Source organism: Alkalihalophilus pseudofirmus OF4, from assembly GCF_000005825.2.
Lineage (GTDB): Bacteria > Bacillota > Bacilli > Bacillales > Bacillaceae_D > Alkalihalophilus > Alkalihalophilus pseudofirmus.
The window spans coordinates 403,699-461,369 of sequence record NC_013791.2 but is presented as its reverse complement, the minus strand read 5'-3'; the positions used below and the strand labels follow the sequence as shown (position 1 = coordinate 461,369).

Here is a 57,671-nt window from a genome sequence, read left to right as displayed (position 1 = left end):
CATCCAAATTGGGTGCTTATAATCGCCGACAATTCGTGAACGGTGTGCTGCTAGAAGCACACATGATAACGTTAATGGAAGAATTAAACCATTGAATGCCCCTGCTAAAATTAACAAGGTAACAGGGCGGCCGATAAAGGCAAAGACAGCTGTTGAGAAGACAATGAAGCCGATCGTCCAATAATTTTTATTTTTCTCAATGCTTTTATGGAATGTTGTTAAGAAGGATACAGATGTATAAGCTGCACCAATAACAGACGTAATCCCAGCAAACCATAATACTAAACCAAAAATACGGTAACCAACCTCACCTGCAGCTATTTGGAATACAGAAGCAGTAGGGTTCTCTGCATTTAAAGCAAAACCAGCTGAAACCACCCCAAGGACAGCAAGGAATAAAATAAATCGCATAATAGATGCAACCACAATTCCTGAAATTGCCGTATTTGTAACATGGCGGATATTTTCTTTACCAGAAATACCTGCCTCAAGAAGACGGTGTCCCCCTGCAAAAGTAATATAACCTCCAACCGTACCTCCTACGACTGTAATTAACGCAAGAAAATCAATTTCAAGCGGTGCCACTGTGCGGAGAGCTGCCTCTGCATACGGAGGATTACTTACAAACATCACATAAAGAGTTAGTAAAATCATAACTGCGCCTAAATAACGAACAATTTTATCCATCGCTACATTCGCTTCTTTAAGCGTAAAAATAACGATACAAATCACACCAGTCATCACAGCACCGATTCTTGGGTCAAGCCCCATTAACGCATTGACCCCAAGTCCGCCCCCAGCGACATTTCCGATATTAAAAGCAAGGCCTCCTAGCACAATAAAAAAAGCAACAACGTAGCCAAGGCCAGGCAGAACGGCATTCGCGATCTCTTGTCCGCGCATTTTTGAAACAGCAATAATACGCCAGATGTTCATTTGAGCACCAATATCTAAAATAATTGAAGCTAAAATAATAAAAGCAAAACTAGCTAACAGCTGCTCGGTGAATACGGCTGTCTGTGTTAAAAAGCCGGGCCCGATCGCTGAGGTGGCCATTAAGAAAGCCGCTCCCATCATGGCGCTTAAACGCTGCTTCGCTGTCATTTTTCCTTGCTGTTCGTCAATTGGATTTTGATTCATATGTATCACCCTTTCACCTTTGTTGTTTATGTAGTGACTTCACCTCTATGATGTAGACAGCTACGAACACGTTTAATACAATAAAGAGGAACTACTCATACATAAAAAGGAGCGTTTCTCTTGCAAAACACGAATAAAACAGTCATTAAATCGATGAAGCTCCTACATTTATTCCGTACAAATCCGACCCTTACTTTAAATGAAATGGTCGATGCAGCAGGACTTCCGAAAACGTCTGTGCACAGAATGGTTACCTCATTAGAAGAAGCCGGCCTTCTGCAAAGAGACGGGACAGGTTCGTATAAATTAGGACTTCTTTTTCTAGAGTTCGGACAGCTTGTTACGGAACGAATGGATTTGAGAAAGATCGCCCTGCCTTATATGAAAGAGCTTCGTGATCAAATCGGAGAAGCCGTTAACCTTACCATAAAAGATCAATCAGAGGCCCTCTATATCGAAAAGCTTGATACGACCCATCCGGTCAGGTTGTTTACGAAAGTAGGCAGACGTTCTCCTTTATATGCCGGAGCTTGCTCACGCATCATTTTAGCTCACATGGCAGAAGAAGACGTAGAGACGTATCTACAAGAGCAAAAGCTAACATCATACGGAAATGGAACAATAACCGACGCTGCAAAACTCCGTGATATTCTATCTGACTCACGAAAGAAAGGAATAGCAATCAGCCGCTCTGAACTTGAGAACGGTACCACATCTGTTGCTGCTCCTATCTTTGATTTCAAGGGCGAAATCGCTGGCGGCCTGAGCATTGCCGGTCCCTCTGAGCGATTTAGCGATGATAAGATCCAACAGATGATCGATCAACTCAAACAAGCATCCTATGAGATATCGAAAGAACTTGGCTACAAAGAGCCCCCTCTTTAAGAAGGGGTTTTTTCATGCCTTTTTACATAGAGTCCCATCTTTATCTCTTTTAATTCGCTTTCCCGTTCCATATATAATTGTTGTGCTTCCTCTAGCGTCACTTCACTAAACTGAATCGAATCGCCAGGTTTCATTTGAGCGAGTTTCGGAATATCCACTGAAATAACCTGCGCGATCCTCGGATAACCGCCTGTCGTTTGACGGTCTGCAAGTAAGATAATCGGGTTTCCATCTGCAGGCACTTGAACCGTACCTAACGCAACCGCTTCAGAAACAACTTCAGAAGCCTCACTCCGTGCAAGCTCTGATCCATCTAGCCGGTACCCCATGCGATCAGACTGAGGCGAGATTTGAAACGCATCATTGTAGAGACGCTCTTTTGACGCCTCTGTAAACGTATCGTAATGCGTGCCAGGCAGGACCCGTATCACTGTTTCTTTATTAGGGAGAGTAACGGACGTTCTTACCCTCCAATCTGGAAGGTAAAAAGACTTCTCGGCTTTTTCTTTAAAAAGGTTCATGAAATATTTGGCGTGATCAGAGAGTTCTTTTGAAACGGGCAGAACATCGCCTTCTTGCAGCGCCCGTCCATCCAGCCCGCCAATTTTGGCTCGTAAGTATGTACTTTGACTTCCCATCACAGGCAATATGTCAAATCCTCCTGCCACTGCAACATACGTCCGGCAGCCACTAGCACAGTTTCCAAATCGAATGACGTTTCCACGTTTAACGAAAACAGGTCTCCATAAAGGAATCTGGTAATTCCCGATGCTTGGTGTTAACTGCCCGCCTGTAATGGCCATCAGTGTATCTTGTTCTACTTCAAGTGTCGCTCCTTGCATCGTCATCTCCAGGCACGCTGTATCTTCTCGGTTACCAACTAATAGATTGGCGATACGCAAGGAATAGGGATCCATCGCCCCACTGACGATGACACCATATTTCTGATATCCAACTCTTCCTAGATCTTGTAGAGTGGTGAGCAGTCCAGGGCGAAGTACTTTTATACTCATGTAATCTTCTCCTTGTACTTGTGATATTCTGCTTCCGTTATCGGTTTAAATTGAACTCTATCTCCCGGTTGCAGCAAACTAGGCGTATCATCTTCAGGACGAAACAGATCGAGCGGAGTTTTCCCGATAATCTGCCAGCCGCCAGGTGTGTCTAGAGAGTAAACTCCTGTCTGTTCTCCAGCAATACCGACAGACCCCTTTGGAATAGATGTTCTCGGATTTGACCTTCTTGGAGTAGCAATAGACTTTGACATCCCTCCTAAATAAGGGAATCCTGGTGCAAATCCAATCATATAAACGAGATAATCACCACTAGAGTGAAGCTCAATGACTTGATCTGTAGTCAAATTATTATGATCAGCTACAACTTCTAAATCCTCACCAAACTCGCCTCCATAACAAACAGGAATGTCGATCGTTCTTGAAGAATGACCAACCTCTGTCTGCAGTTTTCCCAGTGCACTAGTAATGGTTTGGTGTACGATTTGATAAGGCGAGTGCTCATTGTTACTTCCTTCTAGAACTTCTAGCGGATCATAAAAAACAGTCACACTTGTAAAAGCAGAAACATATTCCACAAACCCTTTAAAAGGATTTTGTTCAAGGTACTTGCTTAACGATTGTACCTGCAGGTGAATCTTCTCATCAATTTCATTTCCAAACGTAATAATAATCGATGTATCACTTAGCGGTTGAATAAAAATCTGTTCGTTTCTCATATCTCCCCTCCTCATTCCATTATTCGGAACATATATTCCACTTTTAATCATTAAAATTATTATAATTGTTAGACAATATAAAAGCAAATAGAGGATGAACCATTACATTATCCCCTGATTATGATTTTTAAAAACAAGAAAAAAGCCTGTCCGCATACGGAAGGCCCTTACTAATGGTCTTTATTGCTCCCTATATAGTTATTAATTAAATAAAAGACCAGCTCTCGCACCTCGATTGTTTCATTCATCAATTGATGATCCGCCCCATTAACTAAAATGATATTTGCACTTGGAAATTTATAATTGATAAAACGACAGTTATATTTCCAATCTACCGTCCGGTCTAGATCGCCTTGAATGATTAACAGCTTCTCCTTGCACGGACCTTTTACATGTATTTTTTTATTCCACGAAATTAAAGCATCTACCCACCTTAAAGAGAGACGTCCATGCTGAAGTGGATCATCAATGACTTTCTTTTGAAATCCAGCGAGAGAAGTGTTTTTACGGTACACTCGCTTAGCCGTTTGAAAAAAGGCAGGTGATATCATACGGCCTAGCACCGAGAGCTTCCATCCATAGGAACGCACTAGTGGTGCGAGCAGAATCGCTTTTTTATATGGAGAAGAATGATGTAAAAGGTAATCCATAACAACAGCAGCCCCTGTGCTATGTGCAATAACATAGGAAGGCAAAGAACCTGTTGTCACATACCTGCTCACTTCTTTAAAGACAGCGAGATAATCCGAAAAGTCATCAATCGCTGCTCTTGTCCCGGAAGACAACCCATGACCGGTCAAATCATAGCTCCATACTCTGCACCGGGCTTTTAAAAGGGAATGGATTAAATGACTCATAGAACCAGTATGATCGAAATATCCATGGACAACGAGCACGTCAGCAATCGGCTCTTCTGGACTAAAGGATTGGAGAAAAATCTTTTCTCCTTTAATGTCGAGATAGCCATATGTATGATCAGCCATACCCCGTGGGAGCCCGTAATAATCAAGGTAGGTGTTGACCTCCGACTGCAGATCAAACTTTGGATCATTAAAAGCATATTCAGCTGTTTTTATACGCTCTATTGCCGTCGTGATCACTCTCTTTCCTCCTCTTTAATCTAGATCATTTAATCTCTCAAGGCTGATTAAGATATGCTCTATAAATTCTGGCAGCTGCTCCATCTGGTCTTCATTAATTTTTCGAGGAAAAAGAATAGTAACCGTGTTCTCATATGCTTGCCCTTCTTCACATGGATAGTGGCAGGCGACCTTTTGAGAAATAGCTAATTCAGGCTGCCATATATCTTTAAGCAGTTCATTAATCATCATGCACTTTATGTCAGGATCTTTAACCATTAGCTGAAATGAAACTCTCAACACGCAGCCTATCTGCTGATCCTCTTCTTCTAGGATTTCTGCCGCTAAATCTTCTATAGCTGCATCTAAGTGAATCGTTGCTTCTACTTGGGTCTGGTTTTTTAAATGAAAAGACAGCTCAAGCATCCTTGACATAACAGCCATATCCATTAAATCTTTTCTGCCGCTGACCTCAATTAGTTGATCGATATTATCTAAGTCATAAACCGTATTTTCTATTGCTACTTTAAGATTTTCAAATATTGTTGGATCATACATGAGTTTTCCTCTTCTACTAAAGTTTATACAAATCTTACCATAGTTAGAAACCGAATTTATCTCGTTAAACAAACGTTTAATTAAGACGAAAAAACGGCTGGGAAATAGTTTTTTAAACTTATTTAATAACGAACTGAAAAATTAATAAATATGGGTGGGGTGTAAGCTCGCCGCTCCTGAAATATATTTCGCTTTTCGCGGGGAGCTAGTGAGCTTCCTCGGGCTTTTGCCCTGTGGGATCTCACTCCTGCTCTACTCCCTGCAGAAGTCTACATATATTTCATCCGCTAGGTTATGTGTTTTGTAATGGATTTACTAGATGATTTACCAATCGAAACATAAATTAAACAACTTTACTAAAAGCCAAGTCATTGACGACCAGCTTTCAATGAGGGAGATACTTAACTACCTATTTGCTCCGTTGATTGAAGCGGAAGGGACTCGACTCCTGCGGGATGTGCGTGTCCATGGAAGACCCCACAGGAGCGTGCGACGAGGAGGCTTCCGGACCGCCCGCGGAAAGCGAGTCCCTGTAGCGGAAAGCGACAACTACTGTAGGGAGATACTTTTCAAGTGACTTTCTTTAACTCCCACAGTCTATAGTAAATCCGCTAAATAGAGCTTCATTTTTATTCTTAGTAAACCACTAGTTATATCCCAGTCCTGCTCATTATTTAGATATATGTTGATTGAATTGGTGTAACAGCTCTTCTTTTATTTGATCAACTTTACTAAAGTCCATTGCCTGTATATAAATGGCCTCGAGTTGATCTCTTAACACTTTTGCATCAGCTAAATAAGTGATCGCTTCTTTCATTTTGTCTTTATACGATTTAGTGGTACGGGCAATGTCATCAGCAAATTTCTCATCCGTTCCCGGTGTGATACAACGCTCATACACATCAACGATATGATCACCTGACCGTTCAGGGAAATATTCATGAGGGGCCGTGCTGTCAAAGATAGCAATGCCCTTCTCTCTAATGATTACCATATCAAGGCTGTTAGGATCAAAGCCGCAGTGATAGACCTCTACATCAAAGCCTTTATCCTCTCCCGCTTTTGCAATCTTCTTCAGCATAGTCGATTTCCCAGATCCGGCACGACCTTTAATAAAGTAGCGGTCAGTGATATCTGCGGTTAAATTTTGAATATGATCAACGGCTCCTACTGGTGTTGCTGCCCCTAAAAACCGGTGCTTCACACAAGCCGTTTTCTCTAGCGTCAGATCTCCGTAAAATAAATCAATCAGCTCCTCCGCCAATTGATCTGCTTTCGCAAAGTCCATATTACTTATATAAATGTCTTCAATGTCATCATGAGCACTCAGCGCTTCACTAAACGTATCATACGCAGTGTGAAAAGCATGAGAGATTTTCTTCGTAAGGGCTAAAATCTCCTCTTTATGCGGCATTAATTTCTCAGTATCCCAAGCCACTCCTAAGTTTACATATTCCTCTATGACACCTGGGGCCTTTGGTTCAATGACATGCGGAGCCGTTCCATCCACAATTCCAATTTTATAAGCGGGAACAATAATTCCATCAATTGAATTCGTATCCGACGAGCAGTGGAGGAATTCAATATCCATCCCTTGATCAACCATCTCTTGGCCGATTGCCTTCATTAATGTTGATTTACCGGTACCCGGACCGCCCTTTAAAATAAATAAACGATCTAATCCATCAATGGCTGAATCATACAGACTGTAAAACCCTTTGGCTGTATTTCCCCCTGCATAGTAGTTCCGAATTGTTCCTTTCACTCAATCACCCTCCCCAACCCTTTTAATGCAACATATGTAGGTAATCTCCCAATGGTTAATGCCTATTTTCGAAACAGCCATAAAGGCACAAAAAAGATCCGCATAAAAAGACTATGCGGATCAAACCATTACATTTTAATCTTCAACTGGGAACCAGCCCGGTGTATTCGTGATAGCACTCCATAATACATCTGGAATGACTAATGTTTCTTGGTCTTTTCTTGATAATGTCGTAGCGATATCAGACTCTTGCCCTGCCTGAACTTTTTCAATCCATTTCGGTTCCATAATGAGTTCTCTTCCTAAGCTAACAAAAGGAACACCTGTATCCAATGCTTTTTTCACATCATCCGGCGTATGAAGCGATCCTACGCCAATGATTGGAACCTTATTCCCTACACGATCTTGGATCATCGTAACTCTTGACTCTTTATCTTGATCATCTCTAATAGATCCTTGCCAGAAGTCTTGGACGGAGACATGCAGGTAATCGAGGTCCTGCTCTCATAGAACATCTACAAAGGACAAGGTATCCTCCATTGTAATCCCTGGATTTTCAATTTCTTCAGGTGAAATTCGATATCCGACAATAAACGGGTTACTTGCATATGCATTGACCGCCTCTTTTACTTTATCAATGACAGCAAGAGGAAAGGTCATGCGCTTTTCTAAAGTGCCTCCCCATTTATCTGTGCGGCGGTTAGAATGCGGCGAGAAGAATTGTTGGATAAGATACGTATTAGCACCATGGATCTCCACACCATCAAACCCAGCTTCAATCGCACGTCTTGCAGCTGCGCCGAATGCCTCAATAATGTTCTTAATCTCTCTTTCTGTAAGCTCTCTTGGAGTAATTGAACCTGGCCTTAGAGCTGCTACTTCACTTGCACTAACCGGACGATCTTCGACTAGTTCTTCTTTTGGAGCCATTCTACCTGCATGAAAAATTTGCAAAATCGCTTTTGCTCCCTCTCCCTTAATCGTATCTGCCAATCGCTTCAGGCTAGGAATCATCTCATCTGAATCGGCACTTATTTCATTTTGAAACCCTTTTCCGTCTCGAGTAACATATGCAACGGCTGTAATAACCGCCCCTACTCCACCGGAACGAACTTTGTAATAGGCAAGCTCCTCATCTGTCACCTTACCTTCTTCATCAGACGCAAAATTAGTCATCGGTGCCATCATCACTCTGTTTTTCAATGTCACCCCACGTTTAAATGTGTAATCCTTGAAAATAGAAGTATATTGGTTGTTCATTTCTAGTACCTCCTCTAATCATCTACAACGTTTGTTCTATCATAGGAGGTTTATATCTTTATTTCAAATATTTTGCTTACCGAAATAAAATGGTCATTTCACAATTAATATACAAAAAATTCGAAAAATTAGTGTAAAATGATCTGACATGGTTTATAATAGGCATTACATCATTAATTCAACGCTTTTAAGCACTAAAGATTCAGTGGGGGGAGAGAAGATGAAAAAGAGAAAAATCTTATCAATCGCATCAACAACTGCTTGTTTACTATGGTTAACAGCCTGCGGGGGCTCAGATGACGTCTCATCAGAAGCGGAAGCGGCCGAGGCGCCTGCATCAGATGAGGTGATTACCTTGAAGGTCGGTCATATCGCACCGCCTGAGGAAGCATACGCATTAGGCTTTGACGCTTACGCTGAGGCTGTAGAAGAAGCAACGGACGGCCGTGTACAATTTGAAATTTTCGGCAACGGCGCTCTAGGCGGTGAACGTGAACTATTAGAAGGGGTTCAACTGGCAAACTTGGATATGAGTCTTATCACGACAGGCGTTGTCACAAACTTTGTTCCAGAAGTAACAGCTATTGAATTTCCATTTTTATTTAGAGACCTTGATCATGCATACCAAACATTAGATAGCGACATTGGCCAGGAATTATTAGATACAATGAGCAATGCCGGCCTAAAAGGAATTTCGTTCTGGGAAAACGGACAGCGCCATATTGCGAATAACCAGCAGCCTGTCAAAACGCCTGATGATTTAAAAGGCTTAAAAATGCGTACAATTGAAAGCGACCTATTACTAGATACATATAGTGCGCTAGGAACGAATGCGACACCAATGGCCTTTCCGGAAGTGTACGGCGGCCTTCAGCAAGGTGTTATTGATGGATCTGACTTCTCATACGGTGTCATCTCAAGTACAAATGTCTATGAGCAAGTTGAGCACTTTACAGAAGCAGGACTTTACTATGCTTCCGCTACATTGTTAATGAATGATGACTTATACGAGTCTTTACCAGCAGACATTCAAGAAACCTTGGTTACTCTTGGAAAAGAATTCGCTGCAACTCAAAGAGAGATCTCGCAAACTCTCGAAGAAGAACAGAAGCAGCAATTGCTAGATAACGGGGTTGAAATTATTTCAGCAGAAGAACTAGACCTAGACGCCTTCCGCGAGCAGGTTCAGCCTGTATATGAAAAATATGAAGAACAATACGGAGATATTTTAGAGCGAATCGCCAACGTAGAATAAAAGAAACGCCTCACCGGCTTGGTGAGGCGTTTTGTGTGGTGAGCGGGGATGCTGTATTGAGACTGAGTGCTGAGGCGAAGCTGTGTAGCGAAGCGGCGCAATTATTGCAGAGAAGGATATAATTGTGCTTAGAAGCATTAGAAAACACAAAAACACCCGCTAGATAGCGGGTGTTTTCTATATAGGGTGGTAAGTACCTGATATTCCATCAACGATCATAGGCGGATTTTCTTTGTTACATTCGTTATAACTTACAATCCAGAAAGGTCGGTAGAATAACTGTTGATTAATTAATTTCATTTTAGGCATAGATAGAAACTTCATTTTCAGAGAAGCTGAATGAAACAGATATTCTTCAGCTATGTGTGATGCAGAGTCTAATGTCATTTTAGGAGATAAACAATCATTATTTATGTTACAAGTTGAGTTAAGTATTGGTTTTTGATCAATGATAGCCCCTCTTCCACTAATGGAATCTACCGTACACCCTATATTTCCCTTTAACTTCAATAGTCCTCTCGCATCTAATCTATACTCAAATAAATAGTAAGGATAGTACACTAAGCTCCTAACTTTATAATAAGAATTAGGATCTATGCTGCTTAATAATTTTGGTATATCGTCTTCATAAAATGTTTTTTCTTGAACGCATACCGTCTCCATAACTCTTACTCCTTTAATAAATCTAATTGATTTTTACGATAGAACTCTGAGATATTATTTGCCTCAGGGGAGAGTTCTCGAGAAATATTTTTTTGTATTGCACGCGATAGATTGCGAGGACCCTTAGCTTCTTCAAATGCATCTTGAATATCTTTTGAAGGTGTACGACCAAACTTATTCCCAATCACTAATCCTAAGATTGAAATTAACAATCCGGCTAAGAAAGGATGAATCGCCGTCATTGCTTCTAATCCCCCTACTGTCCAAATAACATTTGTAGACCCTCCCGCTATCATTGCTGAAAGAGCACCAACATTTGTGGTTTTCTTTGAGTAAACTGAAGCTATATAAGGAACCATAAAACTATTACCAAGCACTCCAAAAGCAAATACAACCAGTGCAAAAACAGATGGAGGTTCATAGATGGCTACTACCACGCCCACTATTCCTCCAAGAAGAATGCATATTCTCGATACTAGAACCATCTTCTTTTGACTTGCGTTTTTATCTAAAAAGCGTTGATAGACGTCCCTTGAAAGAATAGTTCCTGCTTGCATAAGTACTGAATCGGAGGTAGACATGATTGCAGCCATAATCGCTGAAAGTAATAATGCAGCAAAAAAGCCTGGAAATACAGTGTAGGCAAGCTCAGGAATGACCATTTCTGGATCTGATATGGTAGGCAACATTACTAAGGCAACAATACCTAATAGGTACGGCGTGAAAATGAATAGTTGATTCCAAGTAGCTGAATAAAGGATTGCTCCTTTTACCGTTTTAGTACTTTTCATCGACATATGCCTTACCACTACGTGAGGTAATCCCATATATCCTACCGCATAAATTAAAATAGCTCCTAAAACGACACCCCATTGTCCGTAATAAACTAAATCTTTACCCCAAACACTTAAATAGGAAGGGTCAATAGCTGCAACCGCTTCATTTAGATTACTTAATCCTCCCACATGGAAAAAAGCCATAATGGCAATCCCTACTACACCAAGCACCATGATAATACCTTGAACAAAGTCAGTCCAAACTACAGCTAAATAACCGCCAGCTACCGTATATGAGATAATGACTGTTACACCAATTAATAAACAGACTTCGTAAGGCAATCCCGTTAACATTGTTAATGCTTTACCAGAAGCAATAAATTGAGCAAAGACATAAGCCATTAAGAATATTATTGAAATGATGGAACCGACAACACGGATAGAAGGACTTTCAAACCTTTTCTCTAAGTATTCTATAGGTGAAAGAGCCCCTAACAGTTCAGATAGTCTTCGCATCCTCTTACCTAAAACTGATAAATTAATTATAGATCCACCAGCATCTCCAATCGCATACCATAATGCATACCATCCTTGTTGGAAGGCTAAAGCTGGTCCCCCCATAAACATATATCCACTCATGGAACTACTCTGCATAGTTAAAGCTGTAACTGCGGGACCTAAGCTTCTCCCTCCTAATAAATAATTATCAACAGATTTCGAGGCTTTTCTAGAAAACCAAAGACCAACGCCCAATAAAATTAATAAGTAAAGCACAAAAATCATACCATCCAACTTCATTTAAAGACGCTCCTCTCTTTAAAGAACAGACAAGCTTGTAGATCTTTGTACACCTGATCATTTTAATTATGATTTGTTTTATCTACTCCTTTAAGTTCATCTTCTAAATCATCTTCTCTTTTAAACTTAAAGAATAAGAAAACAGCAAGTACCATCCAAATAAATGGCCATGGAACAAGCAACCAAAATGTTTCTGCAGGTAGATTTAACAATTTCACTCCTCCTCAATTGAATTTATTTACTTTTCAAACAATTTTACCTATTTAACTTATTGTATGCTTTGTATTTTTTCAATTCATCATACAAAGTGTTAAAAAGTAGAGCTTTAATCTTGTCAAAGTGAGTATTGTACCGCAAGAACATACATATTTATCTAAAATTAAGTATTAAAGTGAAGAAGGCGACATTTCTCGTATAGGCATGTTTTCACTCTTGACCTTGAGGTGAAGCGTTATGGAGAAGCTGCGCAATTAATGCTGATCCAATTACAATTGTGCTCAGAATGAACGCATATCTTCAAAACAATGACGCAATTACCTGACATCACCGCAATTATCCTCGCAACTGACGCATAAATCAGCGGAAGCCACGCATATCCGTTGGGAAGAGATACAATAAAGTCGGAGAAAAATACAATTAAAAAAACTCCTCGCTGCCTAGCGAGGAGTTTTGCTCGTTAAATCTAATCTTCTATCACTCGTGTCACATCTGCACCGCATTTTTTACACTTGCCAGTGAGTACGATGCCGAATTTATCAGTTTCTATTCCGTAATCTACAATTCTTGTGATACCACAATTTCGGCAAAATACATTTTCTAACAACTGTTGTTGAAAGTCTTTAGGAATCTTTGCCCACTTTTGTGCCGCTTTAAAGTCAACGATTGTCATTTAATCACCTTACCCTCTACATAACAGAGATTCGTTTACCCAAAAATATTCTGCATAAACTGGCGTACAACGTCAGCTCCACCAATTACTGTGCCTAACGTACTTCCAAGGTTAGTAAGGACAACGACTAACAGAATACGAGTCACATTATTGCTCCAGAATCCTTTTACCGAATAGACATCATCCGATAGACTCTCAAAGTCCGCTACTTTTGGCTTTCTGATATACGCCTCAACAAGGCCTGCAAACCAGCCAGCAGCTAGCAGCGGATATAATGAGGTCAGTGGAGCTAGTATGAGTGCGGTTAAAATCGTTAACGGATGACCAAACGCAATCGCTGCTCCAATCGCTGCAAACGCACTATTCCACAGAACCCAGCTCAAGGTTAAATCTGCACCTACGGAAGGGTTTGTATAAAAAGCATACCCAATCATTCCAAGAATTAGAATTGGAATCATCCAGCCAATAATGGACGGGGCAATCGATTTTTTTGGACGTTCATTTAATCGATCTAAGTCATGATCTTGTTTAATTTGTTCTTTAATTCCAGGAACGTGAGCAGCCCCTAACACAGCTACCACCTTATCTCCCGGTGCTTCTTTAATTTTTTGTGCCAGATATTGGTCGCGCTCGTCAATTAACGGCTTCTTTAACCTCGGAAATGAGACCGTCAAATCATGAAGCATCGTATTTAACATATCTTCAGTCTTTAAACGTTCAAGCTCTTCTTCTGAAATCTCTTCATTATTAAATACGCTGTAAACAATAGACATCAGAAGTTTCGCACGTCCCCATAAACCGACTCCGTGCCAAATTCTAGAGAAGGTGATTTGGATGTTACGGTCAGCAAGTACGAGTTCTGCTCCAGTCTCTTTTGCTGATTCAATTCCTTGTATCATTTCTTGCCCAGGCTTAATATCAAACTGCTTAGCCATACGTTTTTGAAAGGAGGAAATAAATAGGTTCATCAGTAAAAGAGTTGCTTTCTTTTCCTTAATAACCTTGAAAATGTCCATGTCCTTCCACTTGTTACCGGCAGTGATGGATTGATAGCGCTGCTCATCCAATTCTACACAAACTGAATCAGGCTGCTCCGCCTCAATCACTTGCTTCACTTCTTCTGCACTCTGCTTCGATACGTGAGCCGTTCCTATTAAAATAAGTTCTTTTCCATTTAAATGAATCCTTGTAATATTCTGCTCGGACATATGTACCTTCCTTTATTAACATTTCTGCCAATGTACTATTCATTTATTATCTCAGATTCATGAGATAACTACAATAAGCGAGTGGTGAAGGTTCCAATGGTAAGTCACTTTCATATGAACATTTTAAGAATAATGACTAGAAAAACAAAGTCTGTCCACAAACATTCCGATAGTATTCTAGGAAGACATCATGTAAATTAAGAATATAGTACTTAATTCATCCTATAAATGAGGTGGTTTTATTGCACAGACCTCGATTTCGCATAAATAACAATGGACTCACCTTAATAGAAGTGCTTGCATCCATGGTGATCCTTAGCATAATCATTATTAGTTTTATGACCTTTTTCTCACAATCTATGATGTTTTCAAGCAAAGTTGAGGACCGGTTAACAGCTGTTAACCTCGCTGAGAAGGTGCTGGTTGATGTGCGGACGGCAAAGTCTATTGAATTAGAGATATACCCACACTATAAAAAAGTACCTTCAAATGAAGAGACAGATGAAAATACTTATTCTTACGATGGGTTAAATAATAAAGAATATATTATAAAAGTAGCTGATAACATCGATAATGAAACTCCTCATGATTTAAAATTAAATCTTTTCTATGTAGATGTTTATATAAATGAAAAGGATGCAACACGACTCTACGGCTATATTGAAAATGATTAAGGGGGAATGACAGGTGCATTTTATAAAAAATCAACATGGATATGCTTTGTTAGTCGTCTTGCTGATCATCACTGTCATCGGCATTTTTGCCCCCATTCTAGTTAACAATGTTTTATCTAGTTCCAAACAATTCATTAAAGTTGAAGAACAAATGCAGCATGAGAAATTGGCGAATATGGCTTATTTGTATATTGATAAGTCAGTAGAAGAGACTGCAAAGGATTTTGAACCAACAAGTGACATAGATCCTCTGGAGGAATTTATATCAAAACTATTATTGAGAAGTAGTGATGAGGGGTTCTTCGGTAGGTTTGAATCTTCCGATGAAAAACAAGGATTTAGGATTGAAAGGTGTAAAGACGACTTATGTGGTGGTGAGTTAACCTTTAAAATCATCACTACTGTCAACGGTATTTCTGAAGATCCTATCTATTATCCTATCGACATAGTGATTATCAACTAACAAAGCAGGTGATTACATTGCTTTTAAACTCAATTAAAAACGAGCGGGGAATCACCCTACTCGAAGTGTTAGCTGCCCTTACAATTTTAGGCATATTAGGGGCTCTAACATTCAGTCTGCTCACAACGACGGTCACTCATACGAACAAAACGCAGTCTCATATCGACCTTAGACAAGAGGCTAACATCATCCTATCTGACTTAAGACAGACACATAGGAATGCTGAAGAGGAGTATACAATACACACAGATGAGTTGATTGGTCGGAATGATATTTCCTTTCCAGAGATTAAAATTAAAAATGAACCGCCTAATGAAACGTCTATTCTACCGTCTGCTAAGATCTCTCCTAACAAACACTTATATGTCACGTTCACATTACAGGATAAGCAGAATCAAACGTTTGAAGTTGATACCATTATCGAAAAAAGCTTCGCAGACAATAAACACTCGATTACCCTGCCTACCCCAGATGGAAAGGCCTGTTCTATATATACCGGATCGACTAATTATTGGGATACAATACGATCAGCTTTAGATCTGCCTGATCCAATTTCAGCTAATACCACGATTCTGATTGAGGGTAATTTAATCATTCCAAATGGCAAAGAATTAAAAGGAATAAGCAAGGATAATGTCTCTATTTACATTACGGGTAATTTAACTGTACAACACGGCGGAAAAGTTTCAGGGGCCACCTTACATGTTCAAGGTGACTTTGATCACCAATCGGGCGGCCATATCATTGATACTTCCATTGTACATGTTAGCGGTGAACATAAACTTGCACCCGGAAGCAGCTCTCAAGGAGAAATATATGTTTTTACAGCTGGTGATGAGGGGTTTATTCCTTATGTAGATCCTGATTGTAAGGATCTCTAATAAACTAATAAAAACAGGGCTCATAAAGGAATTCTCTTTTGAGCCCTGTTTCATTTATACCTATTCTCTCTACCCTCTATCTCCAAAATAACGTCCATACACAAACGTCATCACAGCAAATAGTCCAAAGCTGATAATTAACACCGTTCCTCCGACAATGTAGAAAATAAGGCTGAATGTTTCTGGCGCCCAGTCAGGCTTGAAGTAGTGCATCCACATGCCGAATGTTAAGCCAAAGCTTCCGATCAGTGCTGTCCATACATGGGTTTTCGCTAGTTTGGAATGCTTCGGAATAGCAAAGACTGCATAGAAGATGGCAAAAGCAAATAGAGAAAGCCAGCCCACAAGTAAAATGTGGGCGTGAATAGCTCTAAATAACATCGAACCTGCTCCTGCCATATGACTTCCTAAAAATGTTCCAATTAACGCATAAAGCGCTGAGAATCTTAATAATACTTTTGTTTTATTCATTTTGACACCTCTTTTGTTTGTTCTTTCTTAGCCTCAGCAGGCCACCAGTTCCATTGTTTTAACAAGGTTACAGTCGCTGGAACAAGCATACCTCGTACTAAAAAAGCATCGAGCAAGATTCCTATTGAGACAATAAATCCAAACATAAATAACTCTAAGATCGGCTGTGTCATTAATACACCGAACGTTGCTGCTAGGATTAATCCTGCTGATGAGATCACACCGCCTGTTAATGCTACACCGCGTTTTGTCGCTTCTCTGATGCCAAAGCTTCGGTTCTCTTCTCGAATTCTTGAAATGAGCATGATGTTGTAATCAACCCCGAGAGCTACTAAGAAAACAAAAGCATAGAGCGGAATTCGGTAACTCATTCCTTCAAAACCAAACACATTCTCAAAGAAGAACCAGCTTAATCCTAAGGCAGAAGCATAGGAAAGCAGGATGGTTGCCATCATATAGATTGGTGCAACGAGCGATCTCGTGTGGAAGATAAGCATCATAAAAATAACGAGTGTGACAGTTACTACAATAACGAACGTATCCCAATTGCTCAGTGCACGAATGTCTGCAGATTTAGCTGTTTCGCCGCCGATATACAGTTCATACTCTGAACCAAGTCCGCTATCAGCCAAGAGCTCCTCTTTCCTGTCGACTAGTTCATCTGCAATATCGAGTGATGCCTGATCGTAAGGATTCATGCTTAAAATTACATCAAACTTCAACGCCTCACCCGTTTCGTTTAACACATTTCCGCCATGTTCACTACCTTCTCTAATCTGCTTTTTATCCGGAAGTGAGGTGGAATCTATTCCATCTAGACTGAGGATTTGTTCGTTTAACGTTTCAATAGAATCAAGCTCTGAATCTGTTAGTGTAAACCCATCCTCTGCCTCTATTAATATAGAGACCGGTGCCAGTTCACCTGGAGGAAAGCTTTCTTCTAATTGTTCAAACCCTAAACGGGACTTCATATCCTCAGGAAAGGATTGAATAATGTTAAATGAATACTGAGTATTAAACACATTTGACGCATTTATTAGCAGAAAGATGAGCACTAGTCCACCTGCTATGACCGGTTTTTTAGTGACAAAAGATCCAATCGCAGACCAGAAACGATTTTTCTCCAATGTCTCCTCTCCCACTTTCGGAATAAACGGCCAAAACGAGCGGCGTCCGACAATCGTGAATAGAGCTGGAATGAGTGTTAATCCAGCAATCAGTACAATCGCAATTGTAATTGCAAAAACGAGCGCAAAGTTTTGATAGGGACCGTACTGAGCTAGTAATAACACAAGCATCGCAGCAAATACTGTTCCTCCGCTAAAGAAGATCGGCTCGGCCACTTCTCTAACTGCCGCATCCATGGCTTCATATTTGTTTTCTCGTTTTCGCAGCTCTTCTCGGAAACGCGAGAAGACAAATAAGCTGTAGTCTGTCGTAGCCCCAAATAAGAGGATCATCACAATGGATAATGATTGTGATTCAATCGTCAAGGCCCCCGATGCAGCAAGCATACCGAGCACTCGGTCAACTACCTGATACACAAACGCAACTGCCACTAACGGAATAACAGCGAGCAACGGCGAGCGGTAGATAACAATAAGTAAAACGAGCACTAATGCAATCGTAGAAAATAATAAAACGAGGTCAGCATTTGAGAAAATAGCAATCGTATCTGAAGCAATTCCCGCTGGTCCAGTGATCATCAATGTCCCATTTTCAAGAACCTCTGAACTGTACTCTTCTATAGCTATGACAGTCTCATTGATTTCATCCATCTCAAGTTGGTCGGCAAGCATTAAAGGCAGGACAAGTGTTGTACCGTCTTCCGATACGAACATTTCCTTTGCATGACTTGGAAACTGGTGAAATGGAATCAGAGACTCTAAACGTTCTTCTGGGATTTTTTCTCCTATCCATTCACTTACTTGATCTACCTCAATGAAGGTCGATTCATCCCACCCGGCACCATTTTGAAAAACGAGCAATCCGAGCATTCCTGTGTCTTCAGGGAAATAGTGGTTAATTTTTTCCTTAGCAATAACCGACTGTGCTTCTTTTGGCAGATCATTTTCACCTGTATTTACCGTATAATCATTGGCAGAAGGGGCCATGCCGAGGGCTCCTGCGATAATGACCCAGGCTAGTAAAATGATCCACACCCCTTTACGGTTTGAGGCAAATGCAGCGATCGTTTTCATCTATACTCCTCTTTTCTTTGGTTAATTTTAGTTAAGTAGTATTTCAGTTCACTAGTGTTGCATAAAACCCTATAATTATAGTAAGAATATTCTGTCTATATTTCACTCTGGTAAATGAGCTAAAAAGACAATCCAAAGCGAGAGGTGGCACTGACCATTTGGTAAAAATATACATTTAATACTTAAGCAACATCGACTAGTACATGTTTACGGACTTCCTCTTTGCTCAATGAACCTGAACCATGTTCTTGCTGGTCTCCACATAGTTGCCTTGAGCCATCGGGTAATCCGTAATAATGTAGGTTTTCCTTTGGCTTCAAGTTGAACGAGTACATTGAGGCAATACGTAATTAACGCAAGGAAAATTTGATTGTGTACAGCTTGTTCGCTGTATCCAAAAAATGTTTTGATTTCGACGTGCTGCTTTAACCATTTGAAAAATAACTCTATTGCCCATCTTGAACGGTATAGATCGCCTATTTCTTCCGCTTTTAAGTCAAAGCGATTCGTGATTAAACGTATTGGATTCCCTTTGGAATCAACTGTTTCAAGGATTCGAAATACATTTTCAGTACGCTTTTGTGTTGTACCGATGTACGCTATTTTATCCGTTGTAATCGGACTTCCTTCAGGTAAAGAATAGGATTCAACCTCTCTTATGACGGCATTCTTTTTCAGTCTTGAGAGAAAAAAGATTCCTTCATCAAAGTAGCGATCAAACCGTTGATAGTCGATATATCCACGATCAAACACATACATGGCATCTTTGTCATCAACGAGAATCTCCAATTGATTCCGATCGTGTTCAACGGCATTTGTGATAACCGCTTTATCAGGATAGACCGTATCTTGATCGACAAAAACTAATCTAAGATGAAGTTTGACACCACCCTTGCTCTTCCGAAATGTAGCCCAGTTACAACGGGTGAGATTTAGCGGCAGGGTGCTTGAATCAATAATTTTTAAAGGAAATGGTGACTGATATTGGTTGGTTTTCATCTGAATCTGCCGAACTAATTCAAGAAAGACGATGGAAAACAGCGATGAATCTATAGCCCTGTTTTTACGAGAAAGCTGAGAAACACTGATTGATTTGATCCCCAGTTCTTTCTGTAAGTTTTCATCGGCTAGTTCTGCATTCAACGCATGAAGGCTTTCCACTTGTTTCAAGTGTGCATAGAGAAATAGTTTTGTAAAAGAGGACGTTGATAATTTCTTCTTATACTTATCTAGTCCATCTTTTTTTACTTGTTCATCAAAAAGTTTCATATTTATGGGTGCAACCCATTTACCAAATGAAGATAATCGTGTATTCTTGTCCATAGCGGATATCCTTTACGTTGGATTTGGGCAGGAACCACCTGTACTTCCATTGTAAAGGATTTTTTTGTGCGCTCATGAACTGAAATTTGAATATTGGGTGTATTTTGAATCTTGAAATAATATTAATGCAACACTAGTGATTTCAGTTAAAGTGAATGATTCTCTTGTTAACTGCCTGCAGACTTAGAGTATCACGCTTATATGAACACAAGATGAACAAAAAAAGGCCAGCTATAAAGCTAACCTTTTCTACTCTATGTCTTTACTATTCGATTGCGGTAAAGTAAATATAAACGTCGTACCTATACCAACCTCACTTTTCACTTGAATGGACGACTGATGAAGGTCAATGATCGATTTTACGATGGAGAGACCAACTCCTGTCCCCTTTTTTTTGGAACGAGCTTTATCTGTTTTGTAAAATCTCTCCCAAATGTAGGTAAGATCTTCTTCTTTAATGCCCTCACCGAAATCTTCAATGCTCACTTTTACTTTATCCTCTTCTTGTGATAGGTGAACATAAACAGGTTTTTGTGGCGGTGAGTGATGAATCGCATTCTCTATTAGATTAATTAATACCTGTTCAATTCGGTCTTTATCTGCAAACACATGCACATCTCCAGCTTCTTCCTCAAGCTCGATAAAAAGGTCTGAAGCTTGAAGCTGTGGTTCCATTTTTGCTGCCACCAGACGAATCTGTTCACTCAAATTATACGTGGTCGGCTTAATCGTAATATGACCATGCTGAAGCTGTGACATATCTAATAAATCATTTACCAGCTTGCTCAAGCGTTCCGTTTCATTTTTCATGATCGTATAATAATGGTTTTTTCGATGATCGGCAATCGTTCCATCAAGGAGTGCAGTTAGAAACCCTTTAATCGATGTAAGCGGCGACCTTAAGTCATGAGACACATTGGTGATAAAGTCTGTCCGCATCTGCTCAATATTTTCAAGCTCTTTGGCCATATAATTGAAGGTTGAGCCTAACTGGCCAATCTCGTCCTTAGAATTGACCCGTACATGCTGAGAAAAATCTCCTTTAGCAAGTTGAAGAGCAATTCGATTCATCTCCCTTAGCGGAGCAGTCAGCCTTCTTGAGATAAACCAAAGGATAAATCCTGTGAGCGCCATCGTGATCGTGAAGGTTAAACCAATCATGATCAGCACCTGTTTGTACTGATGATCTAATTCATAGTAGACCATGACCATCACATGAGGCGTGCCCGCAGTGACATCAATCGGCTCAGCTATCGTATAAACAAGCCGGTTATCCACCCTCATTCCCTCAGCTAGTTCCGCACCTCGTAGCACGTCTTCGACCATTGCTCGATCAACCTGAAGATTTGGGGCTTGGTCATAGCTCGATTGGTAAACTCGCTCTGCACTTGAATTGTAGATATAGATGCTGTTATTCATTTGGCTCAAACTAATATCGAGTGAGGCATCAAGAAGCTCCTCACTCCAATCTTCGCTGTCAGCAAGCTCAAAATGTGCTTCAATCTTCTCTTTAGAATACGCAAACCCTTCTTTAAAATCATCATACATATTCACATGAAAAAGGTAGAGAAAGATGGAATTAAATAAGAAAAATGAAATCAAGATAATGACAAAATAAGTGACGAATAACTTTGTGAAAATATTCTGTTGTCTACTCATGTTCCTTCTCCAAAAACTTGTACCCTACTCCGCGAATCGTTTTGATCGTCCATTTTGCATCCGCCTCTGTCAGCTTCTCGCGTATCCGTTTAATATGAACATCAATCGTTCGTGGATCTCCTTCAAACGCATAACCCCAAATCTGATCAAGCAGCTGCTGTCGAGTAAACACTTGATTAGGGTAGCTGGCCAAATAATAGAGCAAGTCAAGCTCCTTAGGCGGCATCGTAATCTCCTTGTCACCCGCAGCTGCCTTATACTCCTTCTTATCAACCACAAGACCTAAAAGGGAGACGACTTGATCTTCATCATTTAGAAGATCAGCTCTTCTCATAACTGCCTTCATTCTAGCCACCAGTTCATTAGGGTCAAAAGGCTTCACAACATAGTCATCTGCCCCGATATCAAGACCTTTAATCTTATCCTGGCTTTCTCCTTTTCCTGTCAGCATAATGATCGGTATTTTTTTATTATCCCATCTAATTTCTTGGCATAACTCCCACCCGTCTATTTTAGGCAGCATAATATCTAGAAAGATAAAATCGGGATAAGTTTCGTAATAGGATTCAAGCCCAGCTTCACCGTCATAAGCCACTTGCGTCAAATAGCCCAGCTTCTCCATATATAACTGTATCAACTCTGCAATGTGGGGATCGTCTTCAATAATTAATACGCTCAACGCCTTATGTTTCATCTTCTTCCCTCTATTTTAATTAGAATACGTGCTCCTTCTATTATAAAGAAAGTTTATGAACGCAAGATGAACAATTTACATACTTTCAGCCGCAGTCTGCCTCCTCACCTGCTGGAATTTAGGCTTAGTCGCTCTATACCAATGCAGGCACAGGATAAAAATAATGATCACATCTACAGCATCCCCGCCGTAATACATCAACATTCCCCCAGCTTCCGCTTGCGCTCTTAGAACACCTTCTGGTGGATTGGCATAAATATATTTTGATAGAATGCCATGTCCTGCTAATGCTAAGACTAGGACAACAGCACGGTATAGGTAGCTTCTTATATGCGGCATTGGGTCAATATAAATCATAGAGAGGGTAAATAAATATCCTGCTAAAAAGACATGGAAATGAATCAAAATATGAAGAATGACATATTCGTGCATAAGTGTATAAAGCTCTGTGGTGTAGAGAATCCACAGCATTCCTATATTTAAAATAGAAGCAACAATGGGATCAGTATAAAACGCAGCCACTTTTGATTTTAAGATGGTTGTTACTTTTCTAGCAGCATGTGTAGGGAGAGTCCGTAAAAATAAGGTCATCGGCGCTGCAAGCACCATGAATAGCGGGGCTAGCATACCTAAGAATAAGTGGCCAGCCATATGCCAAACAAAATCCCCATGTGCAAGTTGAGCTAGTGGTCCTAAGACAGAAACTATTGCAAAAACCGTACCCACAATCCATAATACAACTCGATAAACGGGCCATTTTTTATGCGTTCGATTTGAGAGGATTACAGCTGTTAAATAGGCTGCCAACAAAATGATAAAGGGAGTGGCTAAAATCCACTCAGCCATCACAAACGTGGTCTCGTCCATTGCGTGTTGATGATGGTGATGATGTCCTTCCATCCCTTACTCCCCCTTTTCCTGGCTTATATGACTAGAACGTTTTACTAGAATAAGTCCAATAATAATCATGATTATCGCCCCTATATTCCAAACCAGGTCATATACAATGACATTTTCTACATAGCGAATTTGGTGAATGCGCATCATTTTATGCTGAACGATTCCGTCATACAGCTGAAACGCTCCGGCACCAAGAAATACACCGCCCCACCACCGCTTAATGTTCACACCATGACGCCGCCTAAGATCAGCAAATAAAAACAGTCCGCCAATTGTAGCAAACCAGCTAAAAGCATGGAATAACCCGTCAGAGATCAAACCGATATCTGTTGTTGATAAATCATAGAAATGATGCCAGCGTAAAAGCTGATGAAAGACCATCTCATCCACAAAAGCAATGAGTCCAATTCCAAATAAAATCCCAGACCAGAGATTACGCCGAGAATAATTATTCTCACTAATATTGTTTCTAGTATTTGGTGTCTCCATAGGTGCCTCCTTTTTAACTATCAAGTATTCTATCATTACACTCTCTATGTATTTATTTCCATATACCTCATTATTAAACAAACAATTTTTCAGAGCACACGTAACAGCCCTTTTTCTAGGATGATAAAGGGCTGTTAGTAACCTGCTTATCCACTCTTTTTTGGCACAAGTCTTTTCTGTTTCGATTGCTCAGCCAGGATCGCACTCAGTACTTTTTGAATACGTCCTGTGAGCTCGGTTGCGTATTGTGGATGCGCTAAATTTTTTTCTTCCAGCGGGTCTTGCGTCAGATTGTACAATTCAAATTCATCAAGGACATGTTTTCTTTCTTGGTCGCCATCTGATTGGGGGATGTCAAAATATCTAGCATATTTCCAAACTTCTTTCTTACTCCCCTTGCCGCTAGGAAGTGTTGCAATCACTGCTTCAATATGGTTCGGCTGCAGAACAGATTGATAAGGTTCACCTCTAGCAGTTGTTTGGTTCAGCCCTCTTGTCACATCATCATCTGTCATAAAATAGATCGGCTCATCTGCCTCATGAAACTCATTAGAGCCTTTGATTAACTTGCTTAAATCTCTACCAACCAATGGACGCACTTCCGTATGATTCTTTGAAAGCTTAGCTTGCACTTTTTCTACCTTTACCCCCGCTAAACCGAGTAATGTAGGCAGCACATCCACATGACTCGTCAGCATCCCAGTCTCCTCAGGCTCGTTAAAGAGCAGCGGATTATGGATGATGAGCGGCACGTGGATTGATTCTTCGTACATGTTATACCACTTTTGATGCAACCCGCCATGTGCCCCTAGCAGCTCTCCATGATCTGAAGTGAACAGCACAATCGTATCTTCATAAAAACTAGATTGTTGCAGCGCTTTAAGGACCTTTTCCATTTCTTGATCTGCTTTCTTTTGCAAGCTGTAATAGAGCTGTCTGTAAAAGTTATTATCTATAATCGGCTGAAGCGCTCTCGGATACGTATAACGATAGCTCTCCTGCGCACGCGGTTTTGTCGATAAGGATTCTTCTACAGTAGGCGCAGGCGGAATAAATGGCAAGGTCTGGTCTACCTCAAAATGATAATTCGGCTGCACAGCAGTGAGCACGCCGTATAAGGCAATATCGTGAGGGTTGACCAAGGAGCACATCACAAACCACGGCTTGTGACCCTCTTCTTTCTGGCTCTTCTTATCTAATGCTTGGAGCAGCTTCACTGTATCTTCTGCATACACTTGGTCCCGGCCGCTCATACCAGTTGCGGCAGAAGAAGCCGAATTCCGAGGGTCCGTTCCATGAGGCTCAGGCCCAATCCAGCCAGAGAAGCCAAACGCATCCAGCCTGTTTGCTTGCTTATACATTTTCACCTTGTCTTTTTCAGGGACGCCTGTGTCTAGGTTATAGCTTGAGTACGCATCATGGGTTCCAGGAATGAAAATATCTTCATCTGACGCATGCCATTTCCCCTTCCAAAATGTTTCATAGCCCGCAGTGCGAAAATAATGACCCATTGTCGGTACGGTATTCGCATCAAGCCAAAAAACATCTGGATCAAAAGCTCCTTTAGCCACTCCTGTCGTTTGGGTGACTCCATGAAGGGAAGGATATTGTCCTGTATATAAAGTGGTTCGGCTTGGAGAACAGGCGGTGCTTGCCGCATAATGATTGGTAAATACCATCCCATTTTTCTTAAGCATCTGCTGAGCGCATAAATTCTCTTCACACCATTTCTTTACTTCATTCGTCTCATACACTGCAGGATACCGCTGCTGGTCCACCATCAAGATAAGAATATTCGGTTTCTTCTTCTTCTTGTTGCTCATGTCATCGCCCCCCTGCCTGTTCTCTCTTTTCTAAAGTCGACCTTATAAAAAGAAAACCTTATAAATCAGACCTTTATAACACTATATGCACTACTTAAGGGAGGCAGTCTTATTTTCTTTTTACTACTATAAAAAGATTCAAATGCGAAAACCCTTACCACAGATAATGTGATAAGGGCATTACTGTACGTTTCCCGCAGTTCTTTTAGAAGTTTTCCGTAACAAAAATTCAATGATCTCCTCACTAGATAGCACTGTACCTTCTTTTAGCACCCCAACTGCCTTGACCGATTCGCCCCATATAGGATTTGGCACGCCAATGACAGCAGGCTTAACTTTAAATTTCTCCGCATTTTGTTTAAAAGTTGCTCCAAATGTAAGCAATCTTGAATATCATCCAAAAAGAAAAAGCCGGATCATCCCCGGCTCTTTTTAGAACAGTTATCTAACTCACGGTTACCCCGCGCCATTTCCGTTTCCGTTCGGCAGACAAGGAATAATCTCAAAGTCAATACCAGTTACTGGGATAGGATCGAATCCTGGAGATACGAAAGTAAATTCACCAGTTTCTTCATTAAATATTATTGTAAGTGTATATGGACCTTCTGGGAGTACTCCTCCTTCGACGTCAACCTCAAAGCTAACTACTGGTAACCCTGTCTCGCAATTTACTTGAACAGTACCAGGAACAAGAGTAGCTGTCGTTTCCGATTCACTTACAGTAAAGGTAGCTTCAAACTCGCTCTCGCCTGTTTCACAATTACAGAATGTAGCTTCCACAATAGTAATAGTACCCCCATCAAATGAGAATGATGAATCCGGCTCGATATTTATCTGACACGCACAAGCAACTTCCGGCGGCTCAACATCTAAAAGGCCTGAATCAATAATATCCTCTAGTTTAAATTGAAGCAGCATTTCCTTTTTTATTACTGTTCTTAATGTTCGTTCAACACTGCGGTTAACAGCCAAAAGACCTTCTAAATCTGTTACGATGGGCTCCTGATCATCAAACAATGTTCCTAATGCATACTGAAGCTTCTCACCCTCAGCATTCATAATGTGTGCTAAACTTAATTCTTCAAATGCAATGGAAGCAAGTAATAATAGTGCAACTTGTTCACGATCTAAACCTTCTATCGGGTTAATTGGTGGTATATTTGACATTGACATATTTTATGTCCCCCTTTCGCGATCTAATTATAAAGTATTCCATTTCAACCTAATGGGGACGGCCAATGCCTTGGTAAAAAGCCCTTTTACCAAATACCTAGAAATAAAGAAAAACACTCTCTGTAACATTAGCAGAAAGTGTTTTAATGTTTATTGTATGTTCAACTTTTAGTCATGCCTCATTTAAACCAGCCCTTCTCTTTAAACCTCGAGATGGCTTCAATTCGATTTCCGACATCAAGCTTATCTAATATGACAGAAATATAATTACGCACCGTTCCATTCGTCAAATAAAGCTCACTGGCAATCTCATTTGTGCTTTTCCCTTCAGCGATCAGCTCCATCACCTGCTTCTCACGGTTCGTAAGCGGGTTTTTGTTGTCATACGCAAGGTCGATTAATTCAGGGGCATAAATACGTCTGCCATCCATAATAATCCGAATCGAACTCGCTAATTCTTCACTTGGACTGTCTTTGAGCAAATAGCCGCTGACTTCTGCATTACGAGCACGTTCAAAATAACCAGCGCGGGCGAATGTCGTTAAAATAATGATTTTACAAGGGTGATCGACGAGTTCTTCTGCGACATCTAGTCCGCTTTTTACCGGCATTTCAATATCCATAATACAAATATCAGGACTATGCTCTTGTACTAAAGCGAGCGCCTCTTCACCGTTTCTCGCTTTTCCCACGACTTCCATGTCCTCTTCTAAGTCCAAGAGCGAACTAAGCGCTCCAAGCAGCATCCGCTGATCTTCGGCGATTACAATACGAATCAAGTCAATCCCCCCTAATCGATTGTTTAATGACATTTGGCACGCGAATATCAAGAGTCGTCCCGTCCACTGCAGTGATCTCAAGGCTTCCATTGACAAATTCAAGCCGCTCTCTTATACCTAAAAGTCCAGTTCCATCATTAGATTCTTCCTTGTCATTGATGCCAATCCCATTATCTTGGACGGTAATTTGCAACTCTTCCGGCAGTTCTTTAATAACGACCTTACAAGATGTCGCTTCACTATGTTTAATCACATTCGTGACAGCTTCTTTCAAGCACATGGTTACCACATTTTCTACTAGTAAGGGTGTGTTTGAAAGCTTCGCGTTTCCTTTAAAAATGAATTCCATTTCTGCAGCCTTTAAGATCTGCTCTAAATGAACGATTTCATCTTCTAATTTAGTCCCGCGCATATCAGAGACCATCTCACGGACTTCTTTTAAGGCCGTTCTTGCAGTTTGATTAATATCACTTATTTCTACTTTAGCAGATTCTGGGTTTATATCAATTAACTTCCGAGCCAAATCACTTTTTAAACCGATTAATGAAAGTTTTTGGCCAAGCGTGTCATGAAGATCCCTAGCAATCCGCTGGCGTTCTTCCATCACAATTAATTGAGAGATTCGTTTATTCGCATCTTCTAACTGCCCCTCAAGCTTCTCGCGCTTGTTGCGGTTATACGTATTAAACGGCAGTAAAATGACACCTATGACAGAAATGATGATAAACGGAAACTGGGCGAGAAATAATTCTTGCTGAGTAAAGAAACTCAGGATTACAGCAATAATCGTCGTGACTAAATGAACAACATAAAGAGTAATAAAGCCGCCTTTGCTTTGAATGTTCCCGATAAAAAAAGCTAAGAAAATAGCAAAGTACACATAACCGTAAAACAACGTCATCCCAATGCTTATAGCCATTTCAATACTGACCCAAAGGTAGACGAGACCTCCCTTAGTAATAAAGGATAGACGGTACGATACAAAAAATAGGACGATCATTAAAATTCCAAAGATAATTTCCCAAAGAGATGAGGATCTAAAAATAAAGTAAAAAGGCAGGAGACAAAAAATAATCCATACATACACACTAAGTCCCGTATTTTTCGGGAAAATATTATACCAGTTTTGCAAAATAGCGCTCCTCTCTTTTTTATCTTTATCATACAATATTCAACCTGCAATTGGCTTCAGTTAACAAATTACTTTCAATATGAAGAAAAACCATCCAATCGTCAAATTGAATGGTTGTGAAAATTATTTTGCACGTGAAAGCTTTGTTGAGTCTTTTTTAAGCTTAACATTGCCACGAGGCTTTGATATAAGATGAGCTACTTCCTTAAAGCTTACAAATGTTTTTCTTTGTTGGTCATACAAACGAAAACGAATAGACTGCAAACTTGAGCCTACTGTAATCGTTGTTGCCTGTTGCAATGGTGGTGTGGACTCATGTACTTTTTCTAAGTTGTAATTCGGTACTCTTGGGCTTAAGTGATGAACATGGTGATACCCGATATTCCCGGTTACCCACTGCAGTACTCTTGGAAGCTTATAATACGAGCTGCCGTCAATTGCTGCCTTCACATAATCCCAGTCACCTTCATCTTCAAAATATGAATCTTCAAATTGATGCTGAACATAAAATAACCAAATACCTAGTGAACCTGACACGAATAAAATCGGCGCCTGTACAAGCAAAAATGCCTGCCAGCCAATTAACCAAATGATAAGCGAATAAATCACAACAACTGAAATATTCGTTACATGTGTATTCATTCTCTCTTTTTTTCTAGCGTCCTTGCGGTTCATTCGATTCGTAATTAGGAACAGATAAAGCGGTCCAAGACCAAACATCACAAGCGGGTTGCGGTAAAGTCTGTATTGAAGTCTCTCCCTAAATGAGGCTGAGACATATTCGTCAACCGTCATAATCCATACATCACCAGTGCCGCGCTTATCTAAGTTACTGCTTGTTGCATGGTGGATTGAATGCTCGCGCTTCCATTTTTCATATGGAAACATCGTAATAATCCCGGTAATCGTACCAACTATGTTATTTAACTTTTTGTTTTTAAAAAATGATCCGTGGCAGCAATCATGAAAAATAATAAAGATGCGTACAACAAACCCTGCTGCGACAACAGCAAAAGCAAAGGTCAGCCAAACCGATACAGAAAGGCTTTGATAGGCTAAAAACCACAATAGAAAGAACGGTGGAACCGTATTCAATAATTGTCTCACACTTGATTTCGTATCAGATTTTTCAAATGGTGCAATGCTTTTTTTAAGCGTTGATAAATTTTGCTGAGCCATAACTTCCCCCTTGAAAAACGGTATTTATTCACGTACTTGGGAATTGAATACTTTCATCATATAAGATGACCATTTTTAGGAGAAGTCATGAACGTCAAAAAAAAGATATGACAAGTGTCATATCTGTCTTGAAAAAAATTGTATTTATTACGTAAACCACTTATGCCACATGCCATCATTTCTGCCTCTTGCAAAGCAGTCAATCCGGTTTAAGCCCCATGACACAGCACTTGGCGAGGATCGTATCCCTCCTTGCGGTGAACCGAGATTCTCCCACTCATTCCATCTGCGGCCATCCCACCATTTATGCCACATCCGATTATTACGTCCCCTGACAAAACAGTCGATTCGATTTTGTGCCCAAGAAGACACTCCGACAGAGCCCTCAAATCCTCCTTGCGGCGAGCCAAGATTCTCCCACTCATTCCATCTCCGACCGTCCCACCATTTATGCCACATTTGATTGTTACGTCCCCTGACAAAGCAGTCGATTCTGTTTGGACCCCATGAGACAGCTGATGGCGAGCCATTCAAACCGCCTCGCGGTGCACCTAGGTTTTCCCAGCCGCTCCACCTTGAGCCGTCCCACCATTTATGCCACAGATTATTATCTCTTCCTTGTACAAAACAATCGAGGCGATTTGACTGCCACGAAGCTACACCTGGCTTCCCAACAAACCCTGGTCTTGGAGCTCCGAGATCTTCCCATCTGCTCCACCCTGCTCCGTCCCACCACTTATGCCACATGGTGTTTCTTCCCGCTCGCACAAACGTATCTATACGATTCGGTCCCCACGAGACAGCAGCTGGCGAGCTTCTTAGTCCTCCTTGCGGTGAACCTAGATCTTCCCATCTGCTCCATCCTGCTCCGTCCCACCACTTATGCCACATTTGATTGTTTCTGCTGCGCACGAACGTATCAATTCTGTTTGCCTGCCACGAGGCTGAAGCAGGCGACCCTATGAAGCCGCGTCCTGGCGCTCCAAGATCCTCCCAGCCGCTCCATCCTTGACGCCAATCATAGGTATCGCTTTCATAATCACCGTTAAAAATAGCGGGGTTCTGCTGCCCCAAGACAAATGGATTGTACTGCTGCTCAGGCCAGTAAGATTGGCTCGCGTCCCACTGATAAGATGTGTAGGGATCATATTGCTGCTGGCCCCATTGATACGGCTCATAAGAATAACCTTGAGTTTGAAATGGCTGCATTAGGTACGGATTGTATGGCTGCTGAGAAAAAAAGGGATACTCTGTCCCCTGCCACTGATAGCCATTAAACGGGTTATTTCTATACAAATTTCCTTGCCAATTCGGATGATTATAATAAACCACCTGATCCACCCTCCTCCGATTATTTACACTTTTTCAGATTATGAAGAGAAGAGGATGTACAATGACAAAAATAAACATGCAGAGGAAAATATTTACCTTCCATTATCAGTCCGATTGGTGATATACTAATCTAGCGATGAGCTAATTTGCATAAGACGAGATTGACGCGCCTTTTAGGCAAGGCACTATGTGGAGTGCTGTCTCTCGCCGCAATACGCACAAAAGACGCCTTTATTTATAAAGGCGTCTTTTTCTTGTTATATTCCTTACGTGCCGCAAAATGTTTGATACGTCTGATCTGTTTGAGGCGGCAATGAACAATATTCTTCCTGTTCGGCTGAATACGCATAAGGATCTTTTAAGGCATGCATCAGCTTCTCCATTACTTTGTAATCTCCATTTTCAGCTGCATGTAGAGCTTCTTCTACCCGGTGATTACGAGGGATGACCGCTGGATTGACTTCTTTCATCAGTTTGACGGATGCTTCTTTAGTTTCATCCTGCCTTTCTCTTCTTGCCATCCACAGCTCTTGCCACTGAGTAAATTCAGCAGCTTTACTCAACTCGCTTTTCTCTAGCTCATTTAATGTCAATGCTCTAAATGTATTCGTAAAGTCAGCATCAGATTTCTGCATTATGCCCAAAAGACTTTCAATCAGCGCTTCATCCTCTTGTTCTTCATTAAAGAGTCCAAGCTTTGATCTCATTCCTTTAAGCCAATACTTCTTAAATAACTCACTAAATCCACCAATCGCATCCTGTGCCATTTCGACTGCACGTTCTTTATTGTCGTCAAGAAGCGGCAGCAAGGATTCGGCAAAACGGGCTAAATTCCACCCGGCAATATACGGCTGATTTCCATACGCATAGCGGCCTTGTATATCAATCGAACTGAATACCGTTTTAGGATCATACGTATCCATAAACGCACAAGGACCATAGTCAATGGTTTCTCCGCAAATAGACATATTATCTGTGTTCATAACCCCGTGGATAAAGCCTGCCATCTGCCATTTGGAAACCAGCTCAGCTTGACGATTAATGACTCGATTCAATAGGGAGAGATATGGATTAGCATCGTTCCTAGCATCAGGATAATGCCGGTCTATTGTATAATCAGCAAGCTTCTCCACTCCTTCAACACCACCAAAGCGAAAAGCATATTCAAAGGTTCCGACACGAAGATGGCTAGAGGCAACACGAGTCATAATAGCCCCGATCTCTTCTCTCTCACGGTACACCGGCTCCCCTGTCGTCACTACAGCGAGGCTTCTCGTTGTAGGGATGTTCAAACCATGCATAGCTTCACTTATGATATATTCTCGCAGCATCGGACCAAGAGCTGCTCTGCCATCTCCGCCACGGGAAAATGGCGTTCTCCCCGATCCTTTAAGCTGAATATCATAGGTCTCCCCAGTTGGTGTCTTTTGTTCTCCAAACAACAACGCACGTCCGTCACCAAGCATTGTAAAATGTCCAAACTGGTGCCCCGCATATGCTTGGGCAATAGGATGCGAACCCTTTGGAACGCTGTTGCCAGCTAATATATGTATTCCAGTATCACTTTGAAGCTCGCTTTTATCTAAGCCAAGCATCTGGATGACTTCTTCATTCAATACAACCAGCTTAGGGTCCCTGACAGGATTCGGTTCAATCTCCTTATAAAACATATCTGGCAGTTCCACATAACTATTCTCTAGATTCCATTCTCGTTTTGAATTCTCATTTTGATGTGGCATAAAGAACTCCTTTATTTGAAGGTTTAGTTAGTCAGAATGTCTCTTCTTTTCCCTTACTATACCCTAAGTTTTTTATCGAAACACGTTAAACAACTCTATATACCTCTTTTGAACGCACAAAAAAGGACAGACATTCTGCCCTTTACTCAATATTGTCCATACCCCAAATAGCTATATTTTGATTTTGAAGCTCAAAGCCATCCCCTTGCCAGGCTAACGTATTTAATACATAGCCAAGACCATCTGCATTATATCTTCCGGCAATCTTTTGATAAGCGAGCAGCTCATACACACCATTTGAATCGAAATCAACCGGATACAGTCCGCTCAATGGGTTAACAAATCCGCTTATCGGACTAATCAGCTGGCCATTCGGATCATAAATTTCATCTAAATACTCGCTGTCCCTGGTCGAAATATCAATCATGTATTTCATATTGTTCTTTTGACTGATTACTTCTACTTTATAATAATCTTGATATGTGACTTCATACTGATACTCATCATTATAAACATTAAAATCAAACATCAGCTGAGCCATGTTATCTAAGTATGAATAAATATAATGATACATAATGGCCCCGCTGCCGCCTGTGTTAATGCTGATCATAATATCATCTACACCATTACCGCTAAAATCCCCTAAAAACAAAGTCGGATCGTAACCCGTATTGTCACTAAGCGCGACACTGGACATGTAGCCTGTATTCCCGTCTTGCACAACTAAGGTGATGTTTTGTACAAAAGGACTATCTGGTGTTTGTATTCCTGTTAAATAAACTTGATCTAGCACCCCGTCTCCTGTCACATCTCCTTGTGCATAAGCAACCACTTGCGGCTGGCCATTTGAAACCCTTGTATAATACATCGCATACGCCTCACTTTCCCTAGACTCCTATCCCTATCCTATGGGCAAAATGGAAGTTTGCTACTTTTAATGTAGTGATTGCATAATCGTTTTTTTAACAGGGCACCATAAACCACTCTACTTCACTAAAAAAACGGTGAAAACCCTGTTAAATAAAAAGCCTGGCATTTGTTCCGCCAGTGAGTTGTGATACAATATTCTCTATTAAACGATGTATGATGGAAAAACATTCTATACACAATTCAATCTAAGAAAAGGCGTGAAAAATATGGAACATACTTCTTCCAATTTTATTCGAAACATCATAAAAGAAGACTTAGAGTCCGGCAAACGCACTCATGTGACGACTCGTTTCCCACCAGAACCAAACGGCTATTTACATATTGGACATGCAAAATCAATCGTTATTAACTTTGACCTTGCAGATGAATTTAACGGAAAAACCAATCTGCGCTTTGATGACACGAACCCTCTTAAAGAGGATTCTGAATATGTTCATGCCATCAAAGAAGATGTAAAATGGCTTGGCTATGACTGGGACGGCCTCTTTTTCGCTTCAAATTACTTCCAAGAGATGTATGAAAAAGCAGTGCTTCTTATTAAAAAAGGTAAAGCTTATGTAGATGATCTCTCAGCAGATGAAATTCGTGAATATCGCGGCACATTAACTGAGCCTGGAAAAGACAGCCCTTATCGTGACCGTTCTATTGAGGAAAACCTCGATTTATTTGAGCGTATGCGTAAAGGTGAATTTGGTAACGGAGAGAAAGTGTTACGAGCGAAGATTGATATGAGCTCTCCTAACATTAACTTAAGAGACCCGGTGATTTATCGTATTTCACATACGACACACCATAATACAGGGGATGAGTGGTGCATTTACCCAATGTATGCTTTTGCTCACCCGCTTGAAGATGCGATTGAAGATGTGACGCATTCAATCTGTACGACGGAGTTTGAAGATCAACGCCCGCTGTATGACTGGATTGTCCGTGAATGTGAAACAGAAAGCGTTCCGCAGCAAATCGAATTCGGCCGCTTAAATATTACGAATGCTGTGATGAGTAAACGTAAATTAAAGCAGCTTGTGGACGAAGGTTTTGTAGACGGATGGGATGACCCTCGCATGCCGACGGTTTCAGGTCTAAGAAGAAGAGGCTATACACCTGAAGCGATCCGCACATTCGTACGTGAAACGGGTGTCTCAAAAGGATCAGGTGCTGTCGACTCACAAATGCTTGATTACTTTGTACGTGAAGACTTAAAAATGAAGGCTCCTCGTACAATGGGAATCCTGCGTCCATTAAAAGTTGTGATTACGAACTATCCAGAAGGACAAGTAGAAATGCTTGAGGCGGAAATCAATCCAGAAAATCCTGAAATGGGCACAAGACAAATCCCATTCTCAAGAGAAATTTATATCGAGCAAGAAGATTTCATGGAGAACCCTCCTAAGAAATACTTCCGTCTCTTCCCAGGCAACGAGGTTCGTCTAAAGCATGCGTACTTCATTAAATGTGAAGACTTGATTAAAGATGAGGATGGAAATGTTGTTGAAATCCACTGTACGTATGACCCTGAAACAAAGAGTGGGTCAGGCTTCACCGGCCGTAAAGTAAAAGGAACCCTTCACTGGGTCGAAGCAACTCAAGCTGTACCTGCAGAGTTCCGCTTATATGAGCCGCTATTACTAAATGAAGATCCTGAAGAGCTGGAAGAAGATACAACAGAGCCAGCTGCAGAAAAAACATTCCTAGACCAAGTAAATCCAAACTCTCTAGAAGTGTTAAAAGGCTTCGTTGAACCGAACATGAAAGAAGTCAGCCCGCAAGACAAGTTCCAATTCTTCAGACACGGCTACTTCAACGTCGATCCAAAAGAAACAACAAAAGACAATCCAGTATTTAACTTAATTGTCTCATTGAAGAGTTCATTTAAGCTTTAAACTAGTAGAAGCTGCTCCGCATTTGGCGGGAGCAGCTTCTTTCGTCTGTGCGGGGAGGAAGTGTGCCGGGTGAAGTGACGCAATTGCTCTGCAAATGAATATAATTGTCCTGAACACTGATACATATAGCGTTTGAAGCGGCGCAATTAAAGGAAATCGGCGCAATTCGGCTCGCAACAGACGCAATCGTACGATAGATGAGCGCAATCTACTTTCACACAGACGCATAAAGTGTCTGAAAACATACAATTGATCCCTTTTTCAGCTTCTACTCCTAAGATTCCTCCCCGTCCAGCACAATAATTCTTTCCGGAGTTGTTTGCGCTGGAATACTCTTCGTTGTGATTGAGTAAAAGACAAGCAAATCTTGCCCTGCCAGGTTTTCAATCCCTACATCTTTCTCCGTAAGACTTGATAGCTCCGTCTCTTCACTTACGTTTAATTTTAACGACAAGGTTTCATCCATTAACTCGTCATTAAACGTCCCTACCACAGCACTCCTCATTGCGTCTGTCTCAACAATAACAACTTCTGGGCTGTACTGCGGCGGGTAAATGAGCGGCATTGGTTTATTGGCGTAGGTGTAAGCTGAGATTTTGTCACCAACTTCAAGTTCTGAAACATTCCCTGTATTTTCAAATACCGCAGTGTTAGAGGAAACGACGAGGTAGCTTGTTTCATCCTGCCCCTCATTAATGGAATAGTAAAAAACTCCATCGCGTTCTTCTAAGTTTTCAATCGTTCCTGTAATGCTAAAAAATTTTGGCTGCTCCTCCTCTTCTTTATCTAATGCCTCACTTTTGTTCAATGAATTTGTTGCAACAGCTGTACCACCAATCAATAGGACAGCAAGGGCAAGGATAATCAACTTGGTTACTTTCATCTAAGCATCTCCTTATGTTCGTGTTACCCATAGGACGGTCATTAGAAAAAATAGGTTACATCTCATCTAATAATACAATAAAGTCACATAATACATTTGAAACCGGTCATCATATAAATGTGGAGGTGTACTTATGAAAGACCGAACTATACTAAATGTACTGACACTGCTTGGACTAGGGACAACCATTTTTGTATTATTAAGAAGAAAAGGCGATTCCAAGGACTGGTTTCTCATTTTCTTCATTAAGACGCTGGTTTCTACGTTAATTGACGGTCCTGTCATTAAGAAAAAATTTGTAAAGTATCCAATTCGTTATTTCCCGAAATTATTTGATTCTAATATTACCTTTTTATATGTTTTATTCCCCCTTGCGTGTGTAGTCTACAACCAATTCACCTACAAAATGAAGCCGCTGCTATCTATTTTGAGTGTTTTTCTTTTTAGCGCTCCGATCACATTGTTAGAGGATTGGCTTGAGCGGCATACAAATTTGGTTGAGTATCATAAGGGGTGGAACAGTCTATATACGTTCTCTGTTCTAACCATGACTTTTTGGTTAGTAAAAAGCGGGATAGGGTTAATTCGTATTCTAGATATGAAGATAAATCCTTCCTCATTATCTGATGCCAGGTCGAGAATAGAATAGGTGATAGAAATGAAGAAGAACGATTTCCTTGATGAAAATCGTTCTTTTTTTACGTTGACAGAATTGTTCAACGTTGAATTTAGAAATAAGCTCTCGAACAAACTAATGCCTATTCCCTTTCTTCCACCTTCACACCAAACCCTATCCACCTTCCATCAATGTCTTCTACAACAAATTCTCTATTTTGATAATCGGTATTTTGTAAGGGCCGTACGATATTTACGCCGAATTGCTTGAACTCTTTTTCCAGCATTTCTTGATTCGTTGTGATGAAATAGGCATCATAGCCGTAACCATACAGCGTTCGATTCGGAATGACCTTTTGTCCATTCGTTTTAGTTAAGATGATCTCTGTTGAGTCGCGATACAGACAAATATGCGGCTCACTGGCGTCCAGATAATGAACAGCTTCAAATCCCATTTTCTGCTCATAGTAGTCAGCTGTTTTGATGATATTTGGTGTCGGGAACACGCAGTGGGATTGTAATAATAGATGGTCCATTATGTATCTCCTTTTAAGTAATAGGTATAATTACTACGTTTTTTGTTTTTATCCTTCTACACGAAAAAAATTAAGTCAAAACCGAATCTCTATTACCATCATTCCCCTTTCTCAACACATTTTGCTATACTTTTAATGAAGGCGTGGTGATTTGAATGTTTAAGATTTTTTTAATAGAAGATGATGCTTCTCTTTTTAAAGAGATCAAAGAGCGGCTTACCGCTTGGGAGTATGAAGTGTATGGGGTGCGGGACTTTCAAAAAGTGATGGAGAGCTTTGCAGAGGTTCAACCCGATTTAGTGATCATTGATATCCAGCTTCCGAAATATGACGGATTTCATTGGTGCCGAATGATTCGAGAGCACTCTAATGTACCGATTATCTTTTTATCTTCACGTGATCACCCTACTGATATGGTGATGTCGATGAATTTAGGCGCTGATGATTTTGTTCAAAAGCCGTTTCATTTTGAAGTATTAATTGCAAAAATTCAAGCGATCCTGCGCCGTGTTTATAATTATAGTACGGCCGCACCCGATTTAAAGACATGGATGGGTGCAACGATTGATCTTGAGAGAAACCGGATCTCTAATGATGATGGAATGATCGAGCTTACTAAAAATGAAATATTTATCTTAAAACTGCTTGTTGAGCGCAAGAATAAAATCGTCAGCCGAGAGGAGTTAATTAACCTTTTATGGGACGATCAGCGCTTCATTAGCGATAATACGTTAACTGTGAATGTAAACAGGCTTCGTAAAAAGTTAGCTGAAATTGGCCTCGGAGCAGGAATTGAAACAAAAGTCGGTCAAGGATATATGGCGATAGAGAGGTGAGAAAATGATCCGAACATTTATTAAGGAGAGAATCAGCTGGATCTTTTTGATTGTCCTTTTGCAGCTGCTTGGTTTATTCATGGCTTACCTAGATCCCTCTCTCTCGCTGGAGTCAATGCTTTATTACATGTTTCTCTCACTCGTGATTTCAAGCCTCTTTGTCATTATTCGGTATTTTAGAGAAACAGCTTTTTTTAAGGAGCTTGATGCTCGTGATTCTACAACTGATATAACCACTCTACCTCAGCCAAACAGTCCTTTTGAAGCGCTCGTTTATGATCAGATCACCTCTCCGGTTGAACAATTAGAAAAAGAAGCCTCTATAAATCAATTATTGCTTGAACAAGAGAAAGATGAGCTGCTTTCTTGGATCCATGAGGTGAAAACACCTTTAACTGCTTTGCGATTAATTATTGATCGCACGAATGATCCCACATTAAAATCAGAGCTTATGCATGAATGGTTGCGAATTCACTTTTTGCTCGATCAACAACTGCATCAAAAGCGCATTCCTTTTATTGAAAATGATTTATTTATTGAAAAAGTGGATCTTGAGCCGCTGCTTTACAGCGAGATTCACACGTTGCGTTCGTGGTGTGTAAAGAAAGGAATTGGCTTTGACGTTGAATTAGCTTCATCAGAAGTACTCACTGATGCGAAATGGCTGGCCTTTATTCTACGCCAGCTCTTAACTAATGCCGTTAAATACAGCGAAGAAGGATCAGAAATTAGGATCCAATCCTCTGTACAAAAAGGACAAAAGATCCTAACTGTAGCAGATAACGGCCGCGGAATCGGCCCAAGGGATCTTTCAAGAATTTTTGATAAAGGTTTTACCTCTACTAGTCAGCATCAAGATCAGCATGCAACTGGCATGGGTTTATACTTAGCGAAAAAGGCTGCCGCTCCGCTTGGCATCCATATTTCCGTTCAATCAACTGTTGGCAGCGGGACAACCTTTACCCTTACCTTTTCACAAGAAAATCAATTTCTCCAGATTCAAGGCGTGTGACAAAAATGTCACTCGCTTTTGCCTTTTTGTTAGGAGAATCAAAGGACTCTCAGTGCAAGAGTTTATACAATAAGGGTATCTTAATAGATGGAGGAATTTTGTTATGAGTATACTTGAAGCTAGAAAAATCCATAAAAGCTATGGAAATAAATTCACAAAACAAGAGGTATTAAAAGGAATTGATATCAGCATTGAAAAGGGAGAATTCCTAACAATTATGGGGGCATCAGGCTCAGGGAAAACCACTCTTTTAAATGTATTGTCAACGATTGACCGCCTAAGCCACGGTTCACTAATAATTAATGGTGAGGAATTAACGAAAAGCAAAGAAAAAAAGCTAGCAGAGTTTCGAAAGCATCATTTAGGCTTCATCTTTCAGGATTATAACTTGCTAGATACATTAACCGTCAAAGAAAATATTATGCTGCCACTCTCCATTACGAATACTTCTAAAAAAGCAGCATTCGAGAAATTCGAATCAGTGGCAGCAGAGCTAGGTATTGCGGAAATTGCCGATAAATATCCTAATGAAATATCAGGAGGGCAAAAGCAGCGAACGTCTGCTGCTCGCGCATTTATTCACGAGCCAGGCATTATTTTCGCCGATGAGCCGACAGGTGCTCTTGATTCTAAAGCAGCGTCAGACCTATTAGGTAAATTAAGCAGCTTAAACGAAAAACGAAAAGCAACGATTGTAATGGTGACACATGGTCCAGTGGCAGCGAGCTACAGCAGCCGTGTCATTTTTATAAAAGACGGCCAAATCTACACCCAGCTAAATAAAGGAGAAGAGAGCCGCAACACCTTCTTAAAAGATATTATGAAGACACAAGGAGTTTTAGGCGGGGTGCACTATGAGCATTAATCAGTTAATTCTCCGCAGCTTTAAAAAGAATGTCAAAAGCTATTATTTATATGTATTTGCCCTGATGTTTAGTGCGGCTCTATACTTTGCTTTTGTCACTTTGCAGTATGACCCTGCAATGGACGAGGCATCTGGGTCGCTTAGAGGATTAGCAGCCATACAGACAGCATCCGTGCTTCTTATTGCGATCGTAACTGTGTTTTTAATCTATGCAAATAACTTATTTATTAAGAGACGCAGTAAAGAAATTGGGTTGTTTCAGCTGATTGGGATGACGAAGAACCGTATCTTCATGATTCTAAGTGCTGAAAATTTAATGCTTTATTTCGGGTCCTTAGTAATCGGGATCTTTATCGGTTTTGCCGCTTCAAAATTAGTCGCGATGATTTTATTTAAAATAACAGGAGTGGAAGCTGTTGCCTCTCTTTACTTTTCAGGGAATGCGTTTATTCAAACACTGCTCGTGTTCGGCGGCATTTACCTCTTCATTATGCTGATGAACTATCTGTATATTAAGCATCAAAGCATCTTGTCTCTTTTTCAAGTAAAGAGTAAAACTGAAAGCCAAGTAAGAAAGATTTCAATCCTTGAAATTTTGATGGGGATTTTAGGTATCACGTTGATAGCCACTGGTTATTACGTATCTGCTAGGCTTTTTGATGGAAGCTTCGTCTCTATGAACTATTTATTTATTGCGATGATCTTTATTTTGGCTTCCGTTATTATCGGGACTTATTTTCTCTACAAAGGTTCTGTCCGGTTTATTGCTAATCTAATAAGAAAACAAAAAGGCGGATACTTAAATATTAACGAAGTCATGTCGCTATCGTCGATTATGTTCCGCATGAAATCAAATGCGATGCTGCTTACCATTATCACAACGGTATCTGCCTTAGCAATTGGCCTCTTATCATTAAGCTACATTTCGTATTATTCTGCTGAAAAAACAGCAGAGAGCACGGCTCCTGACGACTTTGCATTTATTACCACAGAGAATGCAGAAATGTTCGGTGAAGTGTTACAAGATAGCGGAATTGGTTACATTGAAAAAGTAATTGATGTCATTCAAGTGGATGTTGATGTAGAACAGATTGTAGGAAGAGATATGGAGAACTTTCAATTTGAGTCTAATAAAATGAGGATGGCTGTCATTAGTGATCATCAGGTGAGGGAGACCAATGTAAGCGATGGTGATACGACATTCGCAGGATTTAGTGATGCGATGCAAACGCTGTTAAACTTACAGGATTCAGGCACACTTACCTTTCACGGCCTCACGACAACTATTGAACAAGAATATCTAGGGTTAGCAAAAGAAAACGTGCTGCCACTCTATTTTACGGGCGGGTTAACTACCGCCATCGTGGATGAGTCGATCTATACCCAGCTTGCTGCAGACTTAGACCCAGACATTCAACTAGAATCCTCAACTTATATTGGCTTCACATTAGATGATAGAGCGACTGCAGCAGTTGCTGATGAATTGTTTAACAGCATGCCATTCAAAGATGAGTTTGGCAATAGCTCTCATTACACGGAAGAACGTATCCAAAAACAGAATATGGGACTAATCATGTTCATCGTAGGATTCCTTGGTCTCACCTTCTTAATTACCTCAGGCTGTATCCTCTATTTCAAACAAGTAGAAGAAGGCGACGAGGAACAACCAAATTACAAGATCCTGCGCAAGCTAGGCTTTACCGAAAAAGACCTGCTAAAAGGTATACTCGGAAAACAGCTCTTTAATTTCGGAATCCCTCTCATTGTAGGACTTGTTCACAGCTACTTTGCTGTCAAATCAGGCTGGTTCTTCTTTGGCACTGAGCTATGGACACCGATGATTATTGTTATGGGATTATATGCCGTACTCTACTCGATCTTCGGGATATTATCAGTGCTTTATTATAAGAAAGTGATTAAGATGGCGTTGTAATAAGAAAGCTCCAGGAGTAGGTCCTGGAGCTTTTACATATTAACGGTTAAATACGAACGACCCTATTATAAATAGGAGGATGATGACGAAAATAAGGATACCTGTGCCTTTCCAGCCCAAGCTGTTAACCAAATCGACCATGCTTCCGCTGCTTGCTCGATTGAAGCCATCACTCATAGAATTTGTTCTATTTCTTTTTAACTCTTCTTGCCTTAATCTTTCCCTTCGTCTTTCTGGAGATTCTTTATTCTCACTCATATGAACACCTCCAGATTTTTAATAAGATAGCTCTTAGTCTATTCTTCCGTTTCCCACTTCATTCTGTCAAAATCATAACCCAAACTAAACCCTGTTACGTTTTCCTCATCATGTATAAATGATAAGTCCAAATTATTTTGATGGTCCACATACCCTATCATAAAGATCGATTGTTCATGATCTTCGTACGTATAATAATGCTCCCCATAACGTGTAATTATATCTTCAATAGGTGAGCCTCTTTTAATAGCCTTTGAACTTGCGGACGTATCATTTTCTTCTAGAATCCTAATTTGCAAAACTTCCATTGTTTGTCGATCTACACTCCATATGAAATCTTCATTCCAATACTGATCATAGTTTCTTTGATTAGCGTAGTGGTCATTTGCAGGATACGGTTCAACAGCCCGGTTTTGTTTTAAAAAAGCTTCGTCAGTAATGAACATACCCACTTTCATACCATCAATATGTTCATCCGTTAAATCTGTTGAAGCCACTTCTTTCTTAGCCTCTTCCATCGTTTGGTTGCTGCAAGCAGCCGCGAAAAAGAGCAGCCAAGTAAAACTACAAAAGAACAAAATATGTTTTAAGGTCATGGATGAGTCCTCGCTAGTAAAATTGTTTATTCATTTTCTCGAACCTGTTTATACTCTCTCTTTTCAACAAATAACAAAATAAATGTTGCCGCAGGGCCTAATACAAGGGAGAGCAGAAACCAGTTGAGCCCTGTTCGATTTTTCCCTTGTGCCAGTGCTGCATTAATCAAGGCCAGTGTACCCCAGCCTACAACATATTGATTATCCATCAGCCGCTCCTCCTATTTTTTGTTAAGGTTTATATGCTAATAGGAGTTGTCAATATGACAACTCCTATTGTCGACACATGAATCCTCTACATCTATCTAATCAGACCACATATACGTCGTACAACTCCAATGCTTTGTTCCTGCCTTCTTCTTCCCCTTCCACCCTTGCCTTTGTAATTCCTTAGAGATGAACCTATTAAAAAAACCATGTCCAACGATTGCCACAGATTGAGATTCCTTAGCATAGGTAATTAATTGTTCTGTCGCTTTTTCTGCTCTCCTTTTTGCCTCACTTACTGATTCGCAAGCATTTGAATAACCTGCAAACCATAATAGCCGTAGCAACACAGCCCAAGTGCTTGGCTTTAATCTAATAGACAGATGCTTCGCGTGTAGAGTTGGAAGCTCCGTTTCTCGAAACAAAGAATGGGTGATCGTTATTCCTTCTGGGTGGAGGATGGCTGCTGAGTCAATCGATCTTTTTAAATCACTGGTGATTAAGACATTGGCCGAGGTGATTTTCAGGAGTGTTTCGGGTGGATAATTTGCTTCTCTTTGTACTCCGCTAGCATTATAGTTATCTACCCAACTCTCAAACTCTGCACAGGTTACTCTCTTCTTATCATTAAATTGTGATTGGCCATGTCTGATCAATGAGATCTCCATCATTCTTTCCTACACGAACTTCTGCTTCAAATAGAAATAACTGCTGACGACCGCACCTACAAGAATAGAAATGACTACCATTGAGCCTACATATTGTTTATAGAAAATCATTTCAACAGGGACAAATAGGACAAATCCGGTAATTAAAATAAGTAAGGATACAAGCATCGCCCGATCGATCTTTAATTTGATATGTAAGTGCTCACTGCCTATCTTTTTAGTCATTACTGTCAGGACAATGACCGAAGAAAGTGCAATGATTGTTGAAATCATCATAAATAAATTAAAATTTGTTGGGTCACTAGCTAACCATTGGTCGAGCCATTGGAAAACAGCCACGTTCCATCATCCTTTCTACTACTAAACAAACAAACAACACCTTACTATTTTAACATAAATATCCAACAGCCAACTGCTTATTTCCCAAATTTTTGTAGATGCCCTCCATACAAAAAAGACCATTTTCTAAATAATGGTCTCTATAAAAATAGGAAACAGTATGGTTGATTTTAAAAACACTTGTATTGACAAAACACCTCTTTTTTCTGCTCGGATTTTGTCGCTTTTCCTTTTTAATAAGGCTGTAACCCGCATTCCACCGTTTTCATTTTTACGTTTTGCTTTTTTGCAGGTTTTATTTTCATGATGTATGCTGAGTGTACTCTTTTTTATTAGAGAGGGTTAAACCATGCAGCAACTAGGTCATTTTCGTGATTATTTCATTTTAACTTTCCCACGGTGATACCTAAGTGTTTTGAAGGAGCGTTGTTGGAAAAATTGAAGAAGCGTACACTTCTCGAAATCCCCTGCACACCAAGGGATTAGCCTGCCTATTTCTCCTCTAAAGCTATTTAAAATATAAAGCTATATATTAAGTTCAAGATCATAGTCATACTAGTAAGACGCTACGTCAATTGTGTTGATTTTTCATTCATATAAAAAAGAGCCTTTTCATTTGAAAGACTCTTTCTGCTATTTATTCACTTGAATGTGACCTTCTACTCTTCCTTCATTCCCTCTAAATTCGCCGATTCAAACTGATCAAGCAAGTCACGCACTTCATCTGTTGATTCTGTGTTCATTAGTTCGTTTCTTAATTGACCCGCACCTCTAAACCCTTTGACATAAATCTTAAAAAAGCGGTGAAGAGCCTTGAACGGACGCAGCTCTAAATGTGAGTATTTATCATAGAGATCTAGATGCAATCTTAAGAGATCAAGTAACTCCTTACTGCTGTGATCTTTCGGTTCCTTTTCAAAGGCAAATGGATTATGGAAAATACCACGCCCAATCATCACACCGTCAACCCCATATTGCTCAACCAGCTTCAAGCCAGTTTGACGGTCAGGAATATCTCCATTAATCGTGAGAAGTGTATGGGGTGCCACCTCGTCACGCAGCTTTTTAATCTCAGGGATCAACTCCCAATGCGCATCGACTTTACTCATTTCATTTCGTGTACGCAGGTGAATAGAAAGGTTCACAATATCTTGCTTAAGAATGTGAGTCAGCCAGTCCCGCCATTCGTCTACCTCCGCGAAACCAATCCTTGTCTTAACACTTACAGGCAGCCCTCCTGCTTTGGCTGCTTGGATTAATTCAGCTGCCACTTCAGGACGGCGAATCAGACCGCTTCCCTTCCCGTTTTGTACCACATTAGGTACAGGACAGCCCATATTAATATCCAAGCCTTTAAAGCCAAGCTCTGCCATCCCAATACTCATTTGACGAAAGTATTCAGGCTTGTCCCCCCATATATGAGCGACAATCGGCTGTTCATCCTCTGTAAAAGTTAAACGCCCACGAACACTTTTCATCCCATCCGGGTGACAATAACTTTCACTGTTTGTAAACTCTGTGAAAAACACATCAGGTCTAGCCGCCTCACTTACTACATGACGAAAAACAACGTCTGTTACTTCTTCCATTGGCGCCAGGATAAAGAACGGACGCGGCAGATCAGCCCAAAAGTTATCCTTCATCGTGTTTGAATCCTTATTTATATTTAAATCCATTTTATCTTCACATCCATATTTATAATCAAGTCTTCTTATAATGGACATACCCATAATAAGAAAATCAAAAGGAGAATGCCCCAGTTTCTTTTAAATTTATACCATGGTTAGGCATAAATTATCAAATTGAAAATTTTGTTTATGGAAAGTTTATAATCAACCTAGCATACATAAGATACCCTGCTAAATCCATCTGCCACCTGTGTTCCATGATTCTAATTGATAGATTTTTTTAGTAGGAGAAGGATGAATAAAACTGTTAGGCAAGATGATTTTAGTTGGTTTCATAGGGAAAACCCCGAAATCACATAAGTTTATAAGAGCGATTTCAGGGTCGGTTTAGAAGGAAAAGACTTTTCTATTAATTGAAGCTAAGTTTACAGACTGGCTTGCATTTTCCCAAAAATAAAATCTGGTAAACCGCGATTTAAAGATATATGGAACATTATCAGTATTTAACCCTTATATTAATCTTCTCCTGAAAATATGGATAGAGGTATTATTTGTATTAATTAGGTAAGATACGTTTCCACCTAATTTCTAGTACTTTATTGAATTGAAGGAATATTATGTTATATTTGAGTAAATGGAAAAAAAGAGGTGATTCTTTTGGGAACGGTTCTTGGGACTGGGAATATCCCCGTAAAGGAGCAAGATGAAGACGGGGGTTATTACGCAATCAAAGGGTTCCTTTATCAGTTTGATACTACTATTATTGAAATATTAAATAATCCAGATACTGATGTATCCTTTGAAGACATACAAGATATAAATTACGAACAATTCGTGGTTCAAGTTAAGCACAAAGAAACACAATCATACACTCCTGGAAAAATAAAAACTCCGATTATCCAATTACTGCATCTATTCAAAGAAGATACAAACAAAAATTATCGTTTGTATTGTTATTTTAAAAATATCTCTCCTACAGAGAAAAAACTTACTCTTATTGAATTAGATGGAATACTAGGAAACAAAAAGAATGAATTTGAAAAAGAATTAAAAGAAAAGTTTATTGGTTCTTTTATCCTACAATTCTCTGAGAATTACGAAGAACAATTTCATTCGACTTTAGAACAAATTGATAAAGCATATAACTTAAATAATCGTGATTTATCCGTGCTGTATCATTCAATTATCCGTTCTGAAATTTTCAGACTTGTAATTAAAGAAAAACGATTGAGGAGCATTAATAAAACTAAGCTAGATGAGGTAATTGAAAATTACCAAGAAATCGTATTTTATTCAGCCTATGAAGAACACCTATCCCGTGAAGCTTATGAAAAAATGATTAGAAAAGAGTTCTTCATTCAGAGAAAACCAAATCTAGGAAATACCTCAAGATTATTTATAATCGATTCCTCAAAGTATAGCGATTATACCGATATACATAACCTTATTAATATAATATCGAGGAAATATTTCAGAAAGGACAAATCCCCTGCACCAATTATTTGTTTTAGAGATATTGAGGATTCAACTTTAAATTTTATTAAACAAGGTTTACTTGATAGAAATTACTCATTTTGCGACGGAACCTTTTTCGATGGCGACAAATTTAGAATAGAAAAGCTAGTGGATTCTTATAATTCATGTTCAGTTAGATTTGTTAAGGAAGAATATTTGGAAACTCTATTAACCCATGAATATTGTCAAGAAATTTATCAATTCTTTAATCATAGTCGTGTAGAAATTCAGACGAGATTCAAGCATATCAAGATACAAATAAATAATCTAAATCAAGTGATTAAAATAATATCTTAGGGGAGAGAGATTATGATTAATATAGATGAAGAGAAAATAGCGAAAGTTGTTTCAGTACTTCCAAATAAGATTAAGATAGAGGTAACTAATATTGAGCTGTTTAAAGTAGAAAACGAAAAGTTCGCTGTAGGTTCATACTTAAGAGTATCTGATAGTGACGATTGTGCTCTTATTAGTGTAATTGAAAATTTCACTATAGAGAAAAAAGACAACCAAGAAAGTCACTATGTCTTAGAAGCTGTTCCCTTGGGTTTTTTAGATGCAGATGGGAAATTTTCAAGGGGAGGAAATAATATTGCAATTCCTCCGACTGATGTTGAATTAGCCCGAAATGACGAAATACAAAATATTTATGACGTGCTAGACGAAGAGAGCAAGTTCTGTTTTTCGAAACTTTCACAAGATACAAATATAAGTGTACCTGTGAATGGTGATAAGTTTTTTAATAAACATATAGCTGTTGTAGGCTCAACCGGCTCCGGAAAATCTCATACAGTAACTAAAGTACTTCAAGAAGCAATAAATCAAAAAGTGTCTTCCTATCCAGGTTTAAATAATTCTCATATAGTCCTCTTTGATATACATTCTGAATATAAAAGTGCTTTTCCGGACTGTAACTATATTGATGTTGAAAGCTTGTTGTTGCCTTATTGGCTAATGAATGGCGAGGAATTAGAAGAATTGTTTGTTGAATCAGGCGAAAACCAATCTTATAATCAATCATCGATATTAAGAAGGGTAATTACAAGAAACAAACAAAAGCATAATAATTATGATGAGGATATAACATTTGACACCCCTGTAAAGTTTTCTATCGCTGAGGTCCTTAACTGTATAACCAATCTTTCAAAAGAGACTAGAAAAGCAAAACAACCAACCGTGATATGTATTGAGGAACTTGGTGATGAAGGAAAAGAATTTGAGGATGATGATAAGTTTGATTTCTATTTTAATAAAGAGCTACAATTTAAAGAAATAAAACCCCAATCTGTCAATAAAGGAACCTATAATGATGGAACATTAGAAAAGTTCATATCCCGGATTAGGAATAAAATAAGTGATAAAAGACTAGGGTTCCTTTTTAGTGAAGAGGCAAAAGAAAGTTCATTTGAAGATATATTAAGACAATTAATTGGCTATAAAAATGATGCAGAAGCCAATATTACCATATCTGATTTAAGTGGTGTTCCTTTTGAAGTTTTAAGCACCACAGTCTCACTAATTTCAAGACTGTTATTTGAATATGGTTATTTCTACAAGAAACATATATCGGAAGATAGTAAAGAGATAACTAATACTCCTTGTCCGTTGCTGCTAGTATACGAAGAGGCTCATAAGTATGTACCTAAAATTAAATCAGCTAAGTATAATGCTTCCAGAACATCAATTGAGCGTATAGCAAAGGAAGGGAGAAAATATGGGGTCACTGCAATGATTGTTAGTCAAAGACCCTCTGAAATTTCTGAAACTATCTTCTCTCAATGTAGTAACTTTATATCAATGCGCCTTACTAACCCAGAAGACCAAAATTATGTAAAGCGTTTACTACCAGATGTAGTCGGACCAATAACTGACTCCCTATCTACTTTAAAAGAAGGAGAGGCTATTTTAATTGGGGATTCCATTATTATGCCTTCACTAGTGAAAATAGATAGATGCCACCCTCAACCTTCGTCTAATGATATTCCATATCTAAAAGAATGGAAGAAAGAGTGGGTAAATACAAATTTTGAAGAAATTATTAATAAATGGGTTAATTAACATAGCAAAGGTACTAGTTAATTATAAGTAACATAAAAACACGAGCCAGGCTCGTGTTTTTGTTATGAAGCATTATTCATTTACGGTTAATTAAAACCATTAAAAATCTTAGGTGTCCCGTCCTCTTTAACTTCTATTCTATCAATAGATTGATGAGCAATCTCGATTGCAGTTGAACCGGAGAATAAGAAATCAACAAAATCTTTTTCTAGGTTATTCAGGTCGATGTTGTTTTTCTCCTGGTTCGTTTTCTAAGTACTTAAGTCATATCAGGCAGGGTGAAAAAGAGCGTAGAGAGTATAATAAATCCTTGGCACCAAAGTTTCAAACGAACTTGAAAGCCTAAAAAACAAACGTAAAAAGTACATTGAAATGCTCGCTTCACCCTAGCGGAGTACAGAGAGGTGTCTGATGAAGCAGAACTTAAGTTAAAAGAGCTTTCACGTCAACAGCTTGAGCTCAATGATACACTCCAGGAGGACCCTTTAAACAATGCACTGGCACAGCTTAAGGAGGTGCTCGCTCAACTTGAACCGTTTGAAGAAGTCACCCATCAAATGCTCCAGTACCTTGTAGAACGGATTGAAATCAGTGAAAAAGGAGAACCTTCGGTGATTTACCGGTTCTCCCTGCTAAATGAAGTTTAATTTCCTTTACGGACTATCTGCGACACTACCTCCACATGCGTACTATGAGGGAACATATCCACCGGCTGCACTTCCTTCGTCTTATACCCTCCGTCTTCTAGTACTCGCAAATCTCGCGCTAGGGTTGCTGGGTTACAGGATACATAGACAACGCGTTTTGGCTTCATATTTAAAATTGTTTCTAAAAGCTTTTCATCACAGCCTTTACGCGGCGGGTCGACGACGATGACATCTGGACGGATGCCTTGTGCGTACCACCATGGCATGACGTTTTCTGCTTCACCTACTGCAAAGTCTACATTCGTAAAGCCGTTAATCTCAGCATTTTTCTTAGCATCAGAAATCGCCTCTGGGACTATTTCCACGCCGTAGACATGCTTTGCTTTTTGAGCGAGGAACAGTGAAATCGTTCCGATGCCGCAATAGGCGTCGATCACGGTTTCGTCACCTTTTAAATCAGCGTATTCTAACGCTTTATCATACAGCACTTTCGTTTGATCCGGGTTGACTTGATAGAATGAGCGGGCAGATATCGCAAAGCGGATATCCCCGATTGAATCATAAATGTATTCGTCTCCCCATAAGACAATCGTTTGATCACCGAAGATGACATTCGTGCGTTTTGGATTGATGTTTTGTACGATCGATTTTACGTCTGGAATCGACTCTCTAATTTCTTCAATGATGTTCTTTTTATTTGGAAGCTCCTTGCCTCTGGTGACGAGCACAACCATGATATCTCCAGTTTGTTTCCCGTAGCGTGCAACGACGTGTCGGAGCGTTCCTTTATGCTTGTCCTCATCATAGCCGCGAATGCCGTATTTCTTCGCTATTTCTTTCACTTTGCTTACCACATCATCATTTTCCTGATGTTGAATTAAGCATTCATCCATATCAATGATGCGGTGGCTCCGCTCTTGATAGAAGCCAGCGATCAGTCCGCCTTCCTCTTCTCCTACCGGCACTTGCGCTTTATTGCGGTAGCGCCACGGATCATTCATGCCGAGTGTCGGATGAACGGGAATGTCGGTGATTTGTCCAATTCGCGCGAGTACGTCTTTCACTTGCTTTTGTTTATAGGTAAGCTGCGCCTCGTAGCTCATATGCTGCAGCTGACAGCCTCCGCATTGATGGTAGATTGGGCATAGCGGCTCTGTGCGGTGCGGGCTTTCTTCAATTGTCTCCATCACTCGTGCGAAGCCGTAGCCTTTTTTCACTTTCACTACTTTTGCTTTAATCTTCTCCCCTGGAAGCGCCTTTGGAATAAACAACGCATAGCCGTCTACTTTCGCGACCCCTGCTCCGTCATGGGTAAGATCTTCTATTTGAACTTCAATAATTTGATTTTTATCAACTGGTGCTTGTTGTTTGCTCATAATATAGCCGTCCTTTTCACTTTTCTTCCTTTTGTGATTGTAGCATGGTTTGATTGGATTACGAAATGGAAGTTCTGCGCGGAGGTGAATTTCCATATTCTTGATGCATTTGTTTGAAAAAATGAGGCTTGTGTTCGAATTAATTGAAAACTTGATTGAAAAATTCTCCACCTTGTACGAAATAATGCTGTTTGCATTCGAATTACCACTATAACCACACTCAACCTCACCCCGACAACACAAAAAAGCTGCAGATATCCTGCAGCCTTCACATATTACGCACGTTTTTTACGGTTTTTCGGTGTAAGCATCTGAAAATGTTGATAGAGGTTCACGAATTCGGCTGGAAGGACGCCTCCGTATTCACCGTCTAGGTTCAGCTGCATATCGCTTTCCACTTGCACTTTAATACGGTTTGCCTGAACATACATTACTTTTGGATGGTTGAGGTGTTCTCCGCGCATCGCAAGTGTGGTCAGGTGCAGAAACTCTGGGAAAGATATCTTTTTAACAACGATAAAGTCAAACATCCCGTCCTGCAGCGAAGCCTTTGGTGCGAGACGCTCAAACCCGCCGACGGAATTCGTATTGGAAACGAGAAACATCATAATTTCTCCTTCAAACAGCTTTCCGTCATACTCAATCTTAACGTGAGTTGGTGCAACTTGCGGCAGCTTTTCGAGCCCTTTAATGTAGTAGGCAAGCTGGCCGACCATTGTCTTCATCTTACTAGGCACTTCATATGTGAGTTCAGTCAGTGTTCCGCCAGCTGCGATATTAATAAAATATTTATCATTCACTCGCCCAATATCAATTGGTTCAATATGGCCGTCACAGAGCACGTCGCATGCTTTTTCAATTTCTTTTGGAATATGAAGAGCACGAGCAAAGTCATTGGTCGTCCCTGCTGGAATCAGACCGATCATTGGACGCTCATCTAATTCGGCCAATCCATTTACCACTTCAAAAATTGTCCCGTCTCCGCCTGCTGCAATGACGAGATCAGCTCCCCGTTCAGCCGCGAGCTTAGCTGCTCTTTTGGCACAGCCCTCTCCTGTTGTCGCATGAGCAGACGTTTCATACCCTGCCTTCTCTAAACGTTCTAGAACATAGGCTAAATTTTTACGAATCTGTTCACGTCCAGACGTCGGGTTGTAGATAAGACGTGCTTTTTTCATTGAGATCCCCTACTTTAATTAAATTAACTTTACCCAAATCCACTATTTGTCAGCTTATTTATGCTTGTATTGTAACCTAATTAAGAAGAAAAGGACAATTAATATTGCTTACCTACATTGTATGAATAAATATCTGGTCCATGACAAGCACCTTAACTCTCTTCTATTATTTATTTTTCTTAATGATATACACCCAGCCAACAATAATTAACAGTCCGACTAAAATATAGCCGTAAATCATTCATCCACTTCCTCTCAGAAAAAGCGAGCGGCTAACCGCACAGGTTCTCCACTCGCTTTATGCTTGTCCCCGTCGCAGGAGATTAACGCTCTGATTAGCGCTTTTTAATTTCTTCTAATAAGATCTTGTTGACCATTTGCGGGTTGGCTTTTCCTTTTGAGGCTTTCATAATTTGGCCGACTAGGAATCCAATCGCACGTTCTTTTCCGTTTTTGAAATCTTCAACGGATTGATCGTTGTTATCAAGAACTTCAGTTACCATCTTAAGAAGCTCGCCTTCATCAGAGATTTGAACAAGACCTTTGTCTTTAACGATCTGTTCAGGATCTCCGCCTTTTTCGATTAGATCTTTGAAAACTTTTTTGGCAATCTTAGATGAAATGGTGCCTTTTTCGATCAACTGAATCATTTTCGCAAGACCTTCTGGAGTTAGAGCTACGTCTCCAAGCTCTTTCTGCTCGGCATTTAAGTACTCATTTACTGAGCCCATCAGCCAGTTTGAAGCAAGCTTGGCGTCGCCGCCTTGTTTAACCGTTGCTTCAAAGAAATCAGCCATCTCTTTCGTTACAGTTAATACGCCTGCATCGTATTCTGGCAATCCAAGCTCTTCCACATAACGCTTCTTTCTCGCATCAGGAAGCTCCGGAATTTCAGCACGGATGCGCTCTTTCCACTCATCATCAATGAATAGCGGAATCAAGTCAGGCTCTGGGAAGTAACGATAGTCATCTGATCCTTCCTTCACACGCATTAGAAGCGTTTTTCCTGTCGCTTCGTCAAAGCGGCGTGTTTCCTGCTCGATGATACCGCCTGAGAGCAGCACTTGCTCTTGACGCTTTTCTTCATACTCCAGCCCTTTGCGTACAAAGTTAAAGGAGTTTAAGTTTTTCAGCTCTGCTTTAGTTCCGAACTTTTCTTGTCCTACCGGGCGAAGAGAGATATTGGCATCACAGCGCAGAGAACCTTCCTCCATTTTACAATCAGATACACTTGTATATTGAATAATGGACTTCAGCTTTTCTAAGTACGCATACGCTTCTTCTGGTGTGCGGATGTCCGGCTCAGATACAATTTCAATTAATGGCGTTCCTTGACGGTTATAGTCACAAAGCGAATAGCTGCCCGAGTGAGTCAGCTTACCAGCATCTTCTTCTAAATGCAGTCGCGTAATTCCGATACGCTTTGTTTTGCCGTCTACTTCGATATCAATATATCCGTTCTCCCCAATCGGCTTATCAAATTGCGAAATCTGATAGGCTTTCGGATTATCTGGGTAGAAGTAGTTTTTACGGTCAAATTTCGTGTCTGTTGCCACTTCACAGTTTAGCGCCATTGCTGCTTTCATCGCATACTCTACTGCGCGTTTATTTAACACAGGCAGCACGCCAGGATAGCCTAGGTCGATGACACTTGTATTTGTGTTAGGTTCTGAACCGAAGTGGTTCGGGCTTGATGAGAAAATTTTTGATTCTGTTTTTAATTCTACGTGTACTTCAAGACCAATAATTGTTTCAAAATTCATCGCTGATCTCACCCCTTACAATGTTGGTTTCTTTGTATGATAGTCCGTTGCTTGTTCAAACACATGCGCCACACGGTAGATTGTGCTCTCATCAAAGTGCTTTCCGATAATTTGAAGCCCTAAAGGAAGACCGTCTTGGAAGCCACAAGGCACAGAGATACCAGGTACACCAGCTAAGTTCACTGGGATCGTTAAAATATCGTTGGCATACATCGTTAATGGATCGTCTGTTTTCTCACCGATCTTGAAGGCAGGCGTCGGTGTTGTCGGTCCAATAATAACATCATAATTTTCAAATATTTTATCAAAGTCCTGCTTGATTAACGTACGAACCTGCTGAGCTTTTTTGTAGTAAGCATCATAGTATCCAGAGCTTAGAGCAAAGGTTCCAAGCATGATACGGCGCTTCACCTCGTTACCGAAGCCTTCTGCACGTGTTTGTTTATACATATCAATTAAGTTATCGGCATTATCGGTACGGTAGCCATAACGTACCCCGTCAAAGCGAGAAAGGTTCGCTGATGCCTCTGATGAAGAGAGTAAGTAATACGTTGCAAGAGCGTATTTAGAATGCGGAAGAGATACCTCTTCCCATGTTGCACCTTGGGCTTCAAGAACCTTCAAGGAATCAAGAACAGACTGCTTGACGTTCTCATCTACGCCTTCGCCTAAATACTCTTTAGGCACAGCAATTTTAAGCCCTTTAACATCTCCTGTAAGAGCTGATAAAAAGTCAGGTACATCAACTGGAGCAGATGTGCCGTCCATTGGATCGACACCTGATATTGCTTGCAGTAAGTAGGCATTATCTTCAACATTACGAGTGACAGGACCAATTTGATCAAGTGATGAAGCGAATGCTACTAATCCAAATCGTGAAACTCGTCCATATGTAGGCTTTAATCCAACGACTCCGCAATAGGCTGCCGGCTGACGAATCGAACCGCCCGTATCAGAACCTAGCGTAAAAGGAACTTCGCCTGCTGCTACAGCTGCTGCTGAACCACCGCTTGACCCGCCTGGTACATAGTCAAGGTTCCATGGATTTTTCGTTTCTTTATAGGCAGAGTTCTCTGTTGATGAGCCCATCGCAAATTCATCCATGTTTAACTTACCGATCGTTACAGACTGCGCGTCTCTTAGCTTCTGAACAACCGTTGCATCATATATTGGATCGAAATTCTCTAAAATACGGCTTGAGCAAGTCGTACGTAAATCTCTTGTGACGATATTATCCTTAACCCCGATCGGCATACCGAATAATAAACCACGAGATGTTTCCTTTCCTAGTGCCTCGTCGAGCTCTTTTGCATAAGTACGAGCTTTTTCCTCATCTAACGCTAAAAAAGCACCTACTTTATCATCGACTTCAGCAATACGCTTGTACGACTCGTCAACAAGCTCTGAAACTTTGACTTCTTTATTGTGAAGCATCGTATGTAAATCTTTCATTTTATGATCAAATAATGACATGAAGCGAACCCTCCCTGCTAATCCATAATAGACGGCACTCTAATGTGGCCATCTTCATGATCTGGTGCATTTTTAAGTACATCTTTAATTGGCAATCCTTCAGCTGGCTTATCTTCGCGTAATACATTCTTCATATCAAGAACGTGAGAAGTAGGTTCTACTCCTGTTGTATCGAGTTCATTCAGCTGTTCTGCAAATGTGATAATAGCATCAAGCTGTCCTTGAAACATTTCCGCTTCTTCTTCAGTAATCGCGAGCCTTGCTAGGTTAGCAACGTGCTTTACTTCATCCGTTGAGATTCGTGACATCTCAATCACCTCCACTAAGTTTTCGTGCATGTAGACAATATTCATAATGATACCAAATTACATACCTATAGGCAACAAAGCCCAATAGTATCAATGCCTCTTTATTACTTTAAAGGAGCTTCATATACTATATTTAGATAATAAAAAAAAGGGCTGATCTGCATCGGATCAGCCCTCTCGTCATTCTATTATTTTAATTCTTCATTTACTTGATCAAATTCAGCTTGAATCTCTTCAGATGGTTCTTTATCAAGGATACTGAAGACCATTGCTGCAATCCACGCAAAAATGAAACCTGGGATGATTTCATATAGACCTAGGATTGGGAACTGATCAGCACTTAAGCCAAACCAGCGATCAAGTTCTGCCCAAACGATAACAGTTACACCACCGACAATCATACCGGCAAGTGCTCCGTTACGCGTCATACGTTTCCAGAACAATGCAAGAAGCAGAACCGGACCGAATGCAGCACCGAAACCAGCCCACGCATATCCTACCAGCTCAAGAACAGAGCTTTCAGGATTATAAGCTAATGCAATCGCGATTAAAGCAATCACAACGACCCCGATACGACCGACCCAAACCAACTCCGTTTGAGATGCATCTTTACGCAGGAAGCCTTTATACACATCCTCAGCAAGCGCACTTGATGATACAAGCAGCTGTGAGTCAATCGTTGACATGATTGCAGATAGAATCGCTGCTAATAGGAATCCAGAAACCCATGGATTAAATAGAATTTGCGTAAATAAGATAAACACTGTCTCATGAGCTCCTTCTCCGATCGCTGCACCAGCAGGACCATTAACAGAGAAGTATGCAATACCGATAAATCCAGTGAAAATTGCACCAAATAGTGCAAGTACCATCCATGTCATCCCTACAAAACGAGCTTTAGGAATCTCATCTACTGATTTAACCGCCATAAAGCGAGTTACAATATGAGGCTGGCCAAAGTAACCAAGTCCCCAAGCAAGAAGTGATAGAATCGAGATGATTCCAACTCCTGTAAAGGCATCAAGATAAGATGGATCAATGGCACCTACTGCATTAACTGTTTCATTCCAGCCGCCCATCTCAGAAATAGCGACAAACGGAACAATAATTAATGCTAAGAACATTAAGATCCCTTGGAAAAAGTCTGTCCAGCTGACTGCTAAGAAACCACCAAGGAATGTATAAGAAATAATAACAATGGCACCAATCCACAGTGCTTGAGTATATGTCATTCCAAATGATGA

General features: G+C 40.3%; 55 protein-coding genes and 2 pseudogenes (2 of these 57 only partly in view). 15 read left to right on the top strand and 42 right to left on the bottom strand.

The window, feature by feature from the left end:
- Positions 1-1,140 carry the 5' portion of an NRAMP family divalent metal transporter gene (locus BPOF4_RS02355; RefSeq protein ID WP_012957454.1) on the bottom strand. The gene continues 84 nt to the left of window position 1, outside the view, so the window shows 1,140 of its 1,224 coding nt (coding positions 1-1,140); its start codon is at positions 1,138-1,140; the stop codon falls past the left edge of the window.
- A gap of 120 nt (positions 1,141-1,260) precedes the next feature.
- Between BPOF4_RS02355 and BPOF4_RS02350 the strand changes: the two genes are divergently transcribed.
- On the top strand, positions 1,261-2,025 hold the full coding sequence (locus tag BPOF4_RS02350; RefSeq protein ID WP_012957453.1) for an IclR family transcriptional regulator: 765 nt from the start codon (positions 1,261-1,263) through the stop codon (positions 2,023-2,025).
- On the opposite strand, the gene BPOF4_RS02345 is transcribed toward BPOF4_RS02350, so the two are convergent.
- From BPOF4_RS02345 to BPOF4_RS02320, 6 genes and pseudogenes are all read right to left on the bottom strand, one after another.
- Positions 2,022-3,038: a 5-oxoprolinase subunit C family protein gene (locus BPOF4_RS02345; protein ID WP_012957452.1), complete on the bottom strand. Its 1,017-nt coding sequence runs from the start codon at positions 3,036-3,038 to the stop codon at positions 2,022-2,024. The two genes, BPOF4_RS02350 and BPOF4_RS02345, sit on opposite strands and share 4 nt — an antisense overlap.
- Positions 3,035-3,757 carry a 5-oxoprolinase subunit PxpB gene (gene pxpB / locus BPOF4_RS02340; RefSeq protein WP_012957451.1) on the bottom strand — a complete coding sequence of 241 codons (723 nt, stop codon included), beginning with the start codon at positions 3,755-3,757 and terminating at the stop codon, positions 3,035-3,037. Before pxpB ends, BPOF4_RS02345 begins: the two co-directional genes overlap by 4 nt.
- Before the next feature lie 170 nt (positions 3,758-3,927).
- Complete coding sequence (locus tag BPOF4_RS02335) at positions 3,928-4,857, bottom strand: alpha/beta hydrolase (RefSeq protein WP_012957450.1); 930 nt, start codon at positions 4,855-4,857, stop codon at positions 3,928-3,930.
- A gap of 15 nt (positions 4,858-4,872) precedes the next feature.
- Complete coding sequence (locus tag BPOF4_RS02330) at positions 4,873-5,394, bottom strand: hypothetical protein (protein ID WP_012957449.1); 522 nt, start codon at positions 5,392-5,394, stop codon at positions 4,873-4,875.
- A gap of 670 nt (positions 5,395-6,064) precedes the next feature.
- On the bottom strand, positions 6,065-7,159 hold the full coding sequence (locus BPOF4_RS02325) for a PRK06851 family protein (protein ID WP_012957448.1): 1,095 nt from the start codon (positions 7,157-7,159) through the stop codon (positions 6,065-6,067).
- Positions 7,160-7,294: 135 nt separating this feature from the next.
- Positions 7,295-8,419: pseudogene (locus tag BPOF4_RS02320) on the bottom strand (NADH-dependent flavin oxidoreductase).
- A gap of 220 nt (positions 8,420-8,639) precedes the next feature.
- On the opposite strand from BPOF4_RS02320, the gene dctP reads away from it, so the two are divergent.
- Positions 8,640-9,674 (top strand): TRAP transporter substrate-binding protein DctP, encoded by a 1,035-nt coding sequence (gene dctP, locus BPOF4_RS02315; protein WP_012957447.1) that lies wholly within the window; start codon positions 8,640-8,642, stop codon positions 9,672-9,674.
- 177 nt (positions 9,675-9,851) lie between these two features.
- Here dctP and BPOF4_RS02310 read toward each other — a convergent pair whose 3' ends face one another.
- The 5 genes from BPOF4_RS02310 to BPOF4_RS02295 all read right to left on the bottom strand — a co-directional run bounded on the left by BPOF4_RS02310 (position 9,852) and on the right by BPOF4_RS02295 (position 14,008).
- On the bottom strand, positions 9,852-10,337 hold the full coding sequence (locus BPOF4_RS02310; RefSeq protein WP_012957446.1) for a hypothetical protein: 486 nt from the start codon (positions 10,335-10,337) through the stop codon (positions 9,852-9,854).
- 5 nt (positions 10,338-10,342) lie between these two features.
- Positions 10,343-11,911 carry a sodium/proline symporter gene (locus tag BPOF4_RS02305; RefSeq protein ID WP_012957445.1) on the bottom strand — a complete coding sequence of 523 codons (1,569 nt, stop codon included), beginning with the start codon at positions 11,909-11,911 and terminating at the stop codon, positions 10,343-10,345.
- Positions 11,912-11,973: 62 nt separating this feature from the next.
- Positions 11,974-12,123: a hypothetical protein gene (locus BPOF4_RS22395; RefSeq protein WP_012957444.1), complete on the bottom strand. Its 150-nt coding sequence runs from the start codon at positions 12,121-12,123 to the stop codon at positions 11,974-11,976.
- A 470-nt stretch (positions 12,124-12,593) separates the two neighbouring features.
- On the bottom strand, positions 12,594-12,800 hold the full coding sequence (locus tag BPOF4_RS02300; protein ID WP_012957443.1) for a hypothetical protein: 207 nt from the start codon (positions 12,798-12,800) through the stop codon (positions 12,594-12,596).
- A gap of 35 nt (positions 12,801-12,835) precedes the next feature.
- Complete coding sequence (locus BPOF4_RS02295; RefSeq protein WP_012957442.1) at positions 12,836-14,008, bottom strand: TraB/GumN family protein; 1,173 nt, start codon at positions 14,006-14,008, stop codon at positions 12,836-12,838.
- Between the two features lie 233 nt (positions 14,009-14,241).
- Here BPOF4_RS02295 and BPOF4_RS22930 point away from each other — a divergent pair.
- The 4 genes and pseudogenes from BPOF4_RS22930 to BPOF4_RS02280 form a co-directional block, all read left to right on the top strand.
- Positions 14,242-14,337 (top strand): annotated as a pseudogene (locus BPOF4_RS22930) (prepilin-type N-terminal cleavage/methylation domain-containing protein); the annotation flags it as partial.
- Between the two features lie 9 nt (positions 14,338-14,346).
- Complete coding sequence (locus BPOF4_RS21065) at positions 14,347-14,682, top strand: hypothetical protein (protein ID WP_238446479.1); 336 nt, start codon at positions 14,347-14,349, stop codon at positions 14,680-14,682.
- 13 nt (positions 14,683-14,695) lie between these two features.
- Complete coding sequence (locus BPOF4_RS02285) at positions 14,696-15,145, top strand: type II secretion system protein (protein WP_012957440.1); 450 nt, start codon at positions 14,696-14,698, stop codon at positions 15,143-15,145.
- 17 nt (positions 15,146-15,162) lie between these two features.
- On the top strand, positions 15,163-16,026 hold the full coding sequence (locus BPOF4_RS02280; RefSeq protein WP_012957439.1) for a PulJ/GspJ family protein: 864 nt from the start codon (positions 15,163-15,165) through the stop codon (positions 16,024-16,026).
- Between the two features lie 69 nt (positions 16,027-16,095).
- Here the strand turns inward: BPOF4_RS02280 and BPOF4_RS02275 are convergent, their stop codons facing one another.
- From BPOF4_RS02275 to BPOF4_RS02200, 16 genes are all read right to left on the bottom strand, one after another.
- On the bottom strand, positions 16,096-16,497 hold the full coding sequence (locus BPOF4_RS02275; protein ID WP_012957438.1) for a hypothetical protein: 402 nt from the start codon (positions 16,495-16,497) through the stop codon (positions 16,096-16,098).
- A complete protein-coding gene (locus BPOF4_RS02270) occupies positions 16,494-18,698 on the bottom strand; it encodes an MMPL family transporter (RefSeq protein ID WP_012957437.1) in 2,205 nt (734 codons plus the stop codon). Before BPOF4_RS02270 ends, BPOF4_RS02275 begins: the two co-directional genes overlap by 4 nt.
- Positions 18,699-18,905: 207 nt before the next feature.
- Positions 18,906-20,021, bottom strand: coding sequence for an IS4 family transposase (locus tag BPOF4_RS02265; protein ID WP_012957436.1), 1,116 nt, complete (start codon positions 20,019-20,021; stop codon positions 18,906-18,908).
- A 249-nt stretch (positions 20,022-20,270) separates the two neighbouring features.
- Positions 20,271-21,680, bottom strand: a complete 1,410-nt coding sequence (locus BPOF4_RS21060) for a sensor histidine kinase (RefSeq protein ID WP_012957435.1) — start codon at positions 21,678-21,680, stop codon at positions 20,271-20,273.
- Positions 21,673-22,374, bottom strand: coding sequence for a response regulator transcription factor (locus BPOF4_RS02255; RefSeq protein WP_012957434.1), 702 nt, complete (start codon positions 22,372-22,374; stop codon positions 21,673-21,675). Before BPOF4_RS02255 ends, BPOF4_RS21060 begins: the two co-directional genes overlap by 8 nt.
- Positions 22,375-22,449: 75 nt before the next feature.
- Complete coding sequence (locus BPOF4_RS02250) at positions 22,450-23,274, bottom strand: cytochrome c oxidase assembly protein (protein WP_012957433.1); 825 nt, start codon at positions 23,272-23,274, stop codon at positions 22,450-22,452.
- Positions 23,275-23,277: 3 nt separating this feature from the next.
- The gene (locus BPOF4_RS02245; RefSeq protein ID WP_012957432.1) at positions 23,278-23,763 is read right to left on the bottom strand and encodes a DUF2243 domain-containing protein; all 486 of its coding nucleotides are present in this window, start codon (positions 23,761-23,763) and stop codon (positions 23,278-23,280) included.
- A gap of 146 nt (positions 23,764-23,909) precedes the next feature.
- A complete protein-coding gene (locus BPOF4_RS02240; RefSeq protein WP_012957431.1) occupies positions 23,910-25,586 on the bottom strand; it encodes a sulfatase family protein in 1,677 nt (558 codons plus the stop codon).
- A 180-nt stretch (positions 25,587-25,766) separates the two neighbouring features.
- The gene (locus tag BPOF4_RS02235) at positions 25,767-25,970 is read right to left on the bottom strand and encodes an acyl--CoA ligase (RefSeq protein WP_012957430.1); all 204 of its coding nucleotides are present in this window, start codon (positions 25,968-25,970) and stop codon (positions 25,767-25,769) included.
- 72 nt (positions 25,971-26,042) lie between these two features.
- Positions 26,043-26,759, bottom strand: a complete 717-nt coding sequence (locus BPOF4_RS22885) for an alpha-helical endospore appendage domain-containing protein (protein ID WP_012957429.1) — start codon at positions 26,757-26,759, stop codon at positions 26,043-26,045.
- A gap of 179 nt (positions 26,760-26,938) precedes the next feature.
- Entirely contained in the window at positions 26,939-27,538 is a 600-nt protein-coding gene (locus BPOF4_RS02225) for a response regulator transcription factor (protein WP_012957428.1), read from the bottom strand.
- Between the two features lies 1 nt (position 27,539).
- On the bottom strand, positions 27,540-28,670 hold the full coding sequence (locus tag BPOF4_RS02220) for a sensor histidine kinase (protein WP_012957427.1): 1,131 nt from the start codon (positions 28,668-28,670) through the stop codon (positions 27,540-27,542).
- 123 nt (positions 28,671-28,793) lie between these two features.
- Complete coding sequence (gene desA / locus BPOF4_RS02215) at positions 28,794-29,849, bottom strand: Delta(5) desaturase DesA (RefSeq protein WP_012957426.1); 1,056 nt, start codon at positions 29,847-29,849, stop codon at positions 28,794-28,796.
- A 147-nt stretch (positions 29,850-29,996) separates the two neighbouring features.
- Positions 29,997-31,181 (bottom strand): PLL family lectin, encoded by a 1,185-nt coding sequence (locus BPOF4_RS02210; protein WP_238446478.1) that lies wholly within the window; start codon positions 31,179-31,181, stop codon positions 29,997-29,999.
- 266 nt (positions 31,182-31,447) lie between these two features.
- Positions 31,448-32,920, bottom strand: coding sequence for a protein adenylyltransferase SelO (locus BPOF4_RS02205; protein WP_012957424.1), 1,473 nt, complete (start codon positions 32,918-32,920; stop codon positions 31,448-31,450).
- Between the two features lie 142 nt (positions 32,921-33,062).
- A complete protein-coding gene (locus BPOF4_RS02200; RefSeq protein WP_012957423.1) occupies positions 33,063-33,788 on the bottom strand; it encodes a hypothetical protein in 726 nt (241 codons plus the stop codon).
- 268 nt (positions 33,789-34,056) lie between these two features.
- On the opposite strand from BPOF4_RS02200, the gene BPOF4_RS02195 reads away from it, so the two are divergent.
- On the top strand, positions 34,057-35,733 hold the full coding sequence (locus tag BPOF4_RS02195; RefSeq protein WP_012957422.1) for a glutamine--tRNA ligase/YqeY domain fusion protein: 1,677 nt from the start codon (positions 34,057-34,059) through the stop codon (positions 35,731-35,733).
- Between the two features lie 274 nt (positions 35,734-36,007).
- Here BPOF4_RS02195 and BPOF4_RS02190 read toward each other — a convergent pair whose 3' ends face one another.
- On the bottom strand, positions 36,008-36,616 hold the full coding sequence (locus BPOF4_RS02190) for a hypothetical protein (RefSeq protein ID WP_012957421.1): 609 nt from the start codon (positions 36,614-36,616) through the stop codon (positions 36,008-36,010).
- Between the two features lie 133 nt (positions 36,617-36,749).
- Here BPOF4_RS02190 and BPOF4_RS02185 point away from each other — a divergent pair, with 133 nt between their 5' ends.
- Complete coding sequence (locus BPOF4_RS02185; RefSeq protein ID WP_012957420.1) at positions 36,750-37,265, top strand: CBO0543 family protein; 516 nt, start codon at positions 36,750-36,752, stop codon at positions 37,263-37,265.
- Positions 37,266-37,374: 109 nt separating this feature from the next.
- Here the strand turns inward: BPOF4_RS02185 and BPOF4_RS02180 are convergent, their stop codons facing one another.
- Positions 37,375-37,767, bottom strand: coding sequence for a VOC family protein (locus tag BPOF4_RS02180; RefSeq protein ID WP_012957419.1), 393 nt, complete (start codon positions 37,765-37,767; stop codon positions 37,375-37,377).
- A 155-nt stretch (positions 37,768-37,922) separates the two neighbouring features.
- Between BPOF4_RS02180 and BPOF4_RS02175 the strand changes: the two genes are divergently transcribed.
- The 4 genes from BPOF4_RS02175 to BPOF4_RS02160 all read left to right on the top strand — a co-directional run bounded on the left by BPOF4_RS02175 (position 37,923) and on the right by BPOF4_RS02160 (position 42,413).
- A complete protein-coding gene (locus BPOF4_RS02175; protein ID WP_012957418.1) occupies positions 37,923-38,603 on the top strand; it encodes a response regulator transcription factor in 681 nt (226 codons plus the stop codon).
- A gap of 4 nt (positions 38,604-38,607) precedes the next feature.
- Positions 38,608-39,615: a sensor histidine kinase gene (locus tag BPOF4_RS02170; protein WP_012957417.1), complete on the top strand. Its 1,008-nt coding sequence runs from the start codon at positions 38,608-38,610 to the stop codon at positions 39,613-39,615.
- 103 nt (positions 39,616-39,718) lie between these two features.
- The gene (locus BPOF4_RS02165) at positions 39,719-40,480 is read left to right on the top strand and encodes an ABC transporter ATP-binding protein (RefSeq protein ID WP_012957416.1); all 762 of its coding nucleotides are present in this window, start codon (positions 39,719-39,721) and stop codon (positions 40,478-40,480) included.
- Entirely contained in the window at positions 40,470-42,413 is a 1,944-nt protein-coding gene (locus BPOF4_RS02160; protein WP_012957415.1) for an FtsX-like permease family protein, read from the top strand. The genes BPOF4_RS02165 and BPOF4_RS02160 overlap by 11 nt, the downstream gene beginning before the upstream one ends.
- A 39-nt stretch (positions 42,414-42,452) precedes the next feature.
- Here the strand turns inward: BPOF4_RS02160 and BPOF4_RS02155 are convergent, their stop codons facing one another.
- The 6 genes from BPOF4_RS02155 to BPOF4_RS02130 form a co-directional block, all read right to left on the bottom strand.
- Positions 42,453-42,671: a DUF6366 family protein gene (locus BPOF4_RS02155; RefSeq protein ID WP_012957414.1), complete on the bottom strand. Its 219-nt coding sequence runs from the start codon at positions 42,669-42,671 to the stop codon at positions 42,453-42,455.
- Between the two features lie 38 nt (positions 42,672-42,709).
- A complete protein-coding gene (locus tag BPOF4_RS02150) occupies positions 42,710-43,267 on the bottom strand; it encodes a hypothetical protein (protein WP_012957413.1) in 558 nt (185 codons plus the stop codon).
- A 26-nt stretch (positions 43,268-43,293) separates the two neighbouring features.
- Positions 43,294-43,476: a hypothetical protein gene (locus tag BPOF4_RS02145; protein WP_012957412.1), complete on the bottom strand. Its 183-nt coding sequence runs from the start codon at positions 43,474-43,476 to the stop codon at positions 43,294-43,296.
- A 96-nt stretch (positions 43,477-43,572) separates the two neighbouring features.
- Positions 43,573-44,145: a histidine phosphatase family protein gene (locus BPOF4_RS02140; RefSeq protein WP_238446477.1), complete on the bottom strand. Its 573-nt coding sequence runs from the start codon at positions 44,143-44,145 to the stop codon at positions 43,573-43,575.
- 6 nt (positions 44,146-44,151) lie between these two features.
- Entirely contained in the window at positions 44,152-44,481 is a 330-nt protein-coding gene (locus tag BPOF4_RS02135; protein ID WP_012957410.1) for a hypothetical protein, read from the bottom strand.
- A 659-nt stretch (positions 44,482-45,140) separates the two neighbouring features.
- Positions 45,141-46,124 carry a tRNA dihydrouridine synthase gene (locus BPOF4_RS02130; RefSeq protein ID WP_012957409.1) on the bottom strand — a complete coding sequence of 328 codons (984 nt, stop codon included), beginning with the start codon at positions 46,122-46,124 and terminating at the stop codon, positions 45,141-45,143.
- A 642-nt stretch (positions 46,125-46,766) separates the two neighbouring features.
- Between BPOF4_RS02130 and BPOF4_RS02125 the strand changes: the two genes are divergently transcribed.
- The 3 genes from BPOF4_RS02125 to BPOF4_RS02115 all read left to right on the top strand — a co-directional run bounded on the left by BPOF4_RS02125 (position 46,767) and on the right by BPOF4_RS02115 (position 50,329).
- Complete coding sequence (locus tag BPOF4_RS02125) at positions 46,767-47,921, top strand: hypothetical protein (RefSeq protein ID WP_012957408.1); 1,155 nt, start codon at positions 46,767-46,769, stop codon at positions 47,919-47,921.
- A 12-nt stretch (positions 47,922-47,933) separates the two neighbouring features.
- Positions 47,934-49,682 (top strand): anti-phage-associated helicase HerA, encoded by a 1,749-nt coding sequence (gene herA / locus BPOF4_RS02120; RefSeq protein WP_012957407.1) that lies wholly within the window; start codon positions 47,934-47,936, stop codon positions 49,680-49,682.
- A gap of 404 nt (positions 49,683-50,086) precedes the next feature.
- Positions 50,087-50,329, top strand: a complete 243-nt coding sequence (locus BPOF4_RS02115; RefSeq protein WP_012957406.1) for a hypothetical protein — start codon at positions 50,087-50,089, stop codon at positions 50,327-50,329.
- Here the strand turns inward: BPOF4_RS02115 and rlmD are convergent.
- The 6 genes from rlmD to putP form a co-directional block, all read right to left on the bottom strand.
- Positions 50,326-51,705: a 23S rRNA (uracil(1939)-C(5))-methyltransferase RlmD gene (gene rlmD, locus BPOF4_RS02110; protein WP_012957405.1), complete on the bottom strand. Its 1,380-nt coding sequence runs from the start codon at positions 51,703-51,705 to the stop codon at positions 50,326-50,328. The genes BPOF4_RS02115 and rlmD overlap by 4 nt on opposite strands.
- A 275-nt stretch (positions 51,706-51,980) precedes the next feature.
- Positions 51,981-52,883 carry a diacylglycerol kinase gene (locus tag BPOF4_RS02100; protein ID WP_012957403.1) on the bottom strand — a complete coding sequence of 301 codons (903 nt, stop codon included), beginning with the start codon at positions 52,881-52,883 and terminating at the stop codon, positions 51,981-51,983.
- A gap of 335 nt (positions 52,884-53,218) precedes the next feature.
- Positions 53,219-54,646, bottom strand: a complete 1,428-nt coding sequence (gene gatB / locus BPOF4_RS02095) for an Asp-tRNA(Asn)/Glu-tRNA(Gln) amidotransferase subunit GatB (protein WP_012957402.1) — start codon at positions 54,644-54,646, stop codon at positions 53,219-53,221.
- A gap of 15 nt (positions 54,647-54,661) precedes the next feature.
- Entirely contained in the window at positions 54,662-56,119 is a 1,458-nt protein-coding gene (gene gatA / locus BPOF4_RS02090) for an Asp-tRNA(Asn)/Glu-tRNA(Gln) amidotransferase subunit GatA (protein WP_012957401.1), read from the bottom strand.
- A gap of 17 nt (positions 56,120-56,136) precedes the next feature.
- Positions 56,137-56,427 (bottom strand): Asp-tRNA(Asn)/Glu-tRNA(Gln) amidotransferase subunit GatC, encoded by a 291-nt coding sequence (gatC, locus tag BPOF4_RS02085; protein ID WP_012957400.1) that lies wholly within the window; start codon positions 56,425-56,427, stop codon positions 56,137-56,139.
- 188 nt (positions 56,428-56,615) lie between these two features.
- Positions 56,616-57,671 carry the 3' portion of a sodium/proline symporter PutP gene (putP, locus tag BPOF4_RS02080; protein ID WP_012957399.1) on the bottom strand. The gene runs 453 nt beyond the window's last position, so the window shows 1,056 of its 1,509 coding nt (coding positions 454-1,509); the start codon falls outside the window, past its right edge; the stop codon is at positions 56,616-56,618.

What these genes read in the sequence shown, in the direction of transcription:
- BPOF4_RS02345 (WP_012957452.1), bottom strand. Translation starts at nt 3,038, where the DNA reads ATGAGTATAAAAGTACTTCGCCCTGGACTGCTCACCACTCTACAAGAT.
- pxpB (WP_012957451.1), bottom strand. Translation starts at nt 3,757, where the DNA reads ATGAGAAACGAACAGATTTTTATTCAACCGCTAAGTGATACATCGATT.
- BPOF4_RS02330 (WP_012957449.1), bottom strand. Translation starts at nt 5,394, where the DNA reads ATGTATGATCCAACAATATTTGAAAATCTTAAAGTAGCAATAGAAAAT.
- dctP (WP_012957447.1), top strand. Translation starts at nt 8,640, where the DNA reads ATGAAAAAGAGAAAAATCTTATCAATCGCATCAACAACTGCTTGTTTA.
- BPOF4_RS02310 (WP_012957446.1), bottom strand. Translation starts at nt 10,337, where the DNA reads ATGGAGACGGTATGCGTTCAAGAAAAAACATTTTATGAAGACGATATA.
- BPOF4_RS02305 (WP_012957445.1), bottom strand. Translation starts at nt 11,911, where the DNA reads ATGAAGTTGGATGGTATGATTTTTGTGCTTTACTTATTAATTTTATTG.
- BPOF4_RS02300 (WP_012957443.1), bottom strand. Translation starts at nt 12,800, where the DNA reads ATGACAATCGTTGACTTTAAAGCGGCACAAAAGTGGGCAAAGATTCCT.
- BPOF4_RS02295 (WP_012957442.1), bottom strand. Translation starts at nt 14,008, where the DNA reads ATGTCCGAGCAGAATATTACAAGGATTCATTTAAATGGAAAAGAACTT.
- BPOF4_RS21065 (WP_238446479.1), top strand. Translation starts at nt 14,347, where the DNA reads ATGACCTTTTTCTCACAATCTATGATGTTTTCAAGCAAAGTTGAGGAC.
- BPOF4_RS02275 (WP_012957438.1), bottom strand. Translation starts at nt 16,497, where the DNA reads ATGAATAAAACAAAAGTATTATTAAGATTCTCAGCGCTTTATGCGTTA.
- BPOF4_RS02270 (WP_012957437.1), bottom strand. Translation starts at nt 18,698, where the DNA reads ATGAAAACGATCGCTGCATTTGCCTCAAACCGTAAAGGGGTGTGGATC.
- BPOF4_RS02265 (WP_012957436.1), bottom strand. Translation starts at nt 20,021, where the DNA reads ATGGACAAGAATACACGATTATCTTCATTTGGTAAATGGGTTGCACCC.
- BPOF4_RS21060 (WP_012957435.1), bottom strand. Translation starts at nt 21,680, where the DNA reads ATGAGTAGACAACAGAATATTTTCACAAAGTTATTCGTCACTTATTTT.
- BPOF4_RS02255 (WP_012957434.1), bottom strand. Translation starts at nt 22,374, where the DNA reads ATGAAACATAAGGCGTTGAGCGTATTAATTATTGAAGACGATCCCCAC.
- BPOF4_RS02250 (WP_012957433.1), bottom strand. Translation starts at nt 23,274, where the DNA reads ATGGAAGGACATCATCACCATCATCAACACGCAATGGACGAGACCACG.
- BPOF4_RS02245 (WP_012957432.1), bottom strand. Translation starts at nt 23,763, where the DNA reads ATGGAGACACCAAATACTAGAAACAATATTAGTGAGAATAATTATTCT.
- BPOF4_RS02240 (WP_012957431.1), bottom strand. Translation starts at nt 25,586, where the DNA reads ATGAGCAACAAGAAGAAGAAGAAACCGAATATTCTTATCTTGATGGTG.
- BPOF4_RS22885 (WP_012957429.1), bottom strand. Translation starts at nt 26,759, where the DNA reads ATGTCAATGTCAAATATACCACCAATTAACCCGATAGAAGGTTTAGAT.
- desA (WP_012957426.1), bottom strand. Translation starts at nt 29,849, where the DNA reads ATGGCTCAGCAAAATTTATCAACGCTTAAAAAAAGCATTGCACCATTT.
- BPOF4_RS02205 (WP_012957424.1), bottom strand. Translation starts at nt 32,920, where the DNA reads ATGCCACATCAAAATGAGAATTCAAAACGAGAATGGAATCTAGAGAAT.
- BPOF4_RS02200 (WP_012957423.1), bottom strand. Translation starts at nt 33,788, where the DNA reads ATGTATTATACAAGGGTTTCAAATGGCCAGCCGCAAGTGGTTGCTTAT.
- BPOF4_RS02195 (WP_012957422.1), top strand. Translation starts at nt 34,057, where the DNA reads ATGGAACATACTTCTTCCAATTTTATTCGAAACATCATAAAAGAAGAC.
- BPOF4_RS02190 (WP_012957421.1), bottom strand. Translation starts at nt 36,616, where the DNA reads ATGAAAGTAACCAAGTTGATTATCCTTGCCCTTGCTGTCCTATTGATT.
- BPOF4_RS02185 (WP_012957420.1), top strand. Translation starts at nt 36,750, where the DNA reads ATGAAAGACCGAACTATACTAAATGTACTGACACTGCTTGGACTAGGG.
- BPOF4_RS02180 (WP_012957419.1), bottom strand. Translation starts at nt 37,767, where the DNA reads ATGGACCATCTATTATTACAATCCCACTGCGTGTTCCCGACACCAAAT.
- BPOF4_RS02175 (WP_012957418.1), top strand. Translation starts at nt 37,923, where the DNA reads ATGTTTAAGATTTTTTTAATAGAAGATGATGCTTCTCTTTTTAAAGAG.
- BPOF4_RS02170 (WP_012957417.1), top strand. Translation starts at nt 38,608, where the DNA reads ATGATCCGAACATTTATTAAGGAGAGAATCAGCTGGATCTTTTTGATT.
- BPOF4_RS02165 (WP_012957416.1), top strand. Translation starts at nt 39,719, where the DNA reads ATGAGTATACTTGAAGCTAGAAAAATCCATAAAAGCTATGGAAATAAA.
- BPOF4_RS02160 (WP_012957415.1), top strand. Translation starts at nt 40,470, where the DNA reads ATGAGCATTAATCAGTTAATTCTCCGCAGCTTTAAAAAGAATGTCAAA.
- BPOF4_RS02155 (WP_012957414.1), bottom strand. Translation starts at nt 42,671, where the DNA reads ATGAGTGAGAATAAAGAATCTCCAGAAAGACGAAGGGAAAGATTAAGG.
- BPOF4_RS02150 (WP_012957413.1), bottom strand. Translation starts at nt 43,267, where the DNA reads ATGACCTTAAAACATATTTTGTTCTTTTGTAGTTTTACTTGGCTGCTC.
- BPOF4_RS02145 (WP_012957412.1), bottom strand. Translation starts at nt 43,476, where the DNA reads ATGGATAATCAATATGTTGTAGGCTGGGGTACACTGGCCTTGATTAAT.
- BPOF4_RS02140 (WP_238446477.1), bottom strand. Translation starts at nt 44,145, where the DNA reads ATGATGGAGATCTCATTGATCAGACATGGCCAATCACAATTTAATGAT.
- BPOF4_RS02130 (WP_012957409.1), bottom strand. Translation starts at nt 46,124, where the DNA reads ATGAAGGATAACTTTTGGGCTGATCTGCCGCGTCCGTTCTTTATCCTG.
- herA (WP_012957407.1), top strand. Translation starts at nt 47,934, where the DNA reads ATGATTAATATAGATGAAGAGAAAATAGCGAAAGTTGTTTCAGTACTT.
- rlmD (WP_012957405.1), bottom strand. Translation starts at nt 51,705, where the DNA reads ATGAGCAAACAACAAGCACCAGTTGATAAAAATCAAATTATTGAAGTT.
- BPOF4_RS02100 (WP_012957403.1), bottom strand. Translation starts at nt 52,883, where the DNA reads ATGAAAAAAGCACGTCTTATCTACAACCCGACGTCTGGACGTGAACAG.
- gatB (WP_012957402.1), bottom strand. Translation starts at nt 54,646, where the DNA reads ATGAATTTTGAAACAATTATTGGTCTTGAAGTACACGTAGAATTAAAA.
- gatA (WP_012957401.1), bottom strand. Translation starts at nt 56,119, where the DNA reads ATGTCATTATTTGATCATAAAATGAAAGATTTACATACGATGCTTCAC.
- gatC (WP_012957400.1), bottom strand. Translation starts at nt 56,427, where the DNA reads ATGTCACGAATCTCAACGGATGAAGTAAAGCACGTTGCTAACCTAGCA.